The sequence below is a fragment of the Halalkalibacter urbisdiaboli genome, from assembly GCF_002156385.1.
In the GTDB taxonomy this organism is placed as follows: domain Bacteria; phylum Bacillota; class Bacilli; order Bacillales; family Bacillaceae_D; genus Halalkalibacter_A; species Halalkalibacter_A urbisdiaboli.
Genome location: NZ_MVJM01000003.1, coordinates 277,764 through 335,434 on the forward strand (window position 1 = coordinate 277,764; position 57,671 = coordinate 335,434).

General features: G+C 37.4%; 55 protein-coding genes and 2 pseudogenes (1 of these 57 only partly in view). 38 read left to right on the plus strand and 19 right to left on the minus strand.

Annotated features, from left to right (window positions below):
* On the plus strand, nt 1 holds a 1-nt sliver of the coding sequence (locus B1R93_RS15650) for an FBP domain-containing protein (RefSeq protein ID WP_165763850.1). It extends 377 nt beyond the left edge of the window; just 1 of its 378 coding nucleotides falls inside the window; its start codon lies off the left edge, out of view; the stop codon is cut by the window's left edge — 1 of its three bases falls inside, at nt 1.
* A gap of 21 nt (nt 2-22) precedes the next feature.
* On the opposite strand, the gene B1R93_RS15655 is transcribed toward B1R93_RS15650, so the two are convergent.
* On the minus strand, nt 23-379 hold the full coding sequence (locus B1R93_RS15655; RefSeq protein WP_088104902.1) for a DUF2512 family protein: 357 nt from the start codon (nt 377-379) through the stop codon (nt 23-25).
* Between the two features lie 127 nt (nt 380-506).
* Complete coding sequence (locus B1R93_RS15660; protein WP_088104903.1) at nt 507-623, minus strand: biofilm-forming protein; 117 nt, start codon at nt 621-623, stop codon at nt 507-509.
* A gap of 129 nt (nt 624-752) precedes the next feature.
* Here B1R93_RS15660 and B1R93_RS15665 point away from each other — a divergent pair, with 129 nt between their 5' ends.
* Nucleotides 753-1,826, plus strand: coding sequence for a branched-chain amino acid aminotransferase (locus B1R93_RS15665; RefSeq protein WP_088104904.1), 1,074 nt, complete (start codon nt 753-755; stop codon nt 1,824-1,826).
* A 145-nt stretch (nt 1,827-1,971) separates the two neighbouring features.
* Here the strand turns inward: B1R93_RS15665 and B1R93_RS15670 are convergent, their stop codons facing one another.
* Nucleotides 1,972-2,787, minus strand: coding sequence for a protein-glutamine gamma-glutamyltransferase (locus B1R93_RS15670; protein ID WP_165763851.1), 816 nt, complete (start codon nt 2,785-2,787; stop codon nt 1,972-1,974).
* A gap of 210 nt (nt 2,788-2,997) precedes the next feature.
* On the opposite strand from B1R93_RS15670, the gene htpG reads away from it, so the two are divergent.
* The gene (htpG, locus tag B1R93_RS15675) at nt 2,998-4,887 is read left to right on the plus strand and encodes a molecular chaperone HtpG (protein ID WP_088104906.1); all 1,890 of its coding nucleotides are present in this window, start codon (nt 2,998-3,000) and stop codon (nt 4,885-4,887) included.
* 94 nt (nt 4,888-4,981) lie between these two features.
* Here the strand turns inward: htpG and B1R93_RS15680 are convergent, their stop codons facing one another.
* Nucleotides 4,982-5,404 carry a hypothetical protein gene (locus B1R93_RS15680; RefSeq protein WP_088104907.1) on the minus strand — a complete coding sequence of 141 codons (423 nt, stop codon included), beginning with the start codon at nt 5,402-5,404 and terminating at the stop codon, nt 4,982-4,984.
* A gap of 355 nt (nt 5,405-5,759) precedes the next feature.
* Here B1R93_RS15680 and B1R93_RS23080 point away from each other — a divergent pair, with 355 nt between their 5' ends.
* Entirely contained in the window at nt 5,760-5,909 is a 150-nt protein-coding gene (locus tag B1R93_RS23080) for a hypothetical protein (protein ID WP_165763852.1), read from the plus strand.
* Here the strand turns inward: B1R93_RS23080 and sda are convergent.
* Nucleotides 5,896-6,048: a sporulation histidine kinase inhibitor Sda gene (gene sda, locus B1R93_RS15685; RefSeq protein WP_088104908.1), complete on the minus strand. Its 153-nt coding sequence runs from the start codon at nt 6,046-6,048 to the stop codon at nt 5,896-5,898. The genes B1R93_RS23080 and sda overlap by 14 nt on opposite strands.
* Nucleotides 6,049-6,336: 288 nt before the next feature.
* On the opposite strand from sda, the gene B1R93_RS23720 reads away from it, so the two are divergent.
* Nucleotides 6,337-7,062, plus strand: a complete 726-nt coding sequence (locus B1R93_RS23720; RefSeq protein ID WP_088104909.1) for a gamma-type small acid-soluble spore protein — start codon at nt 6,337-6,339, stop codon at nt 7,060-7,062.
* Between the two features lie 276 nt (nt 7,063-7,338).
* Here the strand turns inward: B1R93_RS23720 and B1R93_RS15695 are convergent, their stop codons facing one another.
* From B1R93_RS15695 to B1R93_RS15710, 4 genes are all read right to left on the minus strand, one after another.
* A complete protein-coding gene (locus B1R93_RS15695; RefSeq protein WP_088104910.1) occupies nt 7,339-7,545 on the minus strand; it encodes a CDGSH iron-sulfur domain-containing protein in 207 nt (68 codons plus the stop codon).
* 325 nt (nt 7,546-7,870) lie between these two features.
* Nucleotides 7,871-8,071 (minus strand): alpha/beta-type small acid-soluble spore protein, encoded by a 201-nt coding sequence (locus B1R93_RS15700; RefSeq protein WP_088104911.1) that lies wholly within the window; start codon nt 8,069-8,071, stop codon nt 7,871-7,873.
* A gap of 77 nt (nt 8,072-8,148) precedes the next feature.
* Nucleotides 8,149-8,511: a hypothetical protein gene (locus B1R93_RS15705; protein WP_088104912.1), complete on the minus strand. Its 363-nt coding sequence runs from the start codon at nt 8,509-8,511 to the stop codon at nt 8,149-8,151.
* A 308-nt stretch (nt 8,512-8,819) separates the two neighbouring features.
* Nucleotides 8,820-10,664 (minus strand): DNA ligase D, encoded by a 1,845-nt coding sequence (locus B1R93_RS15710; RefSeq protein ID WP_088104913.1) that lies wholly within the window; start codon nt 10,662-10,664, stop codon nt 8,820-8,822.
* Between the two features lie 117 nt (nt 10,665-10,781).
* Here B1R93_RS15710 and ku point away from each other — a divergent pair, with 117 nt between their 5' ends.
* From ku to B1R93_RS15795, 18 genes are all read left to right on the plus strand, one after another.
* Nucleotides 10,782-11,642, plus strand: coding sequence for a non-homologous end joining protein Ku (ku, locus tag B1R93_RS15715; RefSeq protein WP_088104914.1), 861 nt, complete (start codon nt 10,782-10,784; stop codon nt 11,640-11,642).
* A gap of 194 nt (nt 11,643-11,836) precedes the next feature.
* Entirely contained in the window at nt 11,837-12,283 is a 447-nt protein-coding gene (locus B1R93_RS15720) for an NUDIX hydrolase (protein WP_088104915.1), read from the plus strand.
* A 114-nt stretch (nt 12,284-12,397) separates the two neighbouring features.
* Nucleotides 12,398-12,553 (plus strand): hypothetical protein, encoded by a 156-nt coding sequence (locus B1R93_RS23085; protein WP_165763853.1) that lies wholly within the window; start codon nt 12,398-12,400, stop codon nt 12,551-12,553.
* Between the two features lie 365 nt (nt 12,554-12,918).
* Entirely contained in the window at nt 12,919-15,276 is a 2,358-nt protein-coding gene (nirB, locus tag B1R93_RS15725; protein ID WP_088104916.1) for a nitrite reductase large subunit NirB, read from the plus strand.
* A 34-nt stretch (nt 15,277-15,310) separates the two neighbouring features.
* The gene (gene nasC / locus B1R93_RS15730) at nt 15,311-17,455 is read left to right on the plus strand and encodes an assimilatory nitrate reductase catalytic subunit NasC (RefSeq protein WP_088104917.1); all 2,145 of its coding nucleotides are present in this window, start codon (nt 15,311-15,313) and stop codon (nt 17,453-17,455) included.
* A gap of 121 nt (nt 17,456-17,576) precedes the next feature.
* Entirely contained in the window at nt 17,577-17,912 is a 336-nt protein-coding gene (locus tag B1R93_RS15735) for a YtxH domain-containing protein (protein WP_088104918.1), read from the plus strand.
* Between the two features lie 345 nt (nt 17,913-18,257).
* Nucleotides 18,258-19,739 carry a uroporphyrinogen-III C-methyltransferase gene (gene cobA, locus B1R93_RS15740; protein WP_088104919.1) on the plus strand — a complete coding sequence of 494 codons (1,482 nt, stop codon included), beginning with the start codon at nt 18,258-18,260 and terminating at the stop codon, nt 19,737-19,739.
* A gap of 32 nt (nt 19,740-19,771) precedes the next feature.
* Nucleotides 19,772-22,192: a nitrite reductase large subunit NirB gene (nirB, locus tag B1R93_RS15745; RefSeq protein WP_088104920.1), complete on the plus strand. Its 2,421-nt coding sequence runs from the start codon at nt 19,772-19,774 to the stop codon at nt 22,190-22,192.
* Nucleotides 22,193-22,205: 13 nt separating this feature from the next.
* Nucleotides 22,206-22,532 (plus strand): nitrite reductase small subunit NirD, encoded by a 327-nt coding sequence (nirD, locus tag B1R93_RS15750; RefSeq protein WP_088104921.1) that lies wholly within the window; start codon nt 22,206-22,208, stop codon nt 22,530-22,532.
* A 185-nt stretch (nt 22,533-22,717) separates the two neighbouring features.
* Nucleotides 22,718-23,842 (plus strand): mechanosensitive ion channel family protein, encoded by a 1,125-nt coding sequence (locus B1R93_RS15755; protein ID WP_088104922.1) that lies wholly within the window; start codon nt 22,718-22,720, stop codon nt 23,840-23,842.
* 560 nt (nt 23,843-24,402) lie between these two features.
* Entirely contained in the window at nt 24,403-25,440 is a 1,038-nt protein-coding gene (locus B1R93_RS15760; RefSeq protein ID WP_088104923.1) for an HD-GYP domain-containing protein, read from the plus strand.
* Between the two features lie 146 nt (nt 25,441-25,586).
* Entirely contained in the window at nt 25,587-27,569 is a 1,983-nt protein-coding gene (locus tag B1R93_RS15765; protein ID WP_088104924.1) for an EAL domain-containing protein, read from the plus strand.
* Between the two features lie 63 nt (nt 27,570-27,632).
* Nucleotides 27,633-28,178, plus strand: a complete 546-nt coding sequence (locus B1R93_RS15770; RefSeq protein ID WP_088104925.1) for a DUF4309 domain-containing protein — start codon at nt 27,633-27,635, stop codon at nt 28,176-28,178.
* Between the two features lie 126 nt (nt 28,179-28,304).
* Entirely contained in the window at nt 28,305-29,201 is an 897-nt protein-coding gene (locus B1R93_RS15775) for an AEC family transporter (protein ID WP_088104926.1), read from the plus strand.
* 94 nt (nt 29,202-29,295) lie between these two features.
* Nucleotides 29,296-30,018 carry a 2,3,4,5-tetrahydropyridine-2,6-dicarboxylate N-acetyltransferase gene (dapD, locus tag B1R93_RS15780; RefSeq protein ID WP_088104927.1) on the plus strand — a complete coding sequence of 241 codons (723 nt, stop codon included), beginning with the start codon at nt 29,296-29,298 and terminating at the stop codon, nt 30,016-30,018.
* A gap of 94 nt (nt 30,019-30,112) precedes the next feature.
* Entirely contained in the window at nt 30,113-31,333 is a 1,221-nt protein-coding gene (locus B1R93_RS15785) for an aspartate aminotransferase family protein (RefSeq protein ID WP_245308310.1), read from the plus strand.
* Nucleotides 31,330-32,454: an N-acetyldiaminopimelate deacetylase gene (locus B1R93_RS15790; protein WP_088104928.1), complete on the plus strand. Its 1,125-nt coding sequence runs from the start codon at nt 31,330-31,332 to the stop codon at nt 32,452-32,454. The genes B1R93_RS15785 and B1R93_RS15790 overlap by 4 nt, the downstream gene beginning before the upstream one ends.
* 173 nt (nt 32,455-32,627) lie before the next feature.
* Nucleotides 32,628-32,873: a YkuS family protein gene (locus B1R93_RS15795; protein ID WP_088104929.1), complete on the plus strand. Its 246-nt coding sequence runs from the start codon at nt 32,628-32,630 to the stop codon at nt 32,871-32,873.
* 63 nt (nt 32,874-32,936) lie between these two features.
* On the opposite strand, the gene B1R93_RS15800 is transcribed toward B1R93_RS15795, so the two are convergent.
* Nucleotides 32,937-33,800, minus strand: a complete 864-nt coding sequence (locus B1R93_RS15800; protein ID WP_088105653.1) for a mechanosensitive ion channel family protein — start codon at nt 33,798-33,800, stop codon at nt 32,937-32,939.
* A 289-nt stretch (nt 33,801-34,089) separates the two neighbouring features.
* Between B1R93_RS15800 and B1R93_RS15805 the strand changes: the two genes are divergently transcribed.
* The 3 genes from B1R93_RS15805 (at nt 34,090) to B1R93_RS15815 (ending at nt 36,707) form a co-directional block, all read left to right on the plus strand.
* A complete protein-coding gene (locus tag B1R93_RS15805; RefSeq protein ID WP_088104930.1) occupies nt 34,090-34,641 on the plus strand; it encodes a peroxiredoxin in 552 nt (183 codons plus the stop codon).
* A 153-nt stretch (nt 34,642-34,794) separates the two neighbouring features.
* Nucleotides 34,795-35,247 carry a TlpA disulfide reductase family protein gene (locus B1R93_RS15810; RefSeq protein ID WP_088104931.1) on the plus strand — a complete coding sequence of 151 codons (453 nt, stop codon included), beginning with the start codon at nt 34,795-34,797 and terminating at the stop codon, nt 35,245-35,247.
* 227 nt (nt 35,248-35,474) lie between these two features.
* Entirely contained in the window at nt 35,475-36,707 is a 1,233-nt protein-coding gene (locus B1R93_RS15815) for a peptidoglycan recognition protein family protein (protein ID WP_088104932.1), read from the plus strand.
* 59 nt (nt 36,708-36,766) lie between these two features.
* Here the strand turns inward: B1R93_RS15815 and rnjA are convergent, their stop codons facing one another.
* Complete coding sequence (gene rnjA / locus B1R93_RS15820) at nt 36,767-38,434, minus strand: ribonuclease J1 (protein ID WP_088104933.1); 1,668 nt, start codon at nt 38,432-38,434, stop codon at nt 36,767-36,769.
* Entirely contained in the window at nt 38,435-38,644 is a 210-nt protein-coding gene (locus B1R93_RS15825; protein ID WP_088104934.1) for a DNA-dependent RNA polymerase subunit epsilon, read from the minus strand. It abuts the gene before it with no gap.
* Nucleotides 38,645-39,031: 387 nt separating this feature from the next.
* Between B1R93_RS15825 and B1R93_RS15830 the strand changes: the two genes are divergently transcribed.
* Complete coding sequence (locus B1R93_RS15830) at nt 39,032-39,808, plus strand: Cof-type HAD-IIB family hydrolase (protein ID WP_088104935.1); 777 nt, start codon at nt 39,032-39,034, stop codon at nt 39,806-39,808.
* Nucleotides 39,809-39,944: 136 nt separating this feature from the next.
* Here B1R93_RS15830 and def read toward each other — a convergent pair whose 3' ends face one another.
* Both def and B1R93_RS23505 read right to left on the minus strand, forming a co-directional pair.
* Nucleotides 39,945-40,487 carry a peptide deformylase gene (def, locus tag B1R93_RS15835; protein WP_088104936.1) on the minus strand — a complete coding sequence of 181 codons (543 nt, stop codon included), beginning with the start codon at nt 40,485-40,487 and terminating at the stop codon, nt 39,945-39,947.
* A 120-nt stretch (nt 40,488-40,607) separates the two neighbouring features.
* A pseudogene (locus tag B1R93_RS23505) lies at nt 40,608-40,685 on the minus strand (YjcZ family sporulation protein); the annotation flags it as partial.
* 353 nt (nt 40,686-41,038) lie between these two features.
* Here B1R93_RS23505 and B1R93_RS15845 point away from each other — a divergent pair.
* From B1R93_RS15845 to lpdA, 5 genes are all read left to right on the plus strand, one after another.
* On the plus strand, nt 41,039-41,692 hold the full coding sequence (locus B1R93_RS15845; RefSeq protein WP_165763854.1) for a YkyA family protein: 654 nt from the start codon (nt 41,039-41,041) through the stop codon (nt 41,690-41,692).
* A 482-nt stretch (nt 41,693-42,174) separates the two neighbouring features.
* Nucleotides 42,175-43,269: a pyruvate dehydrogenase (acetyl-transferring) E1 component subunit alpha gene (pdhA, locus tag B1R93_RS15850; RefSeq protein WP_088104939.1), complete on the plus strand. Its 1,095-nt coding sequence runs from the start codon at nt 42,175-42,177 to the stop codon at nt 43,267-43,269.
* Between the two features lie 3 nt (nt 43,270-43,272).
* Nucleotides 43,273-44,250, plus strand: a complete 978-nt coding sequence (locus tag B1R93_RS15855; RefSeq protein ID WP_088104940.1) for an alpha-ketoacid dehydrogenase subunit beta — start codon at nt 43,273-43,275, stop codon at nt 44,248-44,250.
* Between the two features lie 84 nt (nt 44,251-44,334).
* A complete protein-coding gene (locus B1R93_RS15860; RefSeq protein ID WP_088104941.1) occupies nt 44,335-45,609 on the plus strand; it encodes a dihydrolipoamide acetyltransferase family protein in 1,275 nt (424 codons plus the stop codon).
* 3 nt (nt 45,610-45,612) lie between these two features.
* Nucleotides 45,613-47,022 carry a dihydrolipoyl dehydrogenase gene (lpdA, locus tag B1R93_RS15865; RefSeq protein WP_088104942.1) on the plus strand — a complete coding sequence of 470 codons (1,410 nt, stop codon included), beginning with the start codon at nt 45,613-45,615 and terminating at the stop codon, nt 47,020-47,022.
* Between the two features lie 73 nt (nt 47,023-47,095).
* On the opposite strand, the pseudogene B1R93_RS15870 reads toward lpdA, so the two are convergent.
* The 4 genes and pseudogenes from B1R93_RS15870 to B1R93_RS15890 form a co-directional block, all read right to left on the minus strand.
* Nucleotides 47,096-47,635 (minus strand): annotated as a pseudogene (locus tag B1R93_RS15870) (transposase); the annotation flags it as partial.
* A 343-nt stretch (nt 47,636-47,978) separates the two neighbouring features.
* Nucleotides 47,979-48,353 carry a hypothetical protein gene (locus tag B1R93_RS15880; RefSeq protein WP_088104944.1) on the minus strand — a complete coding sequence of 125 codons (375 nt, stop codon included), beginning with the start codon at nt 48,351-48,353 and terminating at the stop codon, nt 47,979-47,981.
* Nucleotides 48,354-48,531: 178 nt separating this feature from the next.
* Nucleotides 48,532-50,130 carry a glycine betaine uptake BCCT transporter gene (locus tag B1R93_RS15885; protein ID WP_088104945.1) on the minus strand — a complete coding sequence of 533 codons (1,599 nt, stop codon included), beginning with the start codon at nt 50,128-50,130 and terminating at the stop codon, nt 48,532-48,534.
* 83 nt (nt 50,131-50,213) lie between these two features.
* Nucleotides 50,214-51,260 (minus strand): FUSC family protein, encoded by a 1,047-nt coding sequence (locus tag B1R93_RS15890; RefSeq protein ID WP_088104946.1) that lies wholly within the window; start codon nt 51,258-51,260, stop codon nt 50,214-50,216.
* 102 nt (nt 51,261-51,362) lie between these two features.
* On the opposite strand from B1R93_RS15890, the gene B1R93_RS15895 reads away from it, so the two are divergent.
* The 4 genes from B1R93_RS15895 (at nt 51,363) to B1R93_RS15910 (ending at nt 54,390) form a co-directional block, all read left to right on the plus strand.
* Nucleotides 51,363-52,175, plus strand: coding sequence for a polysaccharide deacetylase family protein (locus B1R93_RS15895; protein WP_088104947.1), 813 nt, complete (start codon nt 51,363-51,365; stop codon nt 52,173-52,175).
* A gap of 276 nt (nt 52,176-52,451) precedes the next feature.
* Nucleotides 52,452-53,540 (plus strand): M23 family metallopeptidase, encoded by a 1,089-nt coding sequence (locus tag B1R93_RS15900; RefSeq protein WP_088104948.1) that lies wholly within the window; start codon nt 52,452-52,454, stop codon nt 53,538-53,540.
* Nucleotides 53,541-53,678: 138 nt separating this feature from the next.
* Nucleotides 53,679-54,125 carry a hypothetical protein gene (locus tag B1R93_RS15905; protein WP_088104949.1) on the plus strand — a complete coding sequence of 149 codons (447 nt, stop codon included), beginning with the start codon at nt 53,679-53,681 and terminating at the stop codon, nt 54,123-54,125.
* Nucleotides 54,126-54,270: 145 nt separating this feature from the next.
* Nucleotides 54,271-54,390, plus strand: coding sequence for a GapA-binding peptide SR1P (locus B1R93_RS15910; RefSeq protein WP_088104950.1), 120 nt, complete (start codon nt 54,271-54,273; stop codon nt 54,388-54,390).
* 46 nt (nt 54,391-54,436) lie between these two features.
* On the opposite strand, the gene B1R93_RS15915 is transcribed toward B1R93_RS15910, so the two are convergent.
* The gene (locus tag B1R93_RS15915) at nt 54,437-55,909 is read right to left on the minus strand and encodes an aminotransferase class I/II-fold pyridoxal phosphate-dependent enzyme (RefSeq protein ID WP_088104951.1); all 1,473 of its coding nucleotides are present in this window, start codon (nt 55,907-55,909) and stop codon (nt 54,437-54,439) included.
* A gap of 462 nt (nt 55,910-56,371) precedes the next feature.
* Here B1R93_RS15915 and B1R93_RS15920 point away from each other — a divergent pair, with 462 nt between their 5' ends.
* Together B1R93_RS15920 and B1R93_RS15925 are read left to right on the plus strand one after the other, a co-directional pair.
* Nucleotides 56,372-57,334, plus strand: a complete 963-nt coding sequence (locus B1R93_RS15920) for an NAD(P)H-dependent flavin oxidoreductase (RefSeq protein WP_088104952.1) — start codon at nt 56,372-56,374, stop codon at nt 57,332-57,334.
* A gap of 17 nt (nt 57,335-57,351) precedes the next feature.
* Nucleotides 57,352-57,636, plus strand: a complete 285-nt coding sequence (locus B1R93_RS15925) for a UPF0223 family protein (protein WP_088104953.1) — start codon at nt 57,352-57,354, stop codon at nt 57,634-57,636.
* Nucleotides 57,637-57,671: the final 35 nt, after the last annotated feature.

The following is a 57,671-nucleotide window of genomic DNA, read 5'->3' on the forward strand; positions in this document are numbered from 1 at the left end:
AAGAGGTAAATCACCAACCTAATCAGGTTGGTGATTTTACTGTTCTTCCACTGTTAATAAGCCAACCGTGTTGGATGACTTCGGTAAAGGTTAACAATAAGGCTGTAAGTAAAGCCCCTGTAAATGTAACGAGAGCAGTACCGAAAAGTAGTGATACAAAGTATACGATGAGTGTTGCCGCAACAAAATCTAGAATTGCACTTAGCCATAAAGTACTTTTCTTTAATATAATAACTTCCATCATATGACCTGAAAAGGCGAGAAGTAATCCGACTACAATTGGCTGAATGACATGTGCATAATAAACATTAGCAAATAAAAGAGAAGCGATCATCACTGTTATTGGACAAACAAAGATTTTGACAATAAGACCAATCATGTTTTCACCTCCAATTTTTTAATTTGAATAAAAAGCTCTAAAATTATGAATTACGAAAAAATTTATAGTGAAATTTTATACTAAGAAGTATTAAAATAAGAGGGAACCAAATGGCTCCCGAACAGATTTATTTTTTGTTTTTTGTATTTTGTTTCTTAGGGTTATCGACTTTAAACGCTGATTGCGTCTCATGATCATGCTGCACTTGTTCGATACTAGCGTTTTGAATACCTTTTTTCGTCATGTTTTCACCCCCTTTATATCGGATTCATTTCATATTTTGCCATTGAATCAAGAAGGAAATACATGTTAAACATAGACTTAGCAAAAAACGCTTAAAATATGTTTTCGGAGCTAAGTAGGAGGATTAGAATTGGACAACAAGGAAATTAAGATTACATTATGTGAAAATCGAAAATCAAAACCACTGCCAGACACATTAGAATTTGGACGAGTATTTACTGACCATATGTTTGTCATGGACTATGAGGAAGGGAAGGGCTGGTTTAATCCGCAAATTCTTCCCTATCAACCAATAACATTAGATCCCTCAGCGAAAATTCTGCATTATGGCCAATCTGTATTTGAGGGATTAAAAGCCTATTTATCTGCTGAAGACGATATTTTGCTCTTTCGACCTGAGAAAAACTTTGAACGGTTAAATCGGTCAAGTGAGCGTTTATGCATTCCAGCAGTAGATGAGGATTTTGTTCTTACAGCATTAAAAAAGTTGTTAGAAATTGAAAAAGATTGGATACCGAAGGTTGAAGGAACATCTTTGTACATTCGTCCGTTCATTTTTTCAACTGAGCCTTATTTAGGTTTAGCTTCCTCTCAGACTTTTCAATTTATGATTACACTTTCCCCAGTGGGAGCCTATTACAAGGAAGGGATCAATCCAGTAAAAATCGCTGTTGAAACTGACTTTGTGCGTGCTGTTCCGGGTGGTACTGGAGATGCAAAAACAGGAGGAAATTACGCTGCTAGCTTAAAGGCACAAATTTTATCAGCGAAACGTGGTTACTCTCAAGTATTGTGGTTAGATGGGGTTGAAAAGAAGTATGTCGAAGAAGTAGGGAGTATGAACGTATTCTTTAAAATTAATGGCGAAATCGTTACCCCCGCCTTAAACGGAAGTATTTTAGAGGGAATTACAAGAGATTCGATCATTCAACTTCTCAAACACTGGAATGTTCCGGTTCAAGAACGAAGAATTTCGATTGCTGAAGTCTATGAAGCTTTTATCAAAGGTGAGCTAGAAGAAGCGTTTGGTACAGGAACTGCAGCTGTTATTTCGCCGATTGGTGAATTTGCGTGGGGAGATAAGAAAATGGTTATTAATCAAGGTGAGACTGGTGAAATATCTAGGAAATTATATAATACATTAACAGGTATTCAAAAGGGGATTGAGGCTGATCCATTTGGTTGGACGGTTGTTGTCTCCTAAAGCCGTGAATACACTTAAAAAACTGCTGACTTATCAGCAGTTTTTTATTGGTTTTTATCGGAGACAGTACGGGGAAATGAATCTAGCTACTTTACGTATGGGGTGGGAACTATGAACAAAGTTTGATCAGAATATTTTCATTTGATTATAATTCGAAATCCCATGAAAAGCGATGTGAACCAATGCTTACATAAATTCCGTTCGGCTCAAAAAATCTTGATTGAGTTTCTTTTAATCTATAAATTTTTTTATAATCTAACCGTGTAATAGGTTCATCCATTAAATAAGCCGATTTGGTCGCATTTGGTTTCCGGTACTCGTTTAACAACTCAATGATTTTATCGGCTGGTAATACACCAACATCATGACCGTAGTATAAATCATTTGATAGGTAGATAACGTTAAGACCACGCCAATACGACGTATCAGGGTTTACATCAGGGTTATTAAAATATAAAATATCCCCATAAATAGGTTCTGAATCCTTTAAGATATGAATCCCAAGATCCTTGTCATGTTCCCATGAATATAATAAAAGCCCTTGAAAATAATCGTTAAAGGCACCCTTACCAACTGCATCAAGTACGGCTTTATATAAGACAATAATCATGGCAGTCGCACATTCAAAGGCATATAGATTACTATTTATGAAGATATCTTGAATCGCTTTTGAAGGTACTACTCCTTGCTTTAATTTGAAACCACCATAATCGGTTAATCTCCAAAACTCTTCGTTGCATCTCGCCTCTTTAAATGTTGCAAATGATACGCTGCTACTGTCTAACGCCAATGCTGCATTTAGTACAAGTTCTCTTAAATTTACTTCGAATTGCAATTGCACCAATGAGCTATATTGATAGATTTCTTTATGAGAGTCGAGCTGTTTTAAAATTCCGTATGAATGCTCAAAGTGATCGATTAAATCGGATAAGGATTTCGTTTCACTTTTTATTTTTATCACAATGAGACCTCCTTGCATCATGATCTATACTTTAGTTTATGTAACTATAACTATCCGTTGAGCCTAATTATTTTTTCAAAGGTATAACAGAAATAAACGCATTCTATTGACAACGAAAGACAGCCTATGTTAAATAAAAAGAAGTGTTAGCACTTGGTACAATTGAGTGCCAAAAAGAAATCATAAACAGGTTGAAAGGAGAATATTTTGATGGGGACTACAGCTAAAAAAGAATTTAAAGCAGAGTCTAAGCGACTATTAGAGATGATGATTAACTCTATTTATTCGCAAAAGGAAATTTTTCTAAGAGAGTTAATCTCAAATGCAAGTGATGCTATTGATAAAATTTACTATAAGGCATTAACAGATGACACGTTAAACTTCGATAAGGAAAGCTATTACATAAAGGTGGAAGCTGACAAAGAAGACCGAACATTAAAGATTTCAGATACTGGAATTGGTATGACGAAGGAAGAGCTTGAGATAAACCTTGGAACGATTGCAAAGAGTGGCTCCTTCGCGTTTAAAAACGAAAATGAGATAAAAGACGGACACGACATCATTGGACAATTTGGTGTTGGCTTCTATTCGGCTTTTATGGTCGCAGACGTTGTTACTGTAGTTAGTAAAGCATTAGGAAGTGACGTGGCTTATAAATGGGAATCTGATGGGGCGGATGGTTATACAATTGAAACGGTTCATAAAGATTCAGTTGGAACTGAAATTACAATTAAAATAAAAGAAAATACGGAAGAAGACACATTTGATGAGTACCTTGAAGAGTATCGATTAAAGGCAATTATTAAAAAATATTCGGATTTTATTCGTTATCCAATTAAAATGGATGTCACAAAGAGAGAGCCGAAAGAAGGGACTGACAACGAATATACTGAGTATCAAGAAGAGCAAATTATCAATAGCATGGTTCCTATTTGGAGAAAAAATAAAAATGAATTAACTACAGAAGATTATGAGAATTTTTATAAGGAGAAGCATTACGGCTTTGATAAACCTCTAAAGCATATTCACATTAGTGTGGATGGAGCGATTCGCTATAATGCAATCTTATACATTCCCGAAAATATTCCGTTTGACTACTATTCAAAAGAATTTGAAAAGGGGCTTGAACTGTATTCAAATGGAGTTCTAATTATGGACAAGTGTGCAGACTTACTTCCGGATTACTTTAGTTTTGTTAAAGGAATGGTTGATTCAGAAGATTTGTCGTTAAACATTTCCAGAGAGATGCTACAACACGATAGACAGTTAAAGCTTATTGCAAAAAACATCAAAAATAAAATTAAGAGTCAGTTGCAAACTCTTTTGAAGGATGAGCGTGAGAAGTACGAAACGTTCTTTAAATCATTCGGTAGACAATTAAAATATGGTGTATATAGTGATTTTGGTAGTAATAAAGAAACGTTGCAGGAGTTATTACTGTTCTACTCGTCCAAAGAAAAGCAATTGGTGACACTAGATGAGTACGTATCAAGAATGCCAGAGGAGCAAAAGTATATTTATTATGCTGCCGGAGAATCTTACGAGCGAATTGAACGACTTCCACAGACAGAGCTAGTGTTAGATAAAGGGTACGAAATTCTTTATTTTACAGAGGATATCGATGAGTTCGCAATCAAAATGCTAATGAATTTTAAAGAGAAGGAATTTAGATCCGTATCAAGCGGTGACCTTGGCTTGGAAGCGGAAGAAGGAAAGGATGAAACAACTACTGAAGAGCAGGATAACAAAGAACTTTTTGAAAAAATGAAAACTATCCTCCAAGATAAGGTTAAAGACGTGAGAGTCTCTAAACGTTTAAAATCACATCCAGTTTGTTTAGCAACAGAAGGTGATGTAACCATCGAAATGGAAAAAGTTTTAAAAGCCATGCCTGACAATCAAAATATAAAAGCAGATAAAATTCTTGAGATAAACTCGAATCATAATGTGTTTCAATCATTAAAAGCTGCATACGACCACGATGCAGAGAAATTTAATTTATATACTAACCTGTTATATAATCAGGCACGTTTAATTGAAGGTTTACCAGTGGAAGATCCAGTAGAGTTTACAAATCATGTATGTAAAATCATGGTCTAAAGTTTAGTATAATCTCTAAGTGCATTAGAAGTTATATTTAAGTGGTGTCCCAAAAGGTCAAATTTAATCTTTGGGGACATCACTTTTTCAATGCCTATTCCTTATCCTTTAATTTATCATCAATAATATTTTCAATCATTCGGGAATGAACAGTTGCCCATGCTTTTTCCCTAAAATGTATACCAACACTAATTGTGACAGCACTTAAGTAAATAAACACAAATAACAACCATAAATAATTCGTATCTTTTTCAAAAAACTCCTGTATTTTGTTGCTGAAAATAAAGAGCACCCATGGTACAGCTGTTACTAAAATAGGGATTAAACCACTGCCGTTTTTTTCCTTTAGCATGCGATAATGAATATTTTCGAGTGTTAAGGGATCGAGCGCTTGATAAAACTGATACATTTCTTTTAATTCTTGAATCTCTTTTAGTTCAGTCAGCTTCAACCCTTTTCCCGAATTTTTCTTTAATTTTAAATAAAATTTATGGGCGTCTCCCCGGAAAGATACCATAAAAATCTCCCCCTTAATCAACATGTATCCACTTCACACTATCTTAGACAGGTCTTAAGAAACATAAACTATTTAGAGCATAAAACAATGAGTAAACAAAAAAACAGTCAAATCTACTGCAATTCTTAGTCGGTTTTTTAGCTTCGGAAAAAGTAGCACTGGGCTCTTAGGATGCTAGTCGAGGGATTTGGAGGTATTTGAATATGGGAGTTTTTCTTTTTTTGGATAAATGAGAATTTTTACTATCCAAAAACTAGAATAAATGGTATACTAAAAATGTAATTACAGATGACAAGACAAAATATAGATCTTATGGTAAACGGTTACATAAATGTCGGTTAGTGAGGAAATCAAAATGGAAAATGGTAAAGAATTAACAAATTATTTTAGAGAACAATTACAAAGAGAACTTTCGCAGATTGAGCTTGATTTTATTAAGTGGATCATAACTGAAGACAAAGATATAAAAGAACAAAAAGACAAACAGATTATTAACTTTTTATAAGTTCTTTATGTTCTTCTATTTGATTTAATCTCGATTCTACTTCTTTCTTTAAAATTAAGATGAAATCTTTATCTAAATTTAATTCAATTGATTTTTTATAAGCGTCTAATATGGTTTGGTCATCTAGATATTTTAACATGGCTATCGGCTACCCTTCTGTTTTCTTATGTTTTTTCTTTGAATTCTTATTTTATCTATATTTCCTGCCATCGAAAAGCGTTTTGACAAAACTATCTAAAATATGTGTGTTTTAGACATAATCATCAACCGTATCAGTCATTTGGTATGGTTTTTTTATTATTTTCAGAAGTAATCGTACATATTCACACCAATTAAACATGATTTGTTCGAAATTTTAACTCATAAAATTACAAGGGACATTAATAATAAGGGGGTAAGTTATTTTACTTTAGGAGGAATCAGACAAATGTATCAACAAAATTTTCAATCACAAAATCAAGGTCCATTTCAACAAGGGTTTGCGGGAACAGATGCTCAACATGTAAGACAGCAGAACGCTCAATCTTCGCAAAGCCAAGGTTTTATTAACCAACAACAACCTTTCCAATCATCTCAAGCGATTTTCCAACCAAACTTCGCAGGGACTGACGTTCAACAAGTACGCCAGCAAAATGCACAATCAGCACAAAATCAAGGGTATAATCAAGGGTTTAACAATCAAAACTTTAACCAACAAGGATTCCAGCAAGGAACACCGTTTCAACAAGGCTTTGCCGGAACCGACATTCAGCATGTACGCCAGCAAAATGCACAATCGGCACAAAACCAAGGCTTTAATAATAGCTTTAACCAACAAGGATTCCAGCAAGGAACACCTTTCCAACAAGGCTTTGCCGGAACTGACGCCCAGCATGTACGCCAGCAAAATGCACAATCGGCACAAAATCAAGGGTTTAATCAAAACTTTAATCAACAAGGTAGTCCGTTTCAACAGAACTTTGCTGGAACAAACATCCAGCAAGTACGTCAACAAAACGCTCAATCAGCTCAAGGCCAAGGTTCATTTGGACAACAACAAGGATTCCAAGGGACGCAAGCAATTTTTCAGCACGGATTTGCTGGAACGGACGCTCAACATGTAAGACAACAAAATGCACAATCTAATCAATCAGGCGCTTTTCAAAACTTTTAATTAATACCGTTAATGCGTAGTCCGAAAAAGGAGCATTTCGAGGGCACGGAAAAAGGGAAACCCACCCTTTTTCTGTGACTCTTATTAAGTAGCAATGGCTCCACACGTTGATCGCCTGCTATGAGAAACCCACTCATAGCAGGCTTTTAAAAAGATGGCAACGGCTCCGCACATTGCTTCGAGGGCACAGAAAAAGGGAAAAGTACCCTTTTTCTGTGCCCTCAGCATTTCTTCTTTTTCGGACTACTTTTATGGGTTTACAAGCATTTGGGGCCATTATTCAGCTCTAGGTGCACTTTTAAAGTCTATGCTTTTATGTGTGCCATCACAAAAAGGCTGTTTTTTAGAAGCACCACATCGGCATAGAGAAAAGGTTGACTTAGTTTCAAACAGATTACCCTCGCTGTCGACTAGTTCGACATCTCCGGTAACACGTATTGAGCCATTATCATTTACTTTTAAGATTATTTTTTTATCATTCATCTATTAACCCTCCTTTTTAACAAGTATATCCAACACGTAAGATGATAGTACTTTAAATATGGAAGGGAATAAGCTGATTAAAAAAAACCCTTTCACTTTATGAAAAGGGTTACCCGAATTTCTCTCCAACTTCTATCTATTATCTATACATTATTTAAAAAGAGTGCATACTTCACTCCCCTATAATGACAGTCTAACACGAATTATTTTTAATGTTAGTAATTTTGTAAGATTATATTACAGTTTACTATTTATGTATAATAAAGAAAGGAGGCTGTGCCAAGAGGTTGTTTTTTAACCTTTTGGCACAGCCCCGATGCCATGATTATTCAGTTTTACCGCCAATTTGTTGTTCAGCCATTTGTACTAGACGTTTTGTAATCTCGCCACCAACTGAACCGTTAGAACGAGAGGTATCACTTGCTTCTAGTCTAACACCAAACTCCTGTGCAATCTCATATTTCATTTGGTCAAGTGCTTGTTCAACACCAGGTACTAATAATTTATTATTGTTGTTACTAGCCATTGCTGTTCACCTCACTTTAAAGATTGTACTTATAGTATGTGGGGCATTTTAAATACTATAAGAGGTAATTTCTTCTGTTAGGAAAGGTAATTTAGGATGTTTTTAGGAAGAGCAATACGATCATGTAAGGAGAGAGATGCATCGTAGCTCTTGTAGGAATAAATTTTCATTCCTTCTGATTGAACAGTGAATTCAAGAATTTGTTGATTTTGTTTTCCTTTAGTTTCTAACGTAATTAGAAATGGACTAAAATCAATTTTGTACGTATTAAACGTAAGCCCTAATAATTCTCGTTGAGTATGAGAGACGTATTGATGCTGGATAATTAGTGGAATTAACTCATTTATTTGTACTCCTTTCGAATGTTCTGTGAAAAGAGCAGCTACGTCCTCTGTCAGATGTTTAGTAAAGGATTTAATTTGGTCGATAAACGAATTCATATTTTTCCTCCGTTATTTTAAGATAAAAAAGGAGATGGTCGACGTTATGCGACCATCTCCTTACCATTTCACCTTGCAAGCGTTCATTCAAACATTCTGGGGTCGTATCGATTTTTGTATTTTGGAAACACCTCATTTTTCAATATTGTGTTAACAATCTTGAAAATCTTGAGAACGATCCAATACAATCACCTTACTTCCTTTATGTGAACATCACTTGGATGGTGCATGGATTTTAGGAGGAAAACAGCGTCCGCCGTAAACCTCACTAGTATGATGTCCGAAAAATCGAAAGCTATTCATATTTTTTAACGATTTAATAAGGTTGATAATTGGTCTAAAACTTTTTCAAATGAGTCCTTAACGGCATCTTTTCTAAATAAATGGAACGGATCACCTTTCGCTTGTAAACGTTCAAGAACGGATGGAATCGTAAATAAATCAGGTTTTAAGCCATTATTAACTTCATCCCAGGTTAATGGCGTAGCTACAAGTCCTTTTTCATTTCCTCGTGGTGAATAAGGAGCGATAATCGTTTTTCCTTTGTCATGCTGAATGTAATCGAGATACAATCTGTTACCTCGATTTTTTTTTAAGCGCTCAGTAGTGAACCACGCTGGGAATTGTTCACATAAGAATGTACAAACAAATTCAGTAAATACTCTTGTTTCTTGATACGTAAATGCATTTTCTTGAAGAGGAATATAAATTTGAAGTCCTTTGCCACCGGAAGTTTTAATAAACGATGGCAGCTCAAATTTATCAAAAATCTCCTTCATTCGTAAAGCAGCCTCTATCGCTAAAGAGAATTCATTTACAGAAGGAGGATCGAGATCAAAAACAATCTCAGTAGGATGTAGGCTTTTTACTGTTTGAAAAGGAATGTGGAATTCTAAAGCTAGTTGATTTCCTAACCATAATAAGGTCTCAAGATCATTGCAAACGATATAGTCAATGTCATCGGTTCGATAAGACGAAACGAACGCAGGTGTATAATCTGGACGGTTTTTTTGATAAAATTTTTCCTCACTTAGCATCCCGTGTGGATAACGAATAACTGTTAATAATCGCTCATATAGAAACGGAAGAAGGTAGGATGCGCTCTTTTGTAAGTAAAGGATATAATCATCTTTTTTGATACCGATGGACGGCCAGAGTGGTTTATCTGGATGCGTTAATTCAATCTTTTCTGGAAGAGGATAAAGCTGTCTTTGTAACGTAGACCAATTGCATTGTTCAGGTTCCTTATCTAGGTCAAATGAATGAAAACGAGGTTCTCTTAGGTGCTTTCCATCAAAATCAATACAGGCTATGGTTACACATATCGAAGGTGGAAGAGACCAAACATTTAAACTTACTTGACTGCCGTTCGTTTGAAATAATGTAATTAATGTCTTTTCTTCCTCTTCGGTTAATCCATGCCGGAAAATAACAATTTCTTTAACGGATGAATGTTCGTAAATCGCGCCGTGAAAAAAGCCGTTACTTTTATCATATTTACTAAGAAAGACGGAAATGAATCGCCAATTCTTGATTTTTAACCAATCCGCTGTACGTTGACCATTTTCCCATTTACTTGTTTTCTTTTTGGCGATTAAGCCTTCTCCATTCCCATTTTTAATCAGTGTCCAAAGCTGTGAGTTCTCCTCAAATGTCTGAATCCCCTGAATAGGCTCTGCGCGCTGAAACTGAACAGGATATGGAAGCAAGAGTGAATTGAACAAAGATTTAAGCAGTTGTTTTCGCTTCGTTAAAGTTTGAGATGCTACCTCTTTTCCTTTGTATACTATTAAATCAAATGCAACGAACTGACATGGAAATGTAAGTGAATGGGATGTAATGACGTCTTTTTTTCGCATTCTTCCACGAGTTTGTACAATATTAAAATCGCTGCGAACATCATTTTTTAAATGAACTAACTCTCCATCTAAAATTAATGGTAAATAGGGTTTAACCTTTTCTTCTATTTCGTCACAAAAGCTAATGATTTCTGGAAATTGATTATTTAACTTTTTTCCATTTCGACTAATAAAAAGTGGGGACTTGTTTTCTTCCCATTGAAGAATACAACGAAAACCATCATATTTTGGTTCGAAAACCCAATTATCTCCTGAAGGAATTTCATTTGAGGACGTTAAAAGCATCGGTTTCAATAAGAAATCCTCCTTTCTTTTATATAAGATAGGTTTTTCATCTTTTTTTGGGTCATACATAAATATTCACAAAGTATTGCACATTAAGAATAAGAAACCAAAGAAGGTGTGAAGAACATGCATACAGTATGGAAAGGAAGTATAAGCTTTGGTCTCGTCAATATTCCGATTAAGCTGCATACAGCGACAGAGGACAAGGATATTAAGCTTCGGCAATTGCATAAAGAATGTCATACCCCAATTAGTTATCAAAAAGTTTGTCCTGGTTGTGACAAGGAAGTTCGTAGTGAAGATATTGTAAAGGCGTACGAATATGTAAAAGGGAAATTTGTCATTTTGGAAGAAGAGGATTTACAAAAGTTGAAGAAAGAAAATGAAGAGAAGGCAGTTGAAATTATCGATTTCGTTAAACTTGAAGAAATTGATCCGATTTATTTTGAGAAGAGTTATTTCATGGCACCTGATAATGGTGGTGGCAAGGCATATTCCCTGCTACGAAGTGCTTTATTAGAATCAGGAAAAATTGGTGTAGCCAAAATTATGATTCGTTCTAAAGAACAGCTTGCAGTTGTGCGTGTGTATCAAAATACTCTTCTAATGGAAACGATTCACTTTCCTGACGAAGTTCGAAATGTTCAAGAGGTACCTAATGTACCTAGTGAACATACGGTAGTAAAAAAGGAGCTTGATACGGCTCTGCTATTAGTTGACCAATTAACGACAACTTTTGATCCTGAAAAATATCATGATGAATACCGAACGGCTTTAATGGATCTAATTGAAGAAAAGAAAAATGGTGAGCAAACAGTCACAGCTACAGACAAGCAGCCTGAAGCAGCTACTTCGAATGTTACTGACTTAATGTCAGCCCTTCAAGCATCTTTGGATAAAACGAAGAAGAAGAAGCCCGCAACAAGAAAGAAAGCAGCTCCTGCAGCAACAAAAACGCCTGCTACTCGAACAAGAAAGAATGCTTAAAAGAGGGGCATATATCAAAAATGAAAAACTATAAGGGACAAACAGAAACAAGCAAAAAAGATCGATAAAAACCACGTAGGAACCCATTGCTGTTATGTCGGTGCATGTCCTAAAAGATATTTACGAGGAATAATAAAAGGAATTTAAATTGTTGTTGTGGAATGTCTTCTTGTAAAGCAAGGGGGCATTTTATTTTGGACTATATACAAATGATTCGATCTTATGTAGGGAATAAACCATTAATATTAACAGCAGCTTCTGTTATTATCCAAGATGATGTAGGTAGAATTTTGCTTCAGCATCGGACAGATACAAATAATTGGGGCTTACCTGGTGGTTTTATGGAAATAGGAGAAACGATTGAGGAAACGGCCAAAAGGGAAGTTTTTGAAGAAACAGGATTAACGGTTAAAAGCCTCAATTTGTTTCATGTTTTCTCGGGTGAAATGTTTTATTATCAATACCCGAATGGTGATGAAGTTTATAATGTGATCATATCGTATGTAACGACGGATTATGAAGGTAAATTAACGAAGGATGAGGAAAGTTATGATTTGCAATTTTTTGAACGTGAGTGTCTACCGAAACAAATGATCCCAACTACTGAACATATGTTAACATTTTTTTTAAACCATCTTTAAAACGCTTGGTTCATTCTTGTCAAACTCCAATTCTATTAAAAAAATTAAAAAGATAGGTTTTAATTCTAGTTTTTTGGGTATAGATTAAAAAAGGCAGAATTGGAGGATTTTATTGTGAATAAAAAAGTTAGCTATTCAAATCTTAAACGCTCTTTTGAAAAAAGATTGACAAGAAAAACCAAAGATTCTGAAAGACAATTTATAAAATGGTTAGTAGATAAATCAAATAGTCATAAAGAAGTAACACAAAGCATGAATGTAAGAGGGTAATTTTTTTCAAAGAAAAGGCTGAAATCATTTTACGTGGTTTCAGCCTTTTCTTTTTGTAAATACGTTTTAATGCACCTCACAGCAGGTGACGATGAGAAAGAGGAGCGATAATACGGAGCTTTAGACTTTATCTCGTATATAAGATGTAGGTTTTCGTTAGAACAGTTAACGAACTTTTTAATATATCTTTTAAAAAACCCTTTTATATCAACGGAAATCTTTTATAACCTGTGTGAATTTTGTATGTTAAAAGATTTAACATACTTCATTTTTTTTGAAAATGGTTATGTCATAATTAAAAACAATCAAGATGTTACATGATGTGGAAGGTTCATCATGAACTTCAATATGCTTGGAGGTTTACGATGACAAAGCAAAAACTGGTGATTATAGGAAATGGTATGGCGGGTGCACGCTGTGCGGAAGAAATCATTAAACATAAACCAGAGGCATTTGATGTCATGATTTTCGGAAGCGAGCCACACGTTAATTACAATCGAATATTACTTTCTTCCGTATTACAGGGAAGTACGACGCTAGATGATATTATCATTAATAGTCAAGAATGGTATGAAAAAAATAAGATTACTCTCTGCTCTGGAGAGACGGTTACCATTATTGATCGTGAGAATAACACAATCATTACCGATAAAGGGAATAAGGTTCAATACGACAAATTGATTATTGCAACAGGTTCTAATCCGTTCATCATTCCTTTACCAGGACACGATAAAGAAGGTGTAATTGCCTTCCGAACAATAGAAGACTGTGAAAAATTGATTCAAACATCAAAAAAGTATAAAAAAGCAGCAGTCATAGGTGGCGGGTTATTAGGATTAGAGGCTGCTCGTGGCCTTCTTCATTTAGGAATGGAGGTCAATGTTGTTCATATCTGTGACACATTAATGGAAAGGCAGCTCGATTTTACTGCATCAAAAATGTTGCAAAAAGAATTAGAGCAACAAGGGATGAATTTCTTGCTTGAAAAAGCAACAGAAGAAATTGTTGGTGGTACCCGTGTAGAAGGGTTGCGTTTTAAAGACGGAAGTGAAGTAGAGGCTGATTTAGTCATTATGGCAGTGGGGGTTCGCCCAAATATCAAGCTAGCTAGTGAAGCAGGGCTTGAGACGAATCGTGCCATCATAGTGAATGATTATATGCAAACAAGCGACCCTGATATTTATGCAGTAGGTGAGTGTGTGGAGCATCGCAATGTCGTATATGGCCTTGTGAAGCCTCTTTATGAACAAGGTAAGGAGCTTGCAAAGCATATTTGTCAGATTGACAGCAAAGGATACCAAGGTTCTCTTCTAGCCACTCAGTTAAAAATCTCTGGTGTTGATGTTTTTTCTGTCGGTCAATTTCAGGAGGATGACACAACGCAAAGTCTTACGGTTTATGATGGGTTAGAGGGGATTTATAAAAAATTAGTCTTCCGTGAAGAGAGAGCGATAGGTGCTGTCTTATTTGGGGATACACGCGCAGGGACAAAGTTAATTGATCTCATTTCAAAACAGGAGAAGGCTGAACTTGTTAAAGAGCTAGTGATAAATCAAGCTTGCGTTGAAGAAAACCAAGTGGCTTCAATGGGGCTAGGGGAAATCGTTTGTAATTGTAATAGTGTCACTAAGGGGACCATTATAGAAGCCGTACAAATGGACGGTCTTTCGACGGTTGAAGAAATAAAACAGTGCACAAAAGCTTCAGGATCCTGTGGCAGCTGTAAACCGCTTGTAGGCGATTTACTAGCATATATTCAAAGCGATGATTTTAACGAGCATATAAAAGAAGAGCCGTTATGTAGTTGTACGTCAATGCCAGAAAATCAAGTGGTGGAAGAAATTCAGCTTAAACAGTTACAGTCTATTAAAGAGATTCGAGAAACACTAGACTGGAATCAAAAGGATGGTTGTTCTGTCTGCTCGGCCGCCCTTACTTACTATTTAGGGATGATTTATTCGAACTCAGATTTTCAGCAAGAACCGTTAGTTGATTTATATAAAAATGCGACTGCACAGTCTGATGGTTCGTATACTGTATTCCCTCAAATGAATGGTGGAGCAACAACAGCACAGCAACTAAGAAAAATAGCAGATGTCATTGAGAATTATGGCATACCACATGTTTCGTTAACAAAGCGCCAACGAATGAGTCTTATGGGGGTTAGAAAAGAAATCCTTCGAAATGTTATGCGCGATCTGGAGATCGACTTAACACCTCGCCATGATCATGCTGTTCATAATGTTCGAACAAATATTGGGCATTCAAGTTCTTTCGAGGAAAATAAACAAGCAATCGAATTGTCTATTGGACTAGATGAAAAAGTTACTTCACTAAATACACCACAGGATGTTCGAATTAGTGTGTCTGTAGCAGGTGATGACTTGGCTGATATTAAAACAAAGGACATTGGTTTTATTAAAATCGAACGCGGTTGGGAAATTTATATCGGCGGTGAGAGTGGACGTACTGGTAAGGATGGAATTTTACTAACAGTGGCGGAGGAAAATGAAGAGGCACTATCAATTGTTAGTGGTCTAATACAATATTATCGTGAAACCGCCAATTACTTGGAATCTACTAGACGCTGGATTGAACGAATGAATATCGTTCATTTAAGAGAAGTCTTGTTTGATATCGATTTAAGAGAAGAACTGTTAGAAAGAATGGAACTAGATAGTATAAAGCAGAAAAGAAAGTTGGAAAATAGTTTCGTAAATTAATAAAAATATGAAATAAGTAAAAGGGTGTGACACCGTGACGGATCTGTTACTAAAATACTTTCGTACGAAGCAGCAAGAGGTACAATCTGAAAAGACATATGATACACAGTGTCCATATTGTAGCATGCAATGTAAAATGCAACTAATTGAACAGTCAGTGGTGACGAGAAAAAAATATAAGACGGTTGGAAAAGCTAATCCAACCTCTGAGGGACGATTATGTGTGAAAGGATTGAATGCACACCAACATGCGTTTCACCGTGAGCGAATTAAATACCCGATGAAAAAAGTGGATGGACAATTTGTTCGAACGACATGGGATGAAGCCTATGCGCTTATAAAGAAAAAGTTTAAGTCAATCCAAAAAAAGCATGGAAATGATGCGCTTGCCTGTTATGGTGGTGCACAATTAACAAATGAGGAAGCCTATTTATTTGGAAAATTCGCGCGAGTAGCCTTGAAAACAAAATACATTGATTATAATGGACGTTTTTGTATGTCCGCTGCCGCAACGGCTGCAAATGTAGCATTTGGTATTGATCGAGGTTTAACAACTAGGTTAACTGAAATTCCAAATGCTAAGGTTATTATTTTGGCTGGTACAAATATTGCTGAATGTCAACCAACGATCATGCCTTATTTTGAAAAAGCAAAAGAGAATGGTGCGTATATTATTGTGATTGACCCAAGGCAAACCGGGACAACAAAGATTGCGGATCTTCATTTACAAGTAAAGCCCGGTACAGATGCAGCATTAGTAAATGGTCTATTAAAGGTCTTATTAGATGAAGGGTACACCGACCATGAGTTTATCAATAACCGAACAAATGGATTTGAAGCTTTGGTAGAGCATGCTACAACAATCGATCTAGAAAAAATTGCAGGGAAAACAGGTGTTTCAGTCGAGGATATTAAAACAGCAGCAACTGTATTTGGTAAAGAGGCAACTGGGATGATTTTCACAGCAAGAGGCGTTGAACAGCAAGTTGATGGTTACATGGCTGTTCGAAACTTTCTTAATATGATTATGGTAACAGGGAAAATTGGTAAGCCAGGATGTGGATATGGTGCGATAACTGGTCAAGGCAACGGGCAAGGTGGTCGTGAGCATGGTCAAAAAGCAGATCAGTTACCAGGCTACCGTTCAATTGAAAATCCAGAGCACCGTAAGTATATAGCTGATGTTTGGGGAATTGATGAAAAGGAACTTCCACGAAAAGGAATATCCGCATATGAAATGATGGAGAAAGTTCACGAAGGAGAAATTCACGGGATGCTATTAATGGCATCAAACCCCATCGTATCAAATCCTAATGCAAGCTTTGTAAAGGAGGCGTTAGAAAAGTTAGATTTCTTTGTCGCCATTGATATGTTTATTTCGGAAACGGCGCAATTAGCAGATTTAATCTTACCAACCTCTTCTTATCTAGAAAATGAAGGAACATTTACAAATTTAGAAGGTCGTGTGACATTACGCGAAGCCTCAAAAGAGCTTCCTGGTGAAGTGAAGCATGATTGGAAAATCCTCTCAGAGATTGCGGAGTTACTAGGAAAAGGTAAATACTTCTCGTACAGTTGTGCAGAAGATATCTTTAATGAACTTCGAATTGCTAGTAAAGGTGGAATTGCAGATTACTATGGAATTACCTATGAACGGATTCGTGAAAAGAATGGGATGTTTTGGCCATGTCCTTCACTTGACCATGATGGAACAGAAATCATGTTTAAGGAAAGCTTTGCCCACCCTGACAAAAGAGGAATTATCCTACCGGTTTCTAATGAGTCCGAGGTTCCAAAGAAAAAGCCAACTCAGCAATTCCCACTTTATTTAACGACTGGAAGAGTTGTGGCACATTATCTAACAGGAGTTTTAACGAGAAAAAGTCCAGCGCTTGCGGCTAGAAACGTTGAATCCCATATTCAAATCCATCCGGAAACAGCACAGTCTTACGGCATTCAAGATAATGATTTAGTCAAAATTGAATCGGAACGTGGTACGATTGTTGTTAGAGGACAATTATCTGATGAGATTCGAAAAGATACCGTATTTGTACCGTTTCACTGGGCAGATTCTCAAAATGTAAATTGTTTAGTACCGAAAGAGTTAGATCCAACATGTAGAATGCCTGGGTTTAAAGTAACTACAGTAAACATAACGGCCTTAAGAGAATTGGCGTAATGAGTAAAAGAGAAAGCATCTTATGAGCTTTCTCTTTTTTCGGATCAAGAAGAGTAGAATTCTTACATAAAAACAGCCAGCTTTGAAAAACATAAGCTTAAATATTAAATGAGGTGATCCGATGTTTGAACGTAGACGTACTTCTTCAAGAGGCTATCTTATTGGAACAGTTATTGGTGGCCTAATTGGGGCCGCTGGTGCATTATTGTTTGCCCCAGAAAAAGGAGCCGTGATGCGTAAACAAGTAGCAGAGCGTTTTAACCAAAATAACAATGCTCATAAACCAACGATGTCCCAGACTCTTTTAGAACTAGGGGAGGAATGGTCTGAGGATGTTGAAGAAATAATGAAAAGAACAAAACAACAGCAAAATAGCGGGCAGCAAGAGCAAAAAAATACGCAACCGCAATTGGCGAATTTAATTCAAGATGCGTTAGAGGATGATGAAGAATTCTAAATGGATGATTACTTCCCATTGTATTAATTGATTGATTTAAAAATGAGCATGCTTATCTAACAATTAATTGGATTTAGTATAGAAATCCTTACATTTTTTAATTAGCAATGTTGATAAAAACGAGGTGAGATGAAGAGATGATCTTCTCAGCTCGTTTTTTGTATGCAATTTAATTAAAAATGTAACGAGAAAAAGGGCAGAAAGCTTGATGTAGTAGGGAGTTAGATGAAGGTTTAAAGATGCATTTCAAATATATAAAATTCTGTGTAAGGATACCTGACATAAATGCACATTGTCAAAAGATGTTCCTTTAAACTATGAGTATGAGGAAGGGGGGACGATGAAATGAAAAACGGAATGGTCTATTTCGTAGGCGCAGGGCCAGGAGATCCAGAATTACTAACGATAAAAGGTAGAAGGGCTTTACGAACAGCCGATGTGATTATCTTTGATCGTTTGGTTAACCCCATATTGTTGACGGAAGTTAGAGATGGAGCAAAATTGGTTTATTGCGGAAAACAACCGTGTCAACATTTCCTCAGGCAGGAAGATATCCAAAAAGAGCTGTTGATCCATGCACGTAAAGGAAAGAAGGTTGTGAGGCTTAAAGGCGGAGACCCTGCTGTTTTCGGGAGGGTTGGTGAAGAGGCCGAGCTCCTTTCAGAAAATCATATAAATTATGAAATTATTCCAGGAATCACGTCGGGAATTGCAGCACCTCTATATGCCGGAGCTACGGTGACTCATCGAGAACATTCGCGTTCATTTGCGATTGTGTCCGGTCATGGAAAAGATGGGAAACCGGAGGCTGATTGGAATTCGTTGGCCAAGGGTGTTGACACGGTTGTCTTTTATATGGGAGTTAAGTATTTGAAGTTAATTTCTGAGCAATTAACACTTGCAGGGAAAGACAAGAGAACGTCGGTTTTAGTGATTCAGTGGGGAACATATAGCAAGCAACGAATTGTTGAAGGAACCCTATCGACGATTGCAAATCAAGTTAAGCAAGAAGGAATTACAAACCCAGCGATTATTGTTGTAGGTGACGTAGTAAAGTTAAGAAAAAAATTACAATGGTATGACAACAGAAAGTTATCAGGGAAAGGTATTTTATTTCCAACAAAGGATCAAGCGAATAAGGCGCTTGTTGAAAAACTGAAAAGAGAAGGGGCAGACGTATATGTAAACCCCACTCTTACGGAACATTCGCTTATTCATACTGAAGCTTTCGAACGAGCACTGAAACATATTAAAGCTTATAAGCACATTGTTTTTTTATCAAGTGAAAGTGTTAAAGAGTTTATAAAAGGACTCATTCACTATCATTTAGATCTGAGAGACATTAACGCATCCTTCTACGCAATAAATCAAGCTGTGAAAGAAGCGCTATTATCATTTGGCTGTCTATCGATTAGTGCGCCTAAAAAGCAAACGCTGGATAATGCATTAATCGTTGGTGGAATGGGGGATGTTGAAGATCTCTACAATCTGATTTCTTCTTCAAAGAATTTACTAATTACACATGAGCAAAAGATTTCAGACAATAAGGTAGAAGCTTTTCAACGTTTAGTAGCTGAGAATCACGTGAATACACTGCTCGTTACGAATCAAAAGGAAGCTCTTACATTTATAAAAGTTGCCATGAAGTGTGAAATGGATTCCCGAGCGGTTTCATCGAAGTTAAAAGTAATTTGTCGTGGAAAAGAGACAGCATTCATATTAAAGGCACACGGAATAGTCACTCATGCTCAATTAGATGCCAGTGCTACGGATGAGCAGATAATAAAGGCTTTGCTTGAGGAGTTAAGTCTAGCAGTAGAAAGCTGAGCAACGTATATGCTGAATAGGAGAGGATAGGTATGAGAGAGAAATTAGTTTTAATCGGGAATGGGATGGCAGGTATTCGAACGCTTGAGGAAATATTAAAAAAGGACCCATATCGTTATGATATGACGGTTTTTGGAGAAGAGCCACATCCAAATTATAATCGAATTCTATTATCTTCAGTGCTACAAGGTGATGCAGATGTTCGTGATATCGTCCTTAACGATTACGATTGGTATGAGCAAAACCAAGTACAACTTTACACTGGTGACCCCATTGTAAAAGTTGATACTGAAAAGCAAAAGGTATATAGCAGAAACGGGATTGAGTGCGACTATGATAAGCTGATTTTTGCAACGGGCTCGAATGCGTTTATGCTTCCTTTACCTGGAGCTGATTTAGATGGAGTCATCGCATTCCGAAACATTAAAGATTGTGAAACGATGATTGAAACATCAAAACATTACAAAAGAGCAGTTGTTATTGGTGGGGGATTATTAGGTTTGGAAGCAGCTAGAGGTCTATTAAACTTAAATATGGAAGTTGATGTGATTCACATCGCAGATTATTTAATGGAACGGCAGCTTGATGAACCAGCTGGTAAACTATTGAAGCAAGAGCTTGAAGCTCAAGGAATGAGGTTCCACCTTAATAAGCATACTGAACAAATTGTTGGAAAGAATCGTGTAACTGGAATTCACTTCAAAGATGGAACAAAGCTTAAAGCGGACTTAATTGTAATGGCTGTTGGGATTAGACCTAATGTCACATTGGCACAGGAAGCTGGACTAAATGTTGAACGAGCTATTGTTGTAGATGATTATATGCAAACAAGTGCACCTAATGTGTATGCAGTAGGTGAGTGCGCACAGCATAGAGGAATCGCTTATGGATTAGTTGCTCCTCTTTACGAGCAAGGTAAAGTATTAGCTGAGCATATTACTGAACCTGATTCTTTAGAAAAAGGTTATGAAGGTTCCATCTTATATACGCAATTAAAAGTATCTGGTGTTGATGTTTTCTCGGCAGGTAATTTCACGGACTCGGAGGAAACGAAGGCTATTCGAGTTCATGATGAGTTTGAAGGTATTTATAAGAAAGTTGTAATAAAAGAAAATCAAGTTGTTGGAGCTGTCCTTTTCGGGGATACTTCTGATTCAACACGGTTATTAAACATGATTAAATCTTGTGAAGACATTTCAGGAATGAGCAAAGTTGCTTTATTGCCATCTGAGGATGCTAATGGGGGAGCAATCTCTGTTGCAGATCTAGATGATAGTGCAAATATTTGTGGGTGTAATGGTGTTTCAAAGGGAGATATTTGTTCGGCGATAAAGGAACAGGGGTTAACAACGTTTGAGGAAGTCAAGCAATGTACAAATGCTTCGCGCTCATGTGGCCGCTGTAAGCCCGAAGTAATTGAACTATTAGCATTAACAACGGGGAATGATGCAGCAACGCAAGAAACGCTTTGTGGCTGTACTGATTTAGACCATCAAGAGGTCGTAGCTCAAATTCGTGAGCTAGGCTTAACACATCCACGTGAAGTAATGAATGTGCTTGGATGGAAATCAGATGAGGGCTGCTCTAAATGTCGACCTGCAATTAACTATTACTTAGGAATGGTTGACCCGCTAAATAACCAAGACGACCATACATCACGTTTTGTTAATGAGCGTTTCCATGCAAACATCAACAATAATGGAACATTCACAGTAGTACCGAGAATGTATGGTGGTGTAACTAACTCGGAACAATTACGTAAAATTGCCGACGTAGCCGATAAATATAACGTTCCTTTATTAAAAGTAACAGGTGGGCAGCGTATTGATTTACTGGGTGTTGAAAAGGAAGACTTACCAAAAGTGTGGAGTGAGCTCGGAATGAGATCCGGTTCAGCTTACGCCAAAGCACTTCGTACTGTAAAAACGTGTGTTGGGGCTAATTTCTGTCGTTTTGGAACTCAAGATTCTATCGGATTTGGTATAGAGTTAGAAAAGAAATTTGAATATATTAATACACCACATAAAGTTAAAATGGCCGTTTCAGCTTGTCCACGTAACTGTGCTGAATCTGGAATTAAAGACTTTGGTGTAGTCGGTGTTGAAGGTGGATGGGAATTATACGTTGGTGGGAACGGTGGAGTTGACTTACGTGCTGGTGACTTATTCCACAAGGCAGAAACGAAAGAAGAGATTATGGATACAATAAGCGCATTTATGCAGTATTATCGTGAAAATGCGAAGTACTTAGAGCGTACCTCTCACTTCGTTGAACGTGTTGGTTTAGATCATATGAGAAAAGTAGTGCTTGAGGATGAAGAAGGTAGAAAAGCACTAGTTGAGCGTATGGATATTGCTCTTTCCAACCGTAAAGACCCATGGAAAGAGATCGTAGATAGTGAAGAGAAAAAGAAGGAATTATTTGAAGAGAAAAAAGTGGAAGTATTGTCTTAGGAGGGGATGAAAGATGGCTCAGGTAGAAAGCATGAAAAGAATAAAAGCAATCAATGTTTCTGAATTATCGAAAGGGATCGGAAAAGTTGTTATCTTTAATGGTGAAGAGATTGCGTTATTTAAGCAAGAAGATGGTAGTGTAAATGCTATTCAAAACCGTTGCCCGCATAAAAATGGCCCTCTTGCTGAAGGAATTGTTTCTGGGGAGTATGTATTCTGTCCTTTACATGATTGGAAAATTAATACGGAGGACGGAAAGGTCCAGGCACCTGATGTTGGCTGTGTAAAGCGGTACGATGTTGAGATTAGTGATGGCGTTGTTTATTTATTTGTAAGTTAATAGAAAGGAAAGACATACATTCGTACAAGTCGAACGTATGTCTTTTTTTGTGTGTAAACTTATTATTTGTTGAATAGAACGAAGGGTATCGTTAAGATTCTTTTTTGAATAATTTTATTCTAGATTTTTTATAGATTCACACTATCTATGTTAAAATGAAGAACGAAAAAGGAAGGTGGTGTTTTATGTCGAGAATTGATAAGTTAGGAAGATGGGAACGGTTTAATTTATTTTTAGAAAATCTAGACTGGGTAGATGTGGGAATTGCATTTTCGATCTTTTTGTTGTTTTTGTTGTTTCGGAAGATTTTCACAAAATATATCTTTAAATTAATCATTCGATTTTCTAAGAAAACACCAACAGAATTATTTACGAATATTTTGTTGTCATTTGAACGTCCCCTTCGAATGTTTTGGGTCGTGTTAGGTACATATTTAGCACTTGAATATTTACCCTTCCATATTACGACAATTGAAGTTGTCCAAGGAATATATCGCTCTATTATCATTATCTTAATTGGATGGGGATTATATAATTTTACATCCATCCATTCCTCAGCGTTTGTAAAAATGGCTAGAACGATTGACCTTGATGAAGATAGCATGGTCGTGCCATTTGTCTCAAAACTGCTTCGCTTCGGAGTGATTGCCTTAACGATTGTAATTGTTGGAAGTGAATGGGGGTATAACATAAATGGGTTTGTTGCGGGTCTCGGTTTAGGTGGACTTGCGTTCGCCTTAGCGGCTCAAGATACGATAAGCAACTTTTTCGGTGGAGTTATTATTATAACGGAAAAGCCTTTTTCGAAAGGTGAATGGATTCAAACACCAACAGTCGAAGGGGTCGTAGAAGATATTACGTTTCGGAGTACACAAATTCGAACCTTTGCCGATTCCGTTATTACAGTACCTAACTCAACCTTGGCAAATGAACCGATTACAAACTGGTCAAAAATGAATAAGCGGAGGATTACGTTCAATCTTGGAGTCACCTATTCAACACCAAGACATAAAGTCGAGGCATGTGCACGTGAAATTGAAGAGTATTTAAGAAATCACGAAGAAATTGACCCAAATTTAATCATGGTTCGATTTAGCGAGTTCAATCATTCAAGTCTCGATATCTTTCTTTATTTTTTTACGAAAACTACTGCTTGGGTGGAATGGTTAAGAATTAAAGAAGAGATAAACCTAGAAATAATGAAGATTCTTGAAAAACACAATGTGTCAATCGCCTTTCCATCTAGAACAATCTATTTTGATAAAGATTCAACAAATCAACCAAATCAACTAAAGGACTCAAACCAATGAGTCCTTTTTGTAGAGGCGAAACGGGTTTGTGTTGCGCCGGCAGCCGACCAGAGGGAGGCTCAAGGGTTTTAAGAGGCGAAACGGGTTTGTGTTGCGCCGGCAGCCGACCAGAGGGAGGCTCACGGGTTTTAAGAGGCGAAACGGGTGTGTGTTGCGCCGGCAGCCGACCAGAGGGAGGCTCACGGGTTTTAAGAGGCGAAACGGGTGTGTGTTGCGCCGGCAGCCGACCAGAGGGAGGCTCACGGGTTTTAAGAGGCGAAACGGGTGTGTGTTGCGCCGGCAGCCGACCAGAGGGAGGCTCACGGGTTTTAAGAGGCGAAACGGGTTTGTGTTGCGCCGGCAGCCGACCAGAGGGAGGCTCAAGGGTTTTAAGAGGCGAAACGGGTTTGTGTTGCGCCGGCAGCCGACCAGAGGGAGGCTAAGGGTTTTAAGAGGCGAAACGGTTTGTGTTGCGCCGGTAGCCAGGCCTTAAAGGACTTTACGGATTGGTTATTTATGTTTCATGTTCAAATGACATAAAAACTATTATAATTAAAGAAATCGTTTTAGAGGAGGCGTCCATGAGATATACGTACATCAACAATGTTGAACAGGGAGAGAGATTAGGGCGTCATATATTTGCTAGTGATGGTCGTGTTCTTTTGCAGGAGGGAGTTCAATTAACGGTCGGTTTAATTTCAAGATTACGTCATATGGGAGTAGAGGCTTTATATATAAAAGATGACCGCTTGAAAGATGTTAAAATTGAAGAAGTTGTTTCTGAGACAGTAAAACGTTCAACGATTGAAACATTAAAGGAATCCTTTCACTTTATTCAAAAAGGAAAAACCCTTGATGTACAAAAAGTTCAAAAGTCGATAAAGAGCATAATAGATGAGGTACTAGATAGCCAATTTACGTTATTAAGTCTAACGGATATTCGAACAGAGGATAATGATTTATTTGTCCACTCAGTTAATGTTTGTATTATTTCTACAATCATAGGGGTTAAACTGAAACTGGATCGATTAAAGTTACAAGAACTAGCAACAGGTGCTTTGTTACATGATTTAGGAAAAATAGTACCTGATGAAGAAAATCCGGAATTACCTGTATATAATGACCATACTTGGAAGGGCTTTAATGTTCTTCGTAAAAATAAAGAAATTAGCACGTTATCTGCTCATATTGCACTAACACACCATGAGCATGTAAATGGGAGTGGAATGCCCCGACAGTTAGAAGACGATAACATTCATTTACTCTCGAAAATTGTAGCCGTGGCAAATGCATTTGATCGGCTGGTTGCCCCTGTCGATCGGGCAAAGGCCCTCTTTCCGTATGAGGCATGTGAACATATTATGGCACTAACGAATACGCATTTTTCGCATGATGTTGTTTGGCACTTCTTACGCTCAATAGCTTTTTATCCTACAGGGAGTCAAGTCAAGCTTTCGACAGGAGCAACTGGTATTGTTGTTGGTCAGCATTACGGGTTGCCACAACGTCCAATCATTCGAACTTTTCAGATGACAAGAACAGGATCAACCGATTATGAAGTTAACCATGTCGATTTAGCAAATGAAATGACTATATTTATAAAAGATATGGTGATTTAGGAAAATATCCAAGTGGATATTTTCCTTTTTTTTGAAAGGAGTAGGAATTTGTTGTCATAAGAAAGAAATATATAAGGAAGGACCTTGTAGCCCTTTGCTTAATCGTTACCACCCAATTTGATTAAAGAAATGGTAGGGACGTAGAAATGAAGTATCAAATGGTCACAATACAAATGGTTATTAAAATATCAATTGTACTAGTTATTATTGCAATATTTAATTTCTCCATGTCTCATCTATTACTAAAGGGGAAGCTGACAGCGTTCATAGATCATGAGTTGTCAGAAAAAGTATTATTAGCTGAAGAGCTTGTTTTAAGTCAAGGACATTTCGTGAATGGGCAGGTTATTCTTGATGGATTTGATGAAGTAAGCATCATCCCAACATACCAAGTATCAGAGAAAATAAATAATGTCATGGCTACTGAACATTTGTTAGCTAATAATTGGACTATTTATGAGGATTCCACTCAACCTATTAGGTATTATTTCAAGCAATTATCAGGGAATAACTCTTTATTTCTAGCCGTAAATATTGGACAACATCAAGATATAGAAAATCGGATTATCGCTGTTGATATTTTCGTTACGTTATTTACATATGGTTGCTTTTTGTTTATATTATTTTGGATCATCGGACAGCAGTTACGGCCATTAGGAGAAATTGAGCGTTATTTAGCGGAGGTTTCAAGCGGAAATTTATCGAAACGACTAAGTTTTAAACGAGATAAACAATTTGATTGGCTTGCTGAAAGAATAAATGAGATGGTTGAGAAGATAGAGCAGCTCGTTACGAAAGTAAAAGTGAAGGCAAATAAACAAATTGAATACATGGCTTACCATGACCACTTAACTGGTTTGCCGAACCGACGGCTATTTCAGGAAACACTAAATAACGAAATTAAAGTTAGTAGAACGAATAACCAGAAGTGTTTTGTTTTTTTAGTGTCAATTAATTCCTATAAAAGCTGGGTAAATTCATATGGTTCTACGGTGGCAGATGAATGTCTTAAAGTACTAGCGGATCGAATTCAAGATATTACACCATTGCGTGGATGTGTATCAAGATATGATAGCCAAGAGTTTTCAATATTACTATCTGATGATAAGAAAAAGGCAATCTCAAGCTTTTCACAAAATTTAATGAAAGTTTGTGAAAAGTCCTTGTTAATAAACGGTGAGGAAATATCGTGTTCGATTAGCGTAGGTTGTGTGTCATTTCCGGAAGGGGGAGAATATCATGAAACTCTTATGCGCCATGCGAGTTTAGCGTTACATACGGCTAAAGAAAAAGGAAAGAAAGAAGTGGTTGAATACACGGAACAATTAGGTTTAGAAAAACTTGAATATACCGTGATAGAGAGCCGATTTAAAAAAGCATTACGGGATCAAAAGCTTACACTTTTTTATCAGCCGCAAATAAATATACTTACTGGAAAAGTCATTGGTGTAGAAGCTTTGTTACGGTGGAAGGATGAAGAGCTAGGGTTTGTTTCGCCTAGTAAGTTTATACCAATTATTGAACGGACGAATCTTATAAATGACTTAGGGAAATGGGTCATTCAAGAAGCGTGTAAACAACTAAAAGAGTGGGAAGGTGCAGGACTTCCTGAATTAAAAATGTCAATAAATGTATCCACGAAGCAATTTCAAGATTCAAATATTGTCGAGGTAGTGGAAGAAAGCTTAAAACAGAGTGGATTAATGGCGAATCAATTGATGATTGAATTAACAGAGGAAACGGCAATGGAGGATGTAAATGAAAGTTTAACCAAAATGAGACAACTTCGAGAAATGGGAGTTGAATTAGCAATTGATGATTTTGGAACAGGATACTCTTCATTACGTTACTTAACAGCCTTTCGTGTACACTCAATTAAAATTGACCGTGGTTTTATGAAAGAGTTAGATCAATCTGAGGAAGGAAAGGAAGTTGTATCTGCAATCATTGGCTTAGCCAAAAATTTAAAACTCAAAGTTGTAGCAGAGGGTGTTGAATCATTACAGCAATTACAGTTTTTGAAAAGTAAAAAATGTAGCCTTATTCAAGGATATTACTTTAGTAAGCCATTATCAGCAAATGAGCTAGAGAATTGGGTTCGAAATCACCAACAGCTACAATATAGTTGAATAAACTAGAGCTAAATCGACCATCCTTGTGATAAAGACTGCCAAAAGAAAGAAGGTGTTCTTGTGTCTTATGTGCGCTTTGCAATAATGATATTCATTATTATGTTATCGGCTTGTGGACAAGGTGACAATCCGTCAAGTCAAGAGGTAGAAGAACATGAAGTGTCTGCGATGTCACAAAAATCATCCTCCTTCCTATCATTTTCCTGGATAGAGCATGGGTTTAATGGTGTCTTTGAACCGTTAGATTTACATTTAGGGGTCTCCTCAGATGTAATTAGAACTCAATTTGGTGAACCGAAGCAAATGGGCCATTATGAAGGTGGAAAGTATTGGAATTATGGAAACGCCTCCATTTTTTTGAACGCTGAGGAAGATACGTCTGTGGCTGTTGCTTACAATATTGCGGAATACCAGTTAAGGGAGGATGACTTAAAAAAAGCGTTAGGAACTCCTGATCAGACGGAAGTAGATGAACGAGATGGTTTTACGGTTTATCACTATTATTTGGATGAATATGAGCTATTTTTCGAAGCGGATCCAGATACGGGGAAAATTGTATATGTGTGGTTTCACGAATTAAAACAAGACAGGTTAGCAACTTTATAGCTAAGCTGTCTTGTTTTAATTTAAGAATAATCGAAACGTTTTCTTGTTTACTGGGCAGATAGTATAATCTTTGTTATTATTTGTAAAGCAATACTAATCTATTACAGAAAAAGAAGGCGTTAAATTATGACTATTTTTATTCAAGTTGTATTACCTGTTATTCTTGTATTTACTTTAGGGTTTCTCGTTCAAAAGTGGAAGAAAGTTGACATAAAACCTATCTCTACCGTTGCAATTTATGTCATGACTCCATGTCTTGTCTTTCGAACATTCTATACATCGGAATTAAATTTGCAATATATGTATATGGCGTTATTTTCTTTTATTCTATTATTCTCGCTAATCTTTATAAATATAATTTCAGCAAAAATTGCAAAACTAACACCTTCAACAGAGAGTGGGTTAATTTTATCCACTGCTTTTATGAACTCGGGAAATTACGGAGCTCCGATCATTTTATTTGCTTATGGAGAAGCAGGTTTTGCTTTCTCTGTTTCTTTTATGGTTCTCCAAGCCATTATTATGAATATATTTGGGGTTTATTATGCTGCTAGAGAGCATGCGGGTATGGGTACGGCGATAAGATCTGTCTTTCTTATGCCAGCTACCTACGCAGTGATCATTGCTCTTCCCTTAAATATTGCTAATATTTCTGTACCTGAAAATTTATTAATGACTGTAGATATCATTGCTGAAGCAGCGGTACCAACAGTAATGATCATATTAGGCATGCAATTAGCACTTATTCGAGTCGAGAATTTTCAGTGGGGTAAAGTTTCATATGGAGTTTTTTTAAGACTTATTGTTTCACCGATCATCGCTTTTTTAATTACGCTAATATTCCCGTTTGACCCGTTGTTAGCTAAGGTTCTGATTGTATCTGCTGCGATGCCATCTGCGGCAACGATCGTCATGTATGCTGTTCAATTTGAGTCAGAACCGAGATTAGTCTCAAGTATTACACTGATTACAACATTAATTAGTATTTTTACAATTACATTGTTGTTAATTATGTTAGGGTAATTTCTGTTTATAACTTTTCAGTTCTTTTGATTGCATTTTGGATCGGTTATCTTTATCATAATAAAGAGATTGTTACATAGGAGGAAATATAAACATGAAAATGATGGATGCAAATGAAATTATTAAATTTATTTCAAACAGTGTAAAGAAAACACCTGTAAAAGTACATATTAAAGGGGACTTAAATGGTATTGATTTTGGTGCTGAGACAAAATCATTTATTACTGGAAACACAGGAGTCCTTTTTGGAGATTGGTCAGATATCGAAAACGCGTTAAATGCAAATGAAGCGAAGATTGAGGATTATGTAGTAGAAAACGATCGTAGAAATTCTGCTGTTCCATTGCTTGATATGAAAAATATCCAAGCTCGTATTGAACCAGGTGCGATTATCCGCGACCAAGTTGAAATTGGCAAAAACGCTGTTATCATGATGGGTGCTAGTATTAACATCGGTGCTGTTATTGGTGAAGGTACTATGATTGATATGAACGTTGTTATGGGTGGTCGAGCTACTGTAGGTAAGAATTGCCACATCGGTGCTGGTTCCGTGTTAGCTGGGGTAATTGAGCCACCTTCTGCAAAGCCTGTCATTGTTGAAGATGATGTTGTAATGGGAGCAAATTGCGTCGTTCTTGAAGGTGTGACAGTTGGTAAAGGTGCAGTTGTAGCTGCTGGAGCTGTCGTTATTGAGGATGTACCGCCAAATACGGTTGTTGCGGGAACACCAGCACGTGTGATTAAGGAAATCGATGAAAAAACAAAAGGGAAAACAGAGATTAAACATGAGCTTCGTCGTTTGAATGAAGATAACTAATTGATGAAATTAAATATGGACAAGCAGCTTTGCCAATTGGGTTAATAACTCTGGCAAAGCTCTTTCTATACATAGATGGAAAGGGGATAAAAGGGTGTCTAATTGGGTTCAAAGAGATAAGGATGTCATTATGTCAACATATGGTCGTTTACCAATTGTTGTAGAGCGGGGCGAAGGTAACTATTTATACGATGAAGATGGAAAAAAATATTTAGATTTATTTACGGGCCTAGCTGTAAATATTCTTGGCCATTCTCATCCCGAATTAATCAAAACATTAATAGAACAGGGAGAAAAGTTCTTACATATTTCGAATGTATTTATTAATAAACCAGCGGTAACGTTAGCAGAAAAACTAATTGAACATTCAATTAAAGGGAAGGTGTTTTTTGTTAATTCAGGAGCTGAAGCGACAGAAGCCGCATTAAAGCTTGTTCATAAATGGACAAAGGAGCAAGCAGAGGAGCGAAGTGGTGTTGTTGTATTAAAGAACAGCTTTCATGGTCGAACGTTAGGCGCATTAAAGTTAACTAGACAGCCAGGCGTTTATCAGGACTTCCCAGTAACGAGCACACCTGTATATGAGGTTGAGCCTCATGATGAAGCGACACTTGAAAACGTATTACGTGATAAGAAACCAGCTGCTGTAATTATGGAGCCTGTTTTAGGATCTGGTGGGATCGTTCCATTGTCAGTACCATACTTACAAAAGGTGTCATCGTTATGTAAGACCTACGGAGTGTTATGCTGTATGGATGAAATACAAACAGGCGTCGGTCGAACAGGTGAATTTTTTGCTTACCAGCATGCAGGAATTGAGCCAGATCTTATTTTGTTTGCAAAAGGAATTGGTGGTGGACTACCATTAGGAGGAATTATCGTGTCTGAAACTTATGCTCATTTGTTTAAACCAGGTGACCATGGAACGACATTTGCTCCTTCCCCATTAAGTGCAGCTTTAGGAAATACGGTAATTGATGTTTTGTTTGAGAATGGTCAATTAGAAAAGGCAAAAATAGCTGTTAGCCAACTTTGGAATTCTCTAAATGATTTAAAGACAGAGCTTCATACGTTGATTCAAGAAGTAAGAGGAAAAGGGATGATGCTAGGGATTGTCCTTACTTTGGAGCCAACAGAAGTGAAACAAATTCAAAGTGAGCTATTACAGGAAGGCATTCTAGTTGATGTCACACAACAGACGATTATACGTTTGCTTCCGCCATTAACACTTTCAGAAGGAGAGATTCAAATCTTTATTGAAATTTTAAAAAGTAAGCTTCAATCGATTGGCTTACCAAAAGAGGGCGTAAAATGAGTATGGAACCGTTTATAAACATTCGACGTGATTTACATCAAATCCCAGAATTAGGCTTTAAGGAATTTAAAACTCAGCAATATTTATTAGACTATATTGCTACATTACCTCAATCGAACATCAGTATAAAGACGTGGCGGACTGGAGTTATAGTACGAATTGCGGGCTCTTCAGCAAGTAAAATGATTGGATACCGTGCTGACATAGACGGTTTGCCGATTGAGGAGAATACATCGTATTCATTTCGCTCTGTCCATGAAGGTACAATGCATGCTTGTGGACATGATGTACACATGGCAATCGCTTTAGGTGTATTAAGTCATTTTGCAAAGGAGCAACCGAAAGACGATTTACTGTTTATTTTTCAACCGGCGGAGGAAGGTCCTGGTGGAGCAAAGCCTATGCTCGAGTCGGAGGTATTAAAGGATTGGTGGCCTGATGAAATGATTGCTCTTCATATTGCACCAGAATATCCGGTTGGCACAATTGCGACAAAGGAAGGCCTATTATTTGCGAATACTTCCGAGCTTTTTATTGATTTTAAAGGAAAAGGAGGGCATGCAGCCTATCCCCATACAGCAAATGATATGGTTGTTGCTGCAAGCCACCTTGTTACACAGCTTCAATCGATTGTAGCGAGAAATGTGAATCCACTAGATTCGGGAGTTGTTACTATTGGTGTTATTCAAGGTGGAACAAAGCAAAATATAATTGCCGAAACCGCGCGATTAGAAGGAACAATGCGAAGTCTTTCAATTGAGTCGATGGTTAGGATGAAACAACGAGTCGAAGCTCTTGCAAAAGGAATTGAAACTGGATTTGATTGCCAGATTACGATTGATTATGGTTCAAATTATTGTCAGGTTTATAATCATAAAGAATCTACAGCAGAATTTATAAACTTTACGTCTGAGCAACCTTCTGCTAATTTGGTGATTTGTAAGGAAGCAATGACAGGAGAAGACTTTGGTTATTTTCTAGAAAAAATACCTGGTTTTATGTTCTGGCTTGGTGTAGGATCTGAATACGGTTTGCATGATTCTAGATTAGAGCCAAAAGAGGAAGCCATTGTGTTTGCAATTCAGCACCTTACTCAGTTTTTACAATTTAAAATGTCTTAGTTTGAAGGGGGTCTTGTGACGCCCCTTTTTCTATTGAATACAAAGAGAATGTTTTAAATGTCCTTTTGAACATAGTAAGAGGCAGCTATTAAAAAATAGATGTATAAAATGTAAATGAAAGGGTATGCTAACCACTGCAAACCTTTTTAAATATTTTGGTGGAGGTACGTACAATGGCGAAAATTGGTGTAGAACAATCATTAACGGATGTACAACAAGAACTTCAATCTAGAGGATATGAAGTTATTCAGTTGAAACAAGAAAATGACGCACAAGGTTGCGATTGCTGTGTTATTACAGGGCAGGATCAAAATGTAATGGGAATTCAAAATACAGTAACACAAGGATCAGTTATTAGTGCAAATGGAATGAATGCTCAAGAAGTATGTGATATGGTACAAGAGAAGATAGGGCGCTAATTTAGAAAAGGATGAGTTAAAGGGTAAATGTGCGACCTTGACTCATCCTTTTTAATTGCTATATTATTGACTATTTTTTTGAATAAGGATTTGATGAGGATAGGGAATTTCAATGTTATTGGCAACAAGTGCTTCCTTTAATACTTTACGAAGCTTTCGTTCGACAGCCCATTGCTGCATATTTTCAGTTTTTGCAATGACTCGAATGACTACATCCGAATTCCCTAAACCTTGAACTCCTAATACGTTTGGCCCTTCTTTTATTGTATTATCCTCAGCTGCTATTTTATCACAAACCGTTTGCAATACAGTGATGGCTTCATCGATGTTATCTTCATATGAGATGCTTATATCAACTAGTGCTCGCATATTACCACGAGAATGATTACTCACATTACTAATTCCACGATTGGGAATATAATGGAGTGTACCATCAAATCCTCTAATTTTCGTCGTTCTTAGGCCTACCTCTTCAACCACCCCATCGACTCCACCAGTGGTTACGTAATCATCGACATCGATTTGTTTCTCAAGTAATAGAAAAAAACCGGTAACCACATCGCTTACTAAGCCTTGGGCTCCAAAACCGATAGCTAGTCCAACTACACCAGCACCAGCAATCAAGCCAGTTGGATCTAATCCAAAAATACTAATCATAATTGTGATGAAAACAAAAATTAATACATAAGAAAAAGCGTTTATTGATAATTTTTCTAATGTTTTAACTCGTCCTGGAGACATATTTTTTTGATTTTCGACTTTTTTGAAACTACCTGAAATAACTTTTTTGCCTATGGATCGAGCGATTATAAAGGCAATAATAGCTAATAGTACTTGTCCAACAATCATAAATAAACTTGTTAAAAAAGCACCTTCTGTAAATTGTTCTACCCACTTTTCCAAATGATCAACTCCTAAAATTTGCATTCTCCATTCATATATATCCGTTTTAGGGAAAATAAAACCTTTTTCTGCATTTTCCGAACAAAAACGATTCAAATCAACTATTCTGGTTATAATAATAGACGAATCAACAAAAGGTGAGCAAGATATTCGCTTTATGGTCAGGAATGAAATACAATGATAAGAGTCATAAAGTTAATGATGATATATTTGTAGTTTACATTTATTCTTATTTAACATTGACTAAAAATAAAGGTTCTTTTATAATAGAGATCGGTAAAATTTTTTAGAATATTTTAGGAGGTATGTACATATGTCAGACAAGCGTATGGTTGCAAAGCAGGCTCCACGATTTGAAATGGATGCTGTTTTACCTAATAAGGAATTTGGTAAAGTAAGTTTAGAGGAAAACATGAAAAATGATAAGTGGACTGTATTGTTCTTCTATCCAATGGATTTCACTTTCGTTTGCCCAACTGAAATTACATCTTTAAGCGATCGCTATGATGAATTTGAAGATTTAGATGCTGAAATTATCGGTGTTTCAACTGATACAATCCATACTCATAAGGCTTGGATTAATACAGCGCGTGATGAAAATGGTCTTGGTGAGTTGAAATATCCACTTGCGGCAGATACAAACCACTCAGTCTCTCGTGAATATGGTGTGTTAATTGAAGATGAGGGTATTGCTCTTCGTGGGCTTTTCATTATTAGTCCTGAAGGCGAGCTTATGTACTCAGTTGTTAACCACAATAATATTGGCCGAGATGTAGATGAGACACTTCGAGTTCTTCAAGCTCTTCAAACTGGTGGACTTTGCCCTGCAAACTGGAAGCCTGGTCAAGAAACGTTAAACGTATAATATATTGATAAGTAGAAGGTCTAGCAGGAATGTTAGACCTTTTTCATCATATTAGGAATTCGTTCCTACCTTGTTTAGCAAGGTAGTATACTTCTTGTAAATTGTGAAATATAATATGAAGAATTCATGTTTGTTATTTAAGGAGGAAACACAATGGCTTTAAAATTACGTTCACAAATGCCTGAGTTAGAAGGGGCTACTTCATGGTTAAATGGGGAAGTTACTAAAAGTGAGCTAGTTGGAAGCAAACCAACGTTGATCCACTTCTGGTCAATAAGTTGTGGTTTGTGTAAAGAGGCTATGCCGAATGTAAACGAATTTCGGGATCAATACAAGGATCAATTAAATGTTGTTGCAGTACATATGCCTCGTTCGGAAAAAGACCTTGATCTTGAAGAAATTAAGAAAGTTGCTGAAGAACATGGAATATTGCAACCTATTTTTGTTGATAGCCAGCATAAATTAACAGATGCTTTTGAGAATGAATATGTACCAGCATACTATGTGTTTGATGAAGAAGGTCAACTTCGTCATTTCCAAGCTGGCGGTGGTGGTATGAAGATGCTAACAAAACGTGTAAATCGAGTACTTGGTATTAAAGAATAAGTTCTTTTTGGGGTTGTCCCACAAGGTCAAATTGAGGACTAGAGGCCACTGAAAAAGGTAGATATTCGAGAGCACTGAAAAAGGGAAAAACACCCTTTTTCAGTGCTCTTCCTTATGGAACAGCCTTTTTATAGTTGGATGAAATATGGTCCTTTTTCATCATTTTCTGTGAATAGATCACCTTTTTGAAATGCTTGCGATATATATATATAAGTGAGGTGATCTAGATGAATATTATTGATAAACGTGGCACACTCGCTAAGCACAGTTCCAGAACGTATCGAAGACGTTCGAGAAGTGCTATCCGAAATATTGCGATACACCATAGTGCGACGACAACAGGCAGCGCGGAAGCTTTTGCTCGTTATCATGTGAATGAATTAGGGTGGCCTGGAATTGGCTATCACTATGTTGTTGATAAAGATGGGAATATTAGTCGTTGTCATGATTTAGAAGTAGTGAGCTATCATGTTGGCAATAGTAATGGATATGCTGTTGGTATCTGCATGGTTGGAAATTTCCAAACAGAGTCATTAGGAGAGACTCAAAGAAATGCTACTCTCGAACTTACAAAACACCTAATGAGCGAATTAGGGATTACGGTCGATAACGTCTGGGGTCATACTGAATTTCCAGGGTATGCATGGAAGCCTTGTCCATCCATTAATATGAACACTTTTAGAAATCAATTGGCGGAACACGGTGGTTCTCTCCCTGATGGAAACATTCAAGCTCCGACCTATGTTGCAGGAGCAAGACAAAGGACGTATCTTTCGAGAGGCGACCAAGGAGATGACGTTCAGGCTCTTCAGGAGCGTTTAGATAGACTCGGATTTATGCCTGGTCCTATTGATGGGATTTTTGGACCGAAAACATATGATGCTGTGATGCGTTTTCAACGAGCAGCTGGTATCAGTGTTGATGGTATCGTTGGTCCCGAAACTAGGGCAGCGTTACGAGATTACGAGGGAGAAGTAGAGATCATTGAACATGGTTCTCCGACCGACGAACCTGATGATAATGAGGAAATGTTTAGAAGTGAGTCTAGAAGAATGCTGCGATATATTCAGCCGATGATGCGTGGCGAGGACGTCAGTGAAGTTCAACAAAAAGTTGGTGCCATGGTTGACGGAATGTATGGCACAGAAACAGCTCAAAAAGTTCGTGATTTTCAAAGTAGAGAAGGTATTCTTGTTGACGGAATTGTTGGTCCACAAACATGGCGTGCTCTTGATAGAACTAGCTCATCACGTAGACCTCGCTATCAGCGTTTACTGTCATTACAGACCCCTTATTTACGTGGGGATGACGTTAAACAGGTGCAAAGAGCTTTAAATGTTGAAGTAGATGGATTATATGGTCCAATTACAGAGAGAGCTGTTCGGAATTTTCAAAGAAGAGAAGGAATTACTGCTGATGGAATTGTCGGACGCCAAACGTGGGCAAGACTATTTAATTAAGGAAAAGGGTTGCCCTAGAAAGGTTCACATAACCTTTTAAAGAGCAACCCCTTTTATAGTTAAACTTCCATAATAATTGGTAAAATCATTGGTTTTCGCTTCGTTCTCTCATACAAAAATGGTCCAAGTAAATCAGTCATTTCGTTTTTAATCTCGGACCATTGTGTTGTCTTTCTTTCCATAACATCTTCAAGGTGCTTTGCCAAAAGCTTTTGAGCCTCATGAATTAAATCACTTGACTCTCTCATGTAGACAAAACCTCTAGAGATAATATCAGGACCAGCTGTTACTTTAAATTCTTTCATGTTTAAACTAACAACGATGACAACTAATCCTTCTTCAGATAAGATACGACGATCCCGTAAAACAATATTACCAATGTCACCAATTCCATTTCCGTCCACATAAACCGAATTTGAAGGAACTTTACCTACAACTCCTGCTTCATCGGGATGAAGAGCGAGTATGTCGCCATTATCCATGATGAAACAATTTTTCTCTTCAACTCCACAATCTTGGGCAAGCTTGGAATGCATCTTTAACATTCGATATTCACCGTGAATTGGCATGAAGTATTGTGGCTTCATTAATCGTAGCATTAATTTTTGTTCTTCTTGTCCACCATGACCTGATGTGTGAATGTCATTTAATGAACCGTGAATGACATTAGCCCCAGCACGATAAAGCTGATTGATTGTTTTGCTCACGCTTAATGTATTTCCTGGTATAGGTGAAGAAGAAAACACAACCGTATCGCCAGGAATAATTTGAATTTGACGGTGAGTGCCAAATGAAATTCTTGATAAAGCCGCCATCGGCTCACCTTGGCTTCCTGTACAAAGAATGGTTACCTGGTTATCAGGGAGTTTATTTAGCTGTGTATGGTCAATAAATGTGCTTTTTGGAGCACGGATGTAGCCAAGATCTTGTCCAATTGATAGCGCCGATTCCATACTTCTTCCGAAAACAGCAATTTTTCGACCATGCTGTACCGCTGCTTCAACAACCTGTTGAAGGCGGTGTATGTTTGAGGCAAAGGTGGCAAAAATAATCCGACCTTCTACCTTTCTGAAAATGTTATCAATGCTTTCACCGACTTTTCTTTCGGACATAGTGAATTCTGGAACTTCACTATTGGTACTATCAGATAAAAGACAAAGTACACCCTCTTCTCCAATTTTCGCCATTTTCGTAAGGTTTGCTGGCTCTCCAACTGGAGTAAAGTCGAATTTGAAGTCGCCGGTATGAACGATGTTTCCAGGTGGTGTTTTCACAACAATACCATATGCATCTGGTATGCTATGAGTCGTACGGAAAAACGAAACAGATGTTTTCGTAAACTTCACGATTTGATCTTCGTGTATTTCATGAAGTTTTGCTTTTCGAAGTAAACCATGTTCTTCTAATTTTCCTTTAAGTAAACCTAATGCAAGTTTACCACCATAAATCGGGATATTGACCGCTCGTAGTAAGTAAGGAATTCCACCGATATGATCTTCGTGACCATGTGTTATGAATAATCCCTTAATCTTGTCTTCATTTTTAACTAAATACGTATAGTCTGGGATGACATAATCAATGCCGAGAAGTTCGTCCTCTGGAAACTTAATCCCGGCATCGATAAGAATAATCTCATCTTGAAACTGTACTGCGTAGGTGTTTTTACCAATTTCTCCGAGTCCACCTAATGCAAATACAGCTGTTTGATTATTTTTTACTTGTTTCATTTAGATTGACTCCACCTTAAAATCTTCACGACTTTGTTCATATTCCAGGTGAGCTCCAGAGATTGGTGTAATAAACTCGATATTGTATTTACGTGGAGCAAGTTTTTTTCGTACATCTGACTCGCTTTCACCTTCAACATAGATAGATTCTGTCGTTTCACGAACCGGAACTTGATCAAAATTAATTTGGTAATACACTTTAAAAATCATGAATAGACCTCTCCTTAACATTGGTTATATTTTCATTATAAAGCAATAGTCGGGTTATTTCATGTTTTTATTTTATAACCAAACTAAAGTCAGCTTTTTTTTCCATATAACTGTTCATTTTAATCAGGAGAAACAGGCCCTATACTTCTAATAAACGATTTTTCGGAAGAAGATTACGACAGCCTTTAACGAGCTTTCTTCTGAGTCGACGTAACATAGAACCATTCCTTTCTTTTTTTATGTTTTTCTTCAAAATAAATTTTTTGCGATGACCAACAAGAGTGGATTTGATATGCTTAGTATGTGTTGGATAAAAAAACGTCCTACAAGGTAATTAATGGAATGAATGTCGTTTATGAAAAAAGAGATAAATAGGAGTGGAAAAAAGTGAATAAAAAGGTTGTGTTTTTTGATATTGATGGGACTTTGTTAAATGAAGAAAAAAAATTACCTATCTCGACGAAGAAGGCAATTTCCGACCTGCAAAATCAAGGAGTGTATGTGGCTATTGCAACTGGACGTGCTCCATTTATGTTTAAAGAGCTACGTGAAGAGCTTGGCATTAACACTTTTGTAAGTTTTAATGGGTCTTACGTTGTGTTTGAAGGAGAAATGGTCGATCATACGCCACTTACGACGAAAGAATTAATCAAGCTGGAGCAGTCTGCAGAAAAGATGGCTCATTCTATGGTTTTTCTTGACCATCTCGGGGCAACCTCTAACCGTAAAGAGGATCCTTATGTGGCTGAAGGAATGGGGAGTTTAAAACTACCTTACCCGACATATGAACCTAACGGCTATCAATCGAAACATATTTATCAAGCATTATTATTTTGTGAAGAACATGACGAATTACAGTATCGCAACAAACATTCGCACTTTGATTATATTCGTTGGCATCAATTTTCGATTGATGTTATTCCAAGTGGGGGATCCAAGGCTCGAGGCATTCAATCGCTGTTAAAGCATTTATCGTTAGCGCCTGAACATGCTTACGCGTTTGGGGATGCACTTAATGACTTAGAAATGTTAGAATTTGTTGGCACAGGAATTGCAATGGGGAATGCGATGGATGAAGCGAAGGCGGCTGCTAATTATGTAACAAAAGCTGTTGATGAAGATGGAATTATGCATGGTTTAAAGCAAGTGGGCTTACTTAAATAAAGGGGGTGTCTCAAAAGCATAAAGTGTGCACAGCAATGGCTCCGTTCGCTTTCGTAAGGCTTTTAAAAGATGTAGTGACTCACTTATTGAAGGCTGTGCCAAAAGGTTAAAAAACCACCTTTTGGCACAGCCTCTTCTATATATTTATTTCTCGTTTTAATTCATCTTTAAAGTCTGCAATCCGGTCATAAAACATAATTCCGTTTAAATGATCCAATTCATGCTGGAATACGATAGCTGGAAAACCACGGAGACGAAGCGTTACTTCTTCTCCTTCGAGTGTTGTTCCCTTGATAGTTATTCGTGCATAACGAGGGACAATCCCCGGTATTTCACGATCGACAGAAAGGCAGCCCTCTCCGTTTTCTAAATGTGTTTCCTCAACTGAATGACTTACAATTTTCGGATTGAATATCCCCATACTAATCAGTTTGTCATGGTCATCTGTTGTATGTACTGCAAACATTCGTTTCGGAACACCTATTTGTGGTGCAGCTAAACCAACTCCAGGTCGAAGGTCATATTTTTCTGCAATCTCGGGATCTTGGCTATTAATAACAAATTCAAGCATACTTTGTAATGTTTCCTTATCTTCTTGTGAAGGTGGCAGGGAAACTTCATTAGCAATTTGTCTCAAGACGGGATGACCCTCGCGTACGATATCTTTCATAGTAATCATATGTTACCACTCCTTTACTTCTATACATTACTTTAAGAAGAAAAAAGTAAAATAGCAAGTGGTTTAAATGTGAGAAAGTGTGCTTTTTGCACACTTTCTCGAAAATTTATTACTCTTTCATTAGCAGTGACCGAAACGAGAAGCGCCAACGATAATTAGAAGAATGAATAGAACTACGATTAACGCAAAACCTCTGCCGGCACCGGCGACTGGAGCTGTTTGTGCTACACCAGCTACTGGAGCACCATAACCATACCCACAAGGGTCGTAACAACCTGCACCGTATCCATATCCGAACATTTTGCATTCCTCCTTTTCTCTTTACATCGCAATCTCATGCGATTCACTAATTACTTTATGCGATGGAAAGACAATTGGTTGGATGTTTGCCCATTATGTAGAAAAGTTTTTTTGAAAAAGTGGGTAAACTTGCTCATATTTAAAAAAGCGGTCTCATATACTAGCGACAGAAAAGTAAAATGTGGTAAAAAAATTATATCGCCGAAAAAACGTTGGACAAGGACTTAGGTATTATTGAAGGGGGAAAAAAAGTGTCGCTAAAAAGAGCATGGCTATTTGCGTTAATTGCATGTATCCTCATTCTCACTGCCTGTGGGGAGCAGGTAACAGAGAAAATATATGTGCATCTAGAGCAAGCAGTTGAATTGGAGGAGCAATTTGAACAGCAGCAAGAGCCGTTGCAAGAAGCAGAGGAAAAGGAGCATCAGTATTACGAAGAAATTATTCAACTTGGAATGGATGAATATGAAAAGATCGTCTCACTTGCTGAGGACGCATTAGCTTCGATAGAAGAGCGACAGAACATGGTTCAGCTAGAAATGGAAAGTCTTGAAAGTAGTGTAGATGAAATTACTCAGATTGAGCCAATGATTGAAAAAGTTGAGGAAGAGGAAGCTAATCGTATTTTAAAGGAATTATATTCAACGATGCTTGAACGATTTAAAAAGTATAAACAATTAAATGAAGTATATAACGAAACAATTGAAGCAGAACGTCAATTATTTACATTGTTAATGGATGAGGAATTAGAAATTGAAAATCTTCAAAACCAAATAAACAAAGTGAATGAAAAATATGAAGAAGTTATCACAGCAAAAGATGAATTTAATGAAAAGACGGATGCCTATAATCAATTAAAGAGAGATTTTTATGATTCAGTCAAGCTTGATGTGCATTATGAATAAATGCCATCAAGCTTTTTTTTGTATTTATTTGTTTAAGTATTGAAAACGTTATCAAAAAAAGTTTGAAGTTTTTTACTTTCTGATCTGTATTAGTTGGATGTTGATTGATCTATAACACAGTAGTGAAATTAGATGGAAAAAGTTCAAAGGGAAAGTTCTTTTAAATCGATAAGATAAAAGGATTGACGAAGATTATAATATTGAGTTAGACTAAGCAACAGAGGGAAATTGTATTACTTTTTTGTTTTTTAGACTGATACAGGTTTTAGAAATGACAAAATTATCATGTCGCTACAATCGTCAACTGTAATAAACGTAAATTTGAATAATTGGAATCAAATTTATTCGTACATTTTTAGGTTCACATATTGTTGTTTTACGATAGTTATGACAAAGAATGGGTAACCTAAAAAATGAACTTTGTTTCGATTTACAAGTGAAGTTAAAGAGACGATTGGAATTTTCGAAAAGGAAAGGAAGAGATGAACGTAGTGAGTACAAAAACAATTGAAAAAGTTGAAGAACAATTTGAGGCTTTTCAAATTTTGGACGAACAAGGTAATATCATTAACGAAGCTGCAATGCCAGATTTAAGTGATGAACAACTACAAGAATTAATGAAAAGAATGGTTTATACTCGCATTTGGGATCAACGTGCAATTTCTTTAAATCGACAAGGACGTTTAGGTTTCTATGCTCCTGTTGCCGGTCAAGAAGCTTCAATGCTTGGTTCACAGTTTGCATTAGATAAAGAAGATTGGATTTTACCTGGTTATCGCGATGTACCACAAATCGTGTGGCATGGACTTCCATTATACCAAGCTTTCTTATGGTCTCGTGGTCATTTCCAAGGTGGACAAATCCCTGATGGATTAAATATCGTTGTACCACAGATTATTATTGGTGCGCAAATTATCCAAACTGCAGGTGTGGCACTTGGACTAAAGCGAAGAGGAAAAGAAAATATTGCAATCACTTACACAGGTGATGGTGGTGCTTCACAAGGTGATTTCTATGAGGGAATGAACTATGCAGGTGCATACAACGCTCCGGCAGTATTCATCGTTCAAAACAATCGTTTTGCGATCTCAGTTCCTGTTGAAAAGCAATCTGCTGCAAAAACAATAGCTCAAAAGGCAGTTGCAGCTGGTATTGAAGGAATCCAAGTTGATGGAATGGATGTTCTTGCTGTTTATACTGCAACAAAGCAAGCAAGAGATCGTGCATTATCTGGGGAAGGTCCAACATTAATTGAAACATTATGCTACCGTTATGGTCCACATACAATGGCTGGTGATGATCCAACTCGCTACCGTACATCTGAACTTGATGACGAGTGGGCTAAAAAGGATCCACTCGTTCGTTTCCGTAAGTTTTTAGAAGGTAAGAATTTATGGAACGAAGAGAAGGAAAATGAAGTTGTTGAAAAAGCAAAAGAAGATATTAAAGAAGCGATTAAAAAAGCGGATGCTGCTCCAAAGCAAAAAGTAACAGATTTAATCAGTATCATGTTTGAAGAACTTCCTAATAATCTTCGTGAACAAATGGAAGAATATACAGCAAAGGAGTCGAAGTAACCAATGGCGCAAATGACAATGATTCAAGCGATTACCGATGCGATGCGGAATGAGCTTAAAAATAATGAAGATGTATTGGTATTTGGGGAAGATGTCGGCCAAAATGGTGGTGTATTCCGTGCCACGGAAGGCTTGCAAAAAGAATTCGGTGAGGAACGTGTGTTTGATACGCCTCTTGCGGAATCTGGTATTGGTGGACTTGCGATTGGACTTGCATTAACTGATTTTCGTCCTGTTATGGAGATTCAATTTTTCGGGTTCCTATTTGAAGTTATGGATTCAGTAGCTGGGCAAATGAATCGTTGGCGTTACCGTTCTGGTGGAAAACAAACAATGCCTATTACTATTCGTTCACCATTTGGTGGTGGCGTTAAGACACCAGAAATGCATGCTGATAGCTTAGAAGGTCTAGTAGCTCAAACTCCTGGTATTAAAGTTGTAATTCCATCAACACCTTATGATGCGAAAGGTCTTCTAATTTCTGCTATTCGAGATAATGACCCAGTTGTATTCCTTGAGCACATGAAACTTTATCGCTCTTTCCGTGCCGAGGTACCAGAAGAAGGTTATACGATTCCATTAGGAAAAGCAGACGTGAAAAGAGAAGGTAAAGACATTACGATCGTTACATATGGCGCTATGGTTCATTCTTCTTTAAAAGCAGCGGAAGAATTAGAAAAAGAGGGCATTGATGCTGAAGTTATTGACCTAAGAACAATTAGCCCATTAGATCTTGATACGATTCTTGCTTCTGTAGAGAAAACCAATCGTGCAATCGTTGTTCAAGAGGCTCAAAAGCAAGCAGGAATTGGTGCAAATGTAGTTGCAGAAATTACTGAACGTGCCATTTTACAACTTGAAGCACCTGTTCTTCGTGTTGCTGCACCTGATACGGTCTATCCATTTGCAGCGGCAGAGGATGCTTGGCTTCCTGACTATGCTGATATTGTTGAAACAGCGAAAAAGGTTGTAAACTTCTAATTTTATTAAAAGTGGTGGAGGAAAGATGATAATCTTTCCTTTTCCGTTGAATTTAAATGATAGTATATAAAGGAGGCTTTTCAATTGGCGTACGAATTTAAAATGCCTGATATTGGTGAAGGAATTCACGAGGGTGAAATTGTTAAATGGTTCGTAAAACCTGGTGATGAAATAAAAGAGGACGACATACTAATGGAAGTCCAAAATGATAAAGCAGTAGTTGAAATTCCTTCCCCAGTTGATGGGAAAATTCTAGAAATTAAAGTTGAAGAAGGAACAGTTAGTGTTGTTGGTGACGTTCTTTTAACAATTGATGCTGGAGATGCAAATCCAGCAGAAGAAAGTGCTGCGGCACCTGTGGAAGAAAAAGAAGAGAAAGTAGAAGAGGCTCCTACTGCTACAGCGGAACCTACTGAGGATGAGGCTGACGATACAAGAGTTATTGCCATGCCATCTGTACGTAAATATGCTCGCGAAAAAGGAATTAATATTAAAAAAGTAAAGGGAACTGGCAAAAATGGTCGAATTCTTAAAGAAGATGTGGATCAATTCTTAACTGGTGGTTCCTCTGAAGACACTGCTCCAAAAGCAGCTCAAGAAGAAAAGCAAGAACAAGCAGTTGCTGCAAAAGCTGAACCAGTTTCGATTCCTGTTGGTGAACTAGAAGAACGTGTTCCATTAAAAGGAATCAGAAAAGCGATTGCGAAAGCGATGGTTAACTCAAAGCATACAGCCCCACATGTTACTCACATGGATGAAGTTGATGTAACTGCACTTGTTGCTCATCGTAAGCAATATAAAGAGATTGCCGCAGAACAAGGTACAAAACTAACATACTTACCTTATGTTGTTAAGGCGTTAACATCTGCTATCCGTAAATACCCAGCTTTGAATGCTTCTATTGATGATGTAAATGAAGAAATTGTTTATAAAAAGTACTTCAATATCGGTATTGCTGCAGATACAGATAAGGGCTTAGTAGTCCCAGTCATTAAGGATGCTGATCGTAAGTCAATTTTTGCGATTGCTGATGATATCATGGATTTAGCTGTGAAAGCTCGTGATGGGAAATTAAGTAGTGACGAAATGAAAGGCGGCTCATGCACCATTTCAAACCTTGGATCTGCACAAGGTCAATGGTTTACGCCAATTATTAATCACCCAGAAGTCATGATTCTTGGTATCGGTCGTATTGAGGAAAAACCAGTTGTAAAGAATGGTGAAATAGTAGCTGCTCCTGTTCTTGCATTATCTATTAGTTACGATCACCGCCTCATTGATGGCGTTACCGCACAAAACGCGTTAAACCACGTGAAGCGACTATTAAAAGATCCACAATTACTATTAATGGAGGGGTAACACATGGTTGTTGGAGATTTCGCACATGAAGTAGACACGCTTGTTATTGGATCAGGCCCAGGGGGATATGTTGCAGCGATTCGTGCAGCACAACTTGGACAAAAAGTTACCATTGTTGAAAAAGGATCACTAGGCGGAGTTTGTTTAAACGTAGGTTGTATTCCTTCTAAGGCATTAATTTCTGCTGGACATCGTTATCATAATGCTAAGCATTCTGATGATATGGGTATTGTTGCAGAAAATGTTTCTATTAATTTCGATAAAGTTCAAGAGTGGAAAGCATCTGTTGTAAATAAGTTAACAGGTGGTGTAGAAGGACTTCTAAAAGGTAATAAAGTTGAAATTGTTAAAGGTGAAGCTTACTTTGCTTCTGAAAATTCAGTGCGTATCATGGATGAAACGAGTGCACAAACGTACAATTTTAAAAATTGTATTATTGCAACTGGTTCTAGACCAATTGAGTTACCAGCATTCAAGTATTCAGAACGTGTCCTAAATTCGACTGGTGCCCTTAATCTAAAAGAAGTTCCTAAGAAGTTAGTTGTTATTGGTGGTGGATACATCGGTATTGAATTAACGGGAGCGTATTCTAACATGGGAACAGAAGTTGTTGTTCTTGAAGGTGGAAAACAAATTCTTCCTGGCTTTGAAAAGCAAATGGCTAAATTAGTTGAACGTCGTTTAAAGAAAAACGGTGTAGCATTTAACTATGAAGCAATGGCTAAAAGTGTTGAAGAAACTGCTGACGGTGTAAAAGTAACAGCTGAAGTAAAAGGAAAAGAAGAAGTGTTTGAAGCAGATTATTGCCTTGTTACAGTAGGTCGTAAACCAAACACAGAAGAAATTGGTCTTGAGCAAATTGGTGTTGAGCTTGATGAGCGTGGTCTAATTAAAGTTGACAAGCAATGTCGTTCAAACATAAAGAACATTTTCGCAATTGGTGACATTATTGCAGGTCCTCCTTTAGCACATAAAGCGTCTTATGAAGGGAAAATTGCTGCCGAAGCCATTGCTGGTGAAAAGTCTGAAATTGATTATTTAGCGATTCCTGCAGTAGTATTCTCTGACCCAGAATTAGCTAGTGTTGGGTATGACGAAAAATCAGCAAAAGAAGCTGGCTTTGATGTGGTTGCTTCAAAATTCCCATTTGCTGCTAATGGTCGTGCACTTTCACTTAATGATACAGATGGATTTATGAAGCTAATTACACGCAAAGAAGATGGATTAGTTGTTGGTGCCCAAATAGCAGGTCCAAATGCATCTGATATGATCGCTGAATTAGGATTAGCGATTGAAACAGGTATGACAGCTGAGGATATTGCATTAACGATTCATGCTCATCCATCGTTAGGTGAAATTACGATGGAAGCAGCTGAGGTTGCGTTAGGAAGTCCAATTCATATCGTAAAGTAACTATAATCAAGAAAAGCACTCATGATTGAGTGCTTCAGACCGTAGACAAAACGCCTTTGAGAAATGACTCTCAAAGGCGTTTTCGCATATTTCCGTCTAACGCTCGTGCTTCCGAACGGACGACTTTCTTTCCAAACTTCCGCTTATTTGCATTGGCCTTGACGTGCGTTGAATCAATGAAGGCAATCTCAGGATTAACGAATCCCTTGTCCATTGCATTCCGAAGAATGCGGTAAAAGATCTGTTCAAACACATCACTTTCCCGGAATCTGCGAGCATAATTCTTTCCGAACGTAGAAAAGTGAGGGATTTTATCCTCGAATCCAAATCCTAAAAACCATCGATAAGCCACATTAGTTTCAATCTCTTTGATGGTCTGACGCATCGACCGAATGCCAAAGATATATTGAATAAAGACCATTTTCACTAAAACAACTGGATCGATACTAGGACGTCCTTTGTCGGAAGAATAAAGATCTTTCACCAAATCATAGATGAAATCAAATTCCATAGAGTGATCCAATTTACGAACAAGATGGTCTTCTGGAACTAGCTTTTCAATCCAAACCATCTCCATTTGCATCCGCTTATCTTCCAACTTTTTTGACATCATTCCCCATTCACCCCAGTCTTGTTTTCATTCATATTATAGAAAAAAATCTGTAAACTGTCTCCTATTTGCTTCGTATGAAGGATGGTTGAAGAGTAAGGGGATTCTCATGTCTCCTCTAAAAAAGCGGACGGGATGGGAGGGCCGACTCCTGCAGGAGGAAGGGCAGGTGGAAATCCACCGGCGGAGCCGGTTAGTTCCACGCCCGCCTGCGGAAAGCGTGCCCCCCATCCCGGGAGCGGATTCGAAGCGACTAATCATGGCAACCCCCTCTCTAATCACAAAAAAGCCTGTCGACGCGAGACTTTGTCGACAGGCTGAAGCACTCATGATTGAGTGCTTTTTCTTATTTAATAAATACGTCTTTTAGATGAGAGAGAATTTCTTCTTTTGTGTGTGGCCCTTCCATACGTAACGCAATATCGTTGTCTGTGACTACTAGCATTGTAGGGTAATGAGAGATGTTATAATATTTTACTTTTTCACGTTCAGTCTTTTCTATAATGATAAATGGTGGAACGTGGTTTGACTGCTGTTGTAGTTCAAGTAAAGCATCATAATAGCTATTCTCATCTTGCATTGAACTGGAATCTGAAAATAGAATGGTCATTGTTTCGGCACTACTTTGCTTTAGTGGTGGTTGAATGGTTGAAGTAGGTGTTAGACAGCTTGATAACATGAGAATAAAGCAAAAGGTTCCGATTAACAAAATCCTGTTCATAGCATGTCCCTTCCTTGCACAGTAATGTGCCATCTTTCTTACATTTTAGCATGCAGAAATAGTGAAAAGACTTCTAGTAACATAATTGTAATCAAATAGAAATATCGACAAAAATCCAACCTTTTTATAAAGCGCCTAGCCCTCCTATTTAGGAGGGCTAGGCGCTTTATAATGGTTTTTAGCGTGAGCCTTTTCTCAGGGATTCACGTTCTTTTTTTAACTTTTCACGTTCTAATTTTATCTTTTCTCTTTCAAGAAGTAGCTTTTCATGTTCAATTGATAGGGAAGGTTTTTCTTCTTTTAGTGATTTCATGATTGAAATCATCATAAAAATCATGACAATTGTAAAAGGAAAAGCTGCGATAATCGCCGTTGTTTGCAACGCGCCTAATCCTTGTTCTGATGTTAATAAGACTGCTGCCGAAGCAGAAATGATGATACCCCATACGGCCTTAACTGAATTGGGTGGATTTAGGTTTCCATTTGTCGTTTGTATCCCTAAAACAACCGTTGCAGAATCAGCTGAGGTTACGAAGAAGGAAGAGATTAGAAAAACAGCAAGAATTGATAGGAGCGTTCCTAATGGAAATTGTTCAAGAACGGCAAATAATGCTACTTCCATCCCTGCGTTTGTCATAATAGACATAATATCTGCTGTTCCTTCACGTTGCATGAAAATACCTGTTCCACCAAAAACGCTAAACCAAAACGCGCCAAATATCGCTGGCACAGCAAGAACACCAATAATAAATTCTCTAATGGTTCTACCTTTTGAAACGCGAGCAATAAAAGTACCTACAAATGGCGCCCATGAAATCCACCACGCCCAATAGAAAATGGTCCAGCCTTGTACCCACGAAGTTTCAGGGTTGTAAACATCTAGACGAAAGCTCATCCCAGGAAGGTTTTGTATATAGCTCCCGAGTCCTTGTGTGAAAACCCCCATGATATAGCTTGTTGGACCGAATAATAATACAAATATCATTAGCGTAATTGCCAAATAAATATTTGTTTTACTAAGAATTCTAATCCCTTTATTTAAGCCAGTTTGAGCTGAAATCATAAATAAAATGGTAACAACGATAATAACAAACAACTGAAGAAGAGCTTTGTTCATCGTTGCTAAACCAGGTATTAAGTAGGCTAAGCCAGCAGAGATTTGTGCTGCACCGAAACCTAGTGATGTTGCTACACCAAAGGTTGTGGCAAAAACGACAATTACATTTACTACTACTCCGATCCAGCCTTCAGCATGTTTACCAAGTAGGGGTTTGAGTGCTGCACTCATCACTCCTGGTGAATCTTTTCTGAATTTATAATAGGCTAATACGAGAGCCACAACAGAGTAAATAGCCCAAGGATGTAGTCCCCAATGGAAAAATGCATACCGCATAGCTTCACCAGCGGCTAGATTAGATTCAGGTTCAGCCGTTGGTGGAGTGAAGAAATGATACATTGGCTCGGCAACACCCCAAAAAACGAGTCCGATCCCCATACCAGCCGTAAATAGAAAGGCAAACCACGTTATATAGTTATATTCAGGCTTGTCATCTTGTTTTCCGAGCTTTATTTTTCCATAAGGACTAATAATTAAATAAAGAGAAAATAGTAAAAACGCTGTTGCAGATAATAAATAAAACCAACCAAATTCATTAGTAATAACGCCTTGTATGGTTGTTGTTAGTCTTTCTAAATTCTCGGCAGCAAAAACCCCCCATAAAATAAAAGCGAAGGCAATAGCAACAGAAATGATAAAAACAGGTGTAAGCTTTTGCAAAAAATAACCACCTTTCTTTATAGGTATATACGATGATTTGTATAACCTGCTTTCAGTAAATTTAAACTAGAGATTTCTATGAATTAATCATATTGTAGTTTTTTTGCAAATATATAATCAGGATAAGCTTGTTCTTGCATTGAAAATCGCCGTTCATCAGTTGTAATAAGAGCTAGCTCAGAGGCCACTGAATGTAGAGAAATAAGCTCTGAGCATAATTGATATAATACAGGTTGATGTTTTAAATAATTCTGTCTTATATTTTTCAGCTTCTCAATCTTTACATAATGAGAACTATCGATTTGATGAAAGGGATCGTTCATAATTAGTTTAAATGAGTGAACTGTATCATGAATGACACGAGACTCTTCTTGTGTAATCGTTTGATTCATTCTTAGGTGACATACTTTTCCGATATGAAATAAAACAAGATGCAAATAATCGAGTTTTTTTTGTAAAAAACCGAATGAGCGTCGTTCAAACTCTGTAGATTTTCGATATCTCCATTCATCATATTGAAAATGAGTAAGTTGATACGTTTTTGTTAACTCTTCATGTAACTTTCGATAAACGTGAGTACGTTCCCCTTCATGTTCATGTAGTAAATGTTCTGTTGCAAGCTGTAAACTGGTTGCAGCTTGGTTAAACAGGTTATCTACCTTATGAACAAGAATTGGTCCGAATTTCGGTGGCAGGACGACAAAATTTACGAGTGTAGAAAAAATAATACCTACTGATGTACCGGATATTCGAGTAACAAAATCTGCAAGTAAATGGTCTGTAGTTCCGGGTATCATCGCAACAGCTGTGAGAGTTGCAACAAGTGTACCTGTATCTAAATTTAGCTTTGAACATGCTACAATTGTAAGCATAGCAACAAGGGCATAGGTTAGTGCATGCTGTCCAATTAAAAGATCCAGTATAATGGCAAATGCAGCTCCAAGTGCAGCGGCTGGTAATCGAATAATTCCTTTTTTAATCGAATCCGCAGCGGTCGGTTCCGTTGTCACAATCGCGGTAATAACCGCAAACATCACAGGTAGGTCAAGTAAATGACAAACAAAGGCTGTAATGAAGACTGCTAATCCTGTTTTTAATACTCGTCGTCCAATCCATGGCTTTGTACGCATGATGCTCCCTCTTTTATCGTAAATGGTAGGATTATACGTAATAGGTTGTACATAGTATTAAACGAAGTAAAGCATGTTATACCAAGAAATGGGGGAAAGAATATGACTAAATATTTTACGAGTGTACTTTTGTTATTAACCCTTTTAACTGGATGTGGAAATAATCAAGCGGAGGAACCTGTCATAAAGGAACAACCCGTTATAGAAACCGAAGAAAATAACGAGAAAGTCAAAAATGATCCGATTGAAAAAATCGAAAGTAATGAACAAGATGAACAAGATAATAAAGGTCAACCGATGTATCGAATTAACACATCTAATTGGAAAATTGAGTCATTAGTTGATAAAGATGAAAAAATAGTATTATTGACCATTGATGATGCTCCAGATACGTATTCAGTAGAAATGGCAGAAACCTTAAAACAGCTTGATGTAGAAGCGATCTTTTTTGTAAATGGACATTTTTTAAATGCCGAAGGAAAGGAGAAGTTAATTGCTATTCATGAAATGGGGTTTGAGATTGGTAATCACACAATGAATCATTCGAATTTAAAAGAGTTGTCAAAGGAACAACAAACGCGTGAAATTGTTGAGTTAAATGATTTAATTGAAACAGTAATAGGTGAGCGCCCGCGTTTTTTTCGAGCTCCTTTTGGAGTTAACACGGATCATTCTAAACAAATAGTTAAAAATGAAGGAATGACCTTAATGAATTGGACTTACGGATATGACTGGGAAAAGGATTATAGAGATTCTGCGGCGCTTGCAGATATTATGGTTAGTACACCATATTTAACGGATGGTGCAAATTTGCTTATGCATGATAGGGAATGGACGAATCGAGCATTGGAATCAATTGTTAAGGGGTTAAATGAAAAGGGCTTTACAATAGCTCGTCCGTCATTAATTGAATAGGGATGTCTCAAAAGAAAAAAAGTGTTAGACAATGACTCCGTTTGCTACACGACCTCATCGTAGTAGCGACTTTGCTTATCGCTTCGAGGGTTTCCTAAATGGTCAAATAGACCTTTTAGGAAACCCTCTTTTTTTAGGTTTAATGAGTAGTTAGATCGGGCAAAACTTTAAAAAGATCGTTGAATCTAGATAAACAAATAAGTTAAGGCTTGTCTATATGTGTTGAAAAAAGTAGAATATAACTTTGATGACTAGTAATAGAAAGGATCGTGACCTATGAAACATATATGGATTTTGATGTTTATCTTAGTATTGCTAGGAACAGCCTGTCAACAACAAGAAGCAGCTCCTTCAGAAAATGAGAAAGTCGTACCGCAAGAAGAGAATAAAAGTGAGAATGAGAATGATAGTCTTTCGACGATTCCCGTGGACATTCACTTTGACGATGTTATGTTTCAATTAAATGATTTAATGGAAATAGTGGGTGGATCTTATGAGTTTGATGAAGTGCATCGGACGTTAAAAATTAAGATTCATGATGATGAGTATACTCTTATAGATGGTGTAAATGTTCTTGAGAGAAATGGTGAGTTTGTACCAAGAGATGATATATATTTTACCGCTTCACAAGAACATGAGATTGCGATGCCAGTAAGCTTCATTGAGCATGGTTTACAACTTCCGCTCTCTTATAAAGAGGACGTTGCTGAATTTCAATGGTTTGGTCCAACAGAGAAAGTGGGGGGGCCCCCAGCTTCTTTTGGGTTCGAGGAATGGGATGTAGAACGTATGGTAGACTATTTATCCTTCCTTGAAAAGCCAATCAAAGATGCAACAGTGAGTACCATTCCGAGCCATTTACCAGGAGCTCCTCGTGAGTATAGAAATGGGTATCATGAGGGGATTGATTGGTACGACTTCGCTTCAGGTGGAAACATTAATACAGATACACCGATATACGCAATGGCTGATGGGGTTGTAGTCCGTGTAGATCATGACTATGTAGAATATGAGTCACCTGAAGAGCGTGACAAAGATCTTATGCTTACTTCCGAGATAGGAGAAACGCCTGAATATATATTTGACCGCCTACGTGGAAGGCAGGTTTGGGTTCAGTATCCGCATGGGGTGATGAATCGCTTTGCTCATTTAGATTCTATACCAGAAGATATTAAAGTTGGTGATCGTGTAAATTCAGAAACCATTATCGGTTATGTAGGTAACTCAGGTACAAGTGATGCCGTGAATAATAAGGAAACGGCAGGGCTGCATCTGCATCAGGATTTACTCATTTATGGTGAGCTATTTTGGAAACCACTTAGCCAGGAGGAAGTAAGAGAAGTTCTAGTGCAAATTTGGGAATAAAGTAAAATTAAAAAAAGTTTCGACAATAGCCGCGAGAATGTTACAACCTTTTACAAGTGGATTTATGATAAGCTAAATTTGTTCATCCATTATGAAGTATGAAGTGTTATGAAGTTTTTCAGGTGGAGGGTTAAAGAAATGGATAAATCAGAACTACTTGATGAGTTGCGTCTTGAAGTTGGGACAGTTCCTGATTATGCACAAACATTGCATGATTTTTACGTAGGAATTGTTGAAAAACTGATTAATCGAATGAGCGATCGTTTCACAGTCTGTCTATACGAAACCACAGACAAAGCTTTTGTGTTAAAAGTTTGCGCTGGAACGGGTAAAATTAAAAAATATGTAGCATTTGGGCAGGATTCGTTAAGCATTGCAGCTATTCGAGGAGGCTTGTACTTCAGACAAAACAAATACTTCCAATTTCTTTACATGCCTTTCTACTATCAGCATCACCTTAAAGGACAATTGGTGTTTCAAGTCCCGAAAGATTTGTATAGAATAACAGAGGATGATCTTGTCTTCGTAAAAGAGGTTTGTCATTTTATTGAAGCCCAGTATAAACGTTATATGCTGAACTACTAATAACAGTCTAAGACATTAGGCTGTTTTTTTGTTTTTGAATAATTTAATAAGACATACTATTTAGTGTTGACAATGATAATGTGACATATTATTATTAGATTAAAGATGAAACGTTTACATTATATTAGCAAAGGGGTTGTCATAAATGGGAACGATAGTTTGTCAAACATGTAATAAGCCGATTGTGTTTTTTGAAGGAGATAAAGTGACGAAGCTTTATGCAGAAGCTAATACATGTAAACGTTGTCAAGAAAAAACGAAATAAAAGAAAAAAAGATGAGTGACTTTACATAGTCACTCATCTTTTTTTTTTATCGGATGGCCTGTCGTTCTTTAATGACTCTAAGAGTTTTAAATGTAGGGTCTTCTGGACCTTGTACGGGCAAACCGACATTTAAGTTTTCTTTAATGTAAGCAAGATTTTCTTCAGAAATGACTTCACCTGGTATTAAAATCGGTATACCTGGTGGGTAAACCATAACAAATTCAGCGATGATTCGACCAGCTGATTCGGAAAATGGAATTGTCTCCGTCTCAGCATAAAATGCATCGCGAGGTGATAAGGCGAGTGTCGGAATATTTGGAACGTAAATAGAAGTTGGCTTCTGCTCATCTGAAGCAGGATGTTCAAGTGCTAATTGAGACAATGCATCTACAAGTAAGGACATTTTTTCCGTAGAATCACCTATTGAAACAATACAAAGTATGTTATATAAATCTGATAATTCAACTTCAATGTTGTATCTTTCTCTTAACCAGACTTCCGCATCATATCCCGTTATTCCAAGTCCTTTTATCGAGATAATCAGCTTCGTAGGATCAAGATCATAAGTTGCTTTAGTACCTAGTATTTCTTTACCAACACAAGACAGTCCATTTATATCATTGATACGCTCTCTCGTTTCATTAGCAATCGTAATAGTTTTAGAAATTAGTGCTTTACCTTTTGTAGCAAGTTGTTTCCGTGCGACATCCAGTGAAGATAAAAGGATATAGGAGGTTGAGGTCGTTGTAAGCATACTAATGATCGATTGGACACGTTTTGCTGATACAAGTCCTTCTTTGACATTTAATACTGAACTCTGAGTCAATGAACCACCTAGTTTGTGTACACTTGTCGCAGCCATATCAGCACCAGCTTGCATAGCTGATAGAGGTAGCTCATCATGGAAGTGAATATGAACTCCATGTGCTTCATCTACGAGTACAGGAATATGGTAGGAATGAGCTAGTTCAACGATTTTTTCTAAATTGCCTGCAATACCAAAATAGGTAGGGTTTATAACGACGAGCCCTTTTGCATCTGGATGAGTTGCTAATGCCTTCTCAACAGAATCGGTTGTAATTCCGTGGGAGATTCCTAAATTAGGGTCAATCTCCGGATGAATAAATATCGGTGTTGCCCCAGAAAAGATAATGGCAGACATAATTGATTTATGAACGTTTCGTGGGACGATGATTTTATCACCAGGACTACATACAGACATAATCATAGTTATAATTGCACCACTTGTTCCTTGTACAGAAAAAAAGGTATGATCTGCACCGAAGGCTTCTGCCGCTAATTCTTGGGCTTCTCTAATAATTCCGTGGGGATGATGTAAATCATCTAAAGGTGCAATGTTAATTAAGTCAATCGAAAGCGCATTGTCTCCAATAAATGATCTGAATTCAGGGTCCATACCATTGCCTCTTTTATGACCTGGAATATGGAATTGAATCGGTTGTTTTTCAGCATGCTCTCGCACACCTGTAAACAAAGGTGTTAGATTTTGTCGCGACAACAGGGTCACCTCATTTATCATAAAATACTTGTCTCTTTTTATTAAAACAAAATTGAGTATAACAAATTTGTTCCTCACTGCAAAGATAGAAATTGAAATAATCAACCGAAGCCACTGAAAAAGATCTTGAAAGTTACACTAGGAAGCAGCAATAGCTCCACACGTTGCTCGCCCTGCTATGAGAAACCCACTCATAGCGAGGCCACTGAAAAACTACTTCTTGTAACTCAAAGAAGAAGTAATGGCTTTGCACGTTGCGCGCATTGCTATGAGAAAACCACTCATATAAAGGCTTTCAAAACCTAGGCAACGGCTCCGCACATTACTTAAAGGGCACTGAAAAAGGGAAACCCACCCTTTTTCAGTGCCCACAATCAACCTTGTTTTTTAGTGAATATTGAATGAGAGTAGACTGGCTGAACGGTTAGATATGAGCTAGTATAGACTAAGGAGGACAAAAACATGTGGGAAACAAAAATAACGTCATTGTTAGGAATAACCTTTCCGATCGTACAAGGGGGGCTTGCTTATTTGGCCTACTCTAATCTTGCTGCTGCAGTATCTAATTCAGGAGGGTTAGGACAAATAACAGCGATGTCTTTAGAATCACCAGAGGAACTGAGAAAAGAAATTAAACTCGTTCGCCAAAAAACAGCTAAGCCGTTTGGTGTTAACTTTGCAATAGGTCAGCATGGTCGCCCTTTTGAACATATGCTTGATGTGGCAATAGAGGAGAACGTTCCTGTTATAACGGTAACAGGGGGAAATCCAACCCCATTGTTTAAAAGGTTAAAAGGAACTAATATTAAAACGCTTGTTTTAGTTGCGGAAAAAAGACAGGCTCAAAAGGCAGAGGAGTTAGGGGCAGATGCAGTTATTGTCGTCGGTCACGAAGGTGGTGGACATTTAGGGCGTTCTGATACCGGTTCGATTGTGCTAATCCCTCAAATAGTAGATGCTATATCAATTCCTGTGATTGCTTCAGGAGGCATTGCAGATGGTCGAGGGGTAATGGCAGCTTTTGCATTAGGGGCGGATGGCGTTGAAATGGGGACTCGCTTTATAGCAACAACGGAATGTGTTCATGCTCACCAGCATTATAGAGATCACATTCTAGCAGCAAGTGAGGAAGACACTGTAGTCATTAAAAAGTCTCTTGGTACACCTGCTCGTGCTCTTCGAACAAATTGGACAGAGAAGATCATCAACCTTGAAAGAGAGTTAAAGAATCCAACCTTTGAAGATTTAAAGCCCTATATAACAGCAGCTGTTAATAAAGCATTTATCCATGAAGGTGATCGTTCTAGAGAGCTTGGTTGGGCCGGACAGGTCGTAGGAAGAATTCATGATATTCCAAGTGTTGAAGAATTATTTAAAAGGATTGAAACCGAATGTAAGGTGATTCAACAAAGATGGGGCAAATAAAATAAAGGAGCTAAATGATGGACATCTATTTACCTATATCATATGAGTGGTCAAAGGAAGAAGTGATTGATGTTGTTCATTTTTTTGATGGAATTGAACTAGCAAATACGAAAGGGATTGAGCGTGAAAAACTTCTTTCTCTATACAGAAGATTTAAAGAAATCGTTCCGAGTAAAAGTGAGGAAAAGCAAATATTTAAGCAAATTGATAGTGATTTTGGTTTTTCTTGTTATCATACAATAAAAAAAGCGAAAGAAGAGGAGGGAAAGAAAATCATCAAAATAGAAAAAAATAAGGGCTAAGCGCTGGAGAGGCTCGACAATTAGTTTGCCGAGCC

Excerpts from the sequence above, each read along its gene's own strand:
- B1R93_RS15655 (WP_088104902.1), bottom strand. The coding sequence starts at position 379 with ATGATTGGTCTTATTGTCAAAATCTTTGTTTGTCCAATAACAGTGATG.
- B1R93_RS15660 (WP_088104903.1), bottom strand. The coding sequence starts at position 623 with ATGACGAAAAAAGGTATTCAAAACGCTAGTATCGAACAAGTGCAGCAT.
- htpG (WP_088104906.1), top strand. The coding sequence starts at position 2,998 with ATGGGGACTACAGCTAAAAAAGAATTTAAAGCAGAGTCTAAGCGACTA.
- B1R93_RS15680 (WP_088104907.1), bottom strand. The coding sequence starts at position 5,404 with ATGGTATCTTTCCGGGGAGACGCCCATAAATTTTATTTAAAATTAAAG.
- B1R93_RS23080 (WP_165763852.1), top strand. The coding sequence starts at position 5,760 with ATGGAAAATGGTAAAGAATTAACAAATTATTTTAGAGAACAATTACAA.
- sda (WP_088104908.1), bottom strand. The coding sequence starts at position 6,048 with ATGTTAAAATATCTAGATGACCAAACCATATTAGACGCTTATAAAAAA.
- B1R93_RS23720 (WP_088104909.1), top strand. The coding sequence starts at position 6,337 with ATGTATCAACAAAATTTTCAATCACAAAATCAAGGTCCATTTCAACAA.
- B1R93_RS15695 (WP_088104910.1), bottom strand. The coding sequence starts at position 7,545 with ATGAATGATAAAAAAATAATCTTAAAAGTAAATGATAATGGCTCAATA.
- B1R93_RS15700 (WP_088104911.1), bottom strand. The coding sequence starts at position 8,071 with ATGGCTAGTAACAACAATAATAAATTATTAGTACCTGGTGTTGAACAA.
- B1R93_RS15705 (WP_088104912.1), bottom strand. The coding sequence starts at position 8,511 with ATGAATTCGTTTATCGACCAAATTAAATCCTTTACTAAACATCTGACA.
- ku (WP_088104914.1), top strand. The coding sequence starts at position 10,782 with ATGCATACAGTATGGAAAGGAAGTATAAGCTTTGGTCTCGTCAATATT.
- nirB (WP_088104916.1), top strand. The coding sequence starts at position 12,919 with ATGACAAAGCAAAAACTGGTGATTATAGGAAATGGTATGGCGGGTGCA.
- B1R93_RS15735 (WP_088104918.1), top strand. The coding sequence starts at position 17,577 with ATGTTTGAACGTAGACGTACTTCTTCAAGAGGCTATCTTATTGGAACA.
- cobA (WP_088104919.1), top strand. The coding sequence starts at position 18,258 with ATGAAAAACGGAATGGTCTATTTCGTAGGCGCAGGGCCAGGAGATCCA.
- nirB (WP_088104920.1), top strand. The coding sequence starts at position 19,772 with ATGAGAGAGAAATTAGTTTTAATCGGGAATGGGATGGCAGGTATTCGA.
- nirD (WP_088104921.1), top strand. The coding sequence starts at position 22,206 with ATGGCTCAGGTAGAAAGCATGAAAAGAATAAAAGCAATCAATGTTTCT.
- B1R93_RS15755 (WP_088104922.1), top strand. The coding sequence starts at position 22,718 with ATGTCGAGAATTGATAAGTTAGGAAGATGGGAACGGTTTAATTTATTT.
- B1R93_RS15760 (WP_088104923.1), top strand. The coding sequence starts at position 24,403 with ATGAGATATACGTACATCAACAATGTTGAACAGGGAGAGAGATTAGGG.
- B1R93_RS15765 (WP_088104924.1), top strand. The coding sequence starts at position 25,587 with ATGAAGTATCAAATGGTCACAATACAAATGGTTATTAAAATATCAATT.
- B1R93_RS15775 (WP_088104926.1), top strand. The coding sequence starts at position 28,305 with ATGACTATTTTTATTCAAGTTGTATTACCTGTTATTCTTGTATTTACT.
- dapD (WP_088104927.1), top strand. The coding sequence starts at position 29,296 with ATGAAAATGATGGATGCAAATGAAATTATTAAATTTATTTCAAACAGT.
- B1R93_RS15790 (WP_088104928.1), top strand. The coding sequence starts at position 31,330 with ATGAGTATGGAACCGTTTATAAACATTCGACGTGATTTACATCAAATC.
- B1R93_RS15795 (WP_088104929.1), top strand. The coding sequence starts at position 32,628 with ATGGCGAAAATTGGTGTAGAACAATCATTAACGGATGTACAACAAGAA.
- B1R93_RS15800 (WP_088105653.1), bottom strand. The coding sequence starts at position 33,800 with ATGCAAATTTTAGGAGTTGATCATTTGGAAAAGTGGGTAGAACAATTT.
- B1R93_RS15805 (WP_088104930.1), top strand. The coding sequence starts at position 34,090 with ATGTCAGACAAGCGTATGGTTGCAAAGCAGGCTCCACGATTTGAAATG.
- B1R93_RS15810 (WP_088104931.1), top strand. The coding sequence starts at position 34,795 with ATGGCTTTAAAATTACGTTCACAAATGCCTGAGTTAGAAGGGGCTACT.
- B1R93_RS15815 (WP_088104932.1), top strand. The coding sequence starts at position 35,475 with ATGAATATTATTGATAAACGTGGCACACTCGCTAAGCACAGTTCCAGA.
- rnjA (WP_088104933.1), bottom strand. The coding sequence starts at position 38,434 with ATGAAACAAGTAAAAAATAATCAAACAGCTGTATTTGCATTAGGTGGA.
- B1R93_RS15825 (WP_088104934.1), bottom strand. The coding sequence starts at position 38,644 with ATGATTTTTAAAGTGTATTACCAAATTAATTTTGATCAAGTTCCGGTT.
- def (WP_088104936.1), bottom strand. The coding sequence starts at position 40,487 with ATGATTACTATGAAAGATATCGTACGCGAGGGTCATCCCGTCTTGAGA.
- pdhA (WP_088104939.1), top strand. The coding sequence starts at position 42,175 with ATGAACGTAGTGAGTACAAAAACAATTGAAAAAGTTGAAGAACAATTT.
- B1R93_RS15855 (WP_088104940.1), top strand. The coding sequence starts at position 43,273 with ATGGCGCAAATGACAATGATTCAAGCGATTACCGATGCGATGCGGAAT.
- lpdA (WP_088104942.1), top strand. The coding sequence starts at position 45,613 with ATGGTTGTTGGAGATTTCGCACATGAAGTAGACACGCTTGTTATTGGA.
- B1R93_RS15880 (WP_088104944.1), bottom strand. The coding sequence starts at position 48,353 with ATGAACAGGATTTTGTTAATCGGAACCTTTTGCTTTATTCTCATGTTA.
- B1R93_RS15890 (WP_088104946.1), bottom strand. The coding sequence starts at position 51,260 with ATGCGTACAAAGCCATGGATTGGACGACGAGTATTAAAAACAGGATTA.
- B1R93_RS15895 (WP_088104947.1), top strand. The coding sequence starts at position 51,363 with ATGACTAAATATTTTACGAGTGTACTTTTGTTATTAACCCTTTTAACT.
- B1R93_RS15900 (WP_088104948.1), top strand. The coding sequence starts at position 52,452 with ATGAAACATATATGGATTTTGATGTTTATCTTAGTATTGCTAGGAACA.
- B1R93_RS15905 (WP_088104949.1), top strand. The coding sequence starts at position 53,679 with ATGGATAAATCAGAACTACTTGATGAGTTGCGTCTTGAAGTTGGGACA.
- B1R93_RS15910 (WP_088104950.1), top strand. The coding sequence starts at position 54,271 with ATGGGAACGATAGTTTGTCAAACATGTAATAAGCCGATTGTGTTTTTT.
- B1R93_RS15920 (WP_088104952.1), top strand. The coding sequence starts at position 56,372 with ATGTGGGAAACAAAAATAACGTCATTGTTAGGAATAACCTTTCCGATC.
- B1R93_RS15925 (WP_088104953.1), top strand. The coding sequence starts at position 57,352 with ATGGACATCTATTTACCTATATCATATGAGTGGTCAAAGGAAGAAGTG.